Origin of the sequence: Microbacterium sp. MYb72 (assembly GCF_002979415.1) — a bacterium.
Classification (GTDB): Bacteria; Actinomycetota; Actinomycetes; order Actinomycetales; family Microbacteriaceae; genus Microbacterium; species Microbacterium natoriense.
Genome location: NZ_PCOT01000027.1, coordinates 1 through 56,649 on the forward strand (window position 1 = coordinate 1; position 56,649 = coordinate 56,649).

The window sequence follows — 56,649 nt, forward strand, 5'->3', positions numbered from 1 at the left end:
GTGGACCCGCAGTGGATCCGCATCGACCTGGGCGCAGGGTCCAAGGTCGACAAGGTCGTCCTGAAGTGGGAAGCCGCATACGCGTCCAAGTACCGGGTCGAGGTCTCCGCCGACGGCACCACCTGGACCACCCTCGCCACAGAGGCCGCGGGCAACGGCGGCACCGACGAGTTCACCAACCTCAACGGCACCGGCCGCTACCTCCGCATCTACGGCACCGCACGCGGCACCTCCTACGGGTACTCCCTGTTCGAGGTCGAGGCCTACACCCTCACCGGCGGCGGCACCCCCACGCCGACGCCGACCCCGACGCCCACCCCGACTCCGACTCCGACGACGCCGACCGGACCGGCATGGCCGGGCTCGTCGCAGATCACGGTCGCCGACGCCACCGACACGTTCGACACCGACATGAGCGGCCTGTCGTTCTCCGCCGACGGCTCCGTGCTGTGGGCCGTGAACAACGGCTCCGGCACGCTGCACCGCCTCGTCCGCCAGGGCACGACCTGGGTGGACTCCTCCGGCTGGTCGGGCGGACGCACCCTGCGCTTCCCGACCGGTTCGGGCACGGTCGACGCCGAGGGCGTCGCTGCCGTCGGAACCGACCTGTTCGTCGCCTCCGAGCGCAACGGATCGAGCAAGAGCACGAGCCGCCCGTCGATCCTGCGATACCAGCCGGGATCGGGCTCCGGATCGCTGACGGCGGTCAAGGAGTGGAACCTCACGTCCGACCTGCCCTCGGTGGGCGCGAACGACAGCCTCGAGTCGATCGCCTGGATCCCGGATGGCGACCTCGTCGCAGACGGCTTCATCGACCAGCGCACGGGGGCGGCGTACTCGCCCTCGTCCTACGCGAACCACGGCGGCGGTCTGTTCTTCGTCGGCCTGGAGGCCACGGGCGACGTCTACGCCTACGCGCTGAACCTCAGCGGCGGCTTCACCAGGGTCGCGACCTTCGGCTCGGGCTTCGACGCCGTCATGGAGCTGGAGTACCAGCCGAGCACGCACACGCTGTGGAGCGTGTGCGACGACACCTGCGATGGCGAGGTGGCTGCGCTGAAGATCACCTCCGGCTCGTTCACGGAGGTCGCGCACCACGACCGCCCGAGCGGGATGCCGAACATCAACAACGAGGGATTCGCCCTCGCCCCGCAGTGCGTCAGCGGCTCTCGCTACGCGGTCTGGGCGGATGACGGCGACACGGGAGGCCACGCCCTGCGCGCAGGGTCCATGACCTGCAGCTGATCCTCCGAACGGAGCGCCCGGGTCGCCTGCCGACCCGGGCGCTTCGGCGTGCACCCCTTGACCGGATCGCGGCCATCGCGCTACTCTTCCATAAATCAAAAGTAAACTTCCGAATCATGGAATCTAGCTCAACGGAGAGGTGACCGACATGACGCACGACGACCAGACGCCGAAGGTCCGCGACGACCGCGAGTCCCCGCTCGTCTACATCGACCCCGACTTCTCCATGCCCGAGCGCACCGACCGCTACCTGCGCGCCTTCCGCATCCTCTTCCCCAAGGCCTCCTGAGCCTCCCCGCGTCCACTCCCGGCGCACGACCGACGCGGGGGTGCGGCGATCACGCACGCCAGAACTCCGGAGATCCGCGGCGGATTCCGCCGATCCGCCCCGTTCACAGCCGAGCCGTCGAGGTTCTCCGGAGTTCTGGCAGACGCGAGCGGGTGACGACGCCGGACGCGGATGCCGATGCCGCAGCCGGAAGCGGATGCCGCGGCGCTAGGCCGCGGAGGCCTCGTCGGACGCGCAGGAGAAGCGCGCGCGGTAGGCGGTCGGCGTCGTGCCGAGCATGCGCGTGAAGTTCTGCCGCAGCACGGCCGCGGAGCCGAAGCCGCACTCGTCGGCGATCTGATCGAGCGCGAGGTCGGTGCGCTCCAGCATCCGCTGCGCGTGGATGATCCGCTGTCGGCCGAGCCAGGCCGCGGGCGTCGCTCCGTACTCGGCCTTGAACCGACGGGCGAAGGTGCGGGGCGACATGAGCGCCCTCGCGGCCAGGCGCTCGACGCCCAGGTCGTCGCGCAGATTCTCGACGGCCCAGTCCGCGACCGCCGACAGCGAGTCCCCGTTGCCGTGCGGGATCGGGCGATCGATGAACTGCGCCTGCCCGCCGTCGCGCTGCGGGGGGACGACCATGCGCCGGGCGACGCGGTTGGTCAGCTCGGCGCCGATCTCCAGCCGCAGCAGGTGCAGGCACGCGTCGATGCCGGCGGCGGTGCCGGCGCTCGTGATGATGCGGCCGTCCTGCACGAACAGCACATCGGGGTCGATGTCGATCTGCGGGTACATCTCCGCCATGTGGTGCGCGTACATCCAGTGCGTGGTGGCCCGGCGTCCGTCGAGCACGCCCGCAGCCCCCAGGATGAAGGAGCCGCTGCACACGCTCATGACCCACGCGCCTCGGGCCACGGCGTCGCGCGCGACATCGAGCAGCAGCGGATCGATCTGCGCCCAGTACTCGCGCGGCAGCGGACAGAAGACGACGAGGTCGGCCTCGTAGGCGAAGGACAGGTCGTTCTCGACGTTGACCGAGAACCCCATCTTCGAGTTCACGACCCCGGCACGCGGCGCGACGACGCGGAAGTCGAAGCTCGGCACCCCTTCGTCGCTGCGGTCGAGACCGAAGGCCTCGCAGGCGACGCCGAACTCGAAGGGGGCGAAACCGTCCTGGATGATGCAGGCGACCGTCTTCATGAGCGCGTCCGTTCTTTGGCAGATTTCATGCGTTTGTAGTCTATTCTGCCACTCGTGGCGGATCAACACTGATCGTAGTGTTTCTGCCATGATACTCGTCTTCGCACTCATCGCCCTCAGCGTGTGGGGGCTCATCGCCACCGTCATCGAACTGCGTCGCGACGGCTACCGCCGCACGCCCACCGACTGGAACCGCGTCGCCGAGCACGATGCCCTCGACCGGGCCGAGCTCGGGCACGTGTACAGGTAGGTCTCCCCGTCCGTCGGATGCCGGGGCTACGCTCGACTGCATGAGCGAGCCCCTGCAGCCTCCTGTCCCGCCGCACGGACAGCCGAGCCCTCAGCCGCAGTCCGCACCGCTTCCTCCTCAGCCGAGCGCTCAGCCCCAGTCCGCACCGCATCAGCCCCAGTCCGCACCGCATCCTCCTCAGCCCTACGGCGGCCCGCAGGGCCATCCGCCCGAGACCGCGCCGTATCAGCGGGTCGGTCACCCCGTCGGCGCCCCGCATCCCGGGCAGTTCCCGACCTCGGGGCCCGCCGGCCCTCCCTCTCCTCCGACGTCGAGCGGCGCGCTCGGTCGCACCGCGTTCATCATCGCCCTGGTCGGCCTCGTCGTCGGCACCCTGAGCACGATCGCCTACCCGCTCGCGAGCAGCCTGCTCGACTACTCCACGCCGATCAGCATGGGCGTGCTCTCCGCGCTCATCGGCGTCATCACCCTGGCGGCCGCCGGGGTCGCACTCGCTCTCGGTCTGGCCGCGCTCCGGCGTCCAGGGCCGCGGGTGCTCGCGGGCATCGCGATCGGCATCGCGGCCGCGGAGCTCTTCGGCACCGTCGTGTCCTGGCTCTCCACTCTCGTCTACTCCTTCATCTGACCGGGAGACCTCATGAGCGATCCGCACCAGCCGAGCCCCGGACAGCCGTACGGCGCTCCGCCGCAGTACCCGACGTCGGCCGGAGGCCCCCCGCATCCCCTCACTCCGCCGTATCCGACCTCGCCCGTGTACGCCGGTCTGACGGAGCCCGGGAACCCGCTCGGCCGGATCGCCCTGCTCATCGCCGCGATCACCGCCGGCATCGGCTCCCTCTCGGGCCTGATCTACCCCTTCCTCATCACCAGGGGCGGCTACGGCGTCGTGAGTGTGCTGTCGAGTGTCGTCGCTCTCGTCGTGCTGATCGCGGGCGCGGTCGCTCTCGTCCTCGGGATCATCGCACTGCGCCGCCCGGAACCGCGACTCGCCGCCGCCATCGCGGTCGGCATCGCCGGGGCGACGGTCGTCGCACATCTCGGCGGCTGGGCGGTGAACCTGGCCTACACGCTCCTCTGACACCGAGGTGTAGGGTCGGCTCATGATCCCTCTGGACAGCCTCGTGGCGTTCGTCGTCGCCTCGGTCGTGATCATCGTCATCCCCGGCCCGAGCGTGCTGTTCGTCGTCGGACGCTCCCTCTCCCTCGGCCGCCGCGCCGGTGCGCTGAGCGTGGTGGGCAACGCGCTCGGCACCGTCCCCGCGGTCGTCGCCGTCGCCTTCGGCGTCGGAGCCATCGTCGCCTCGTCCGTGCTCGCCTTCACGATCATCAAGATCGTCGGCGCCGCCTACCTCGTGTGGCTCGGCATCCAGGCGATCCGCCACCGGCACGATCACCGTACGGATGCCGCGCGCGAGCCCGCATCCGCCGGAAAGCTCCTGCGCCAGGGCTTCATCGTCGGTGCGACCAACCCGAAGACCATCGCGTTCTTCGTCGCAGTCCTGCCCCAGTTCGTCTCTCCCGCCGCGGGGCCGGTGTGGGCGCAGCTCCTGCTGCTCGGGCTGATCTTCCAGACCCTCGCCATGGTCTGCGACAGCGTGTGGGTCCTCGTGGCCGGCACGGCCCGCGCGTGGTTCGGGCGCTCTCCGCGGCGCATGTCGACGCTCTCCGGCGCCGGCGGCGTGATGATGATCGGCCTCGGCGGCACGCTCGCTCTGACCGGCGCGAAGAGCTGACGACCGCGAGTCCGGTTCAGCGAGCTCCGGCGAGCACCCGCTCGTACACCTCGACCATCGCCGCCGTGCGCGACGACTGACGGAACGCCTCGGCGACGGACGGCAGCGGCACGGGTGCGGTGCCTCCCGCGATATCGGATGCCGCCTGCCGCAGCGTCTCCGCGAGCGCGGCGATGCGTCGCGGCTCGTCGCCGTCGGCATCCGGCACCGCCCACAGGCCGCCGCCGAGCTCTGCCGCGATGTCCGGATCGCTGATCACCGACGGGGTGCCGAGGGTCGCCGCCTCGAAGGGGGTCATGCCCTGGGTCTCGAAGCCGATCGAGGTCTGCACGAGGGCGTCGGCCGCCGCGATGCGGGCGAGCGTCTCCGGGTAGCTGAGCTTTCCCGCGAACCGCACGTGCGGGAGTCCCGCGACGATCTTCTCCGCTGCTGCTCGCTGCGCACCGCCCCCGATGATCTCGAGGTCGGCGTCGACTCCCGCGGCGACGAACGCCTCCAGGAACGGGAGCAGCCGCTTCTCGGGGCTCATCCGTCCGAGCCACACGAAGCGCGGCCGGCCGGGCGCCCGCTCCTCCGGCGCCGCCGCGAGGGTCGCCTCGCGCACGTCGTCGTCGATGCCGTTCCACACCACGTCGACCGGGGAGAACACGTCGTGCTCCTCGAGCCTGCGGGCGAAGTGCGTCGAGGGCGCCGTGACCGCGGAGGCTCCGGCGGCGAGCCCCCGCAGGAACGCCCAGCCGTCGGTACCGGAGCCCGAGCCGCGCAGCGCACGACGGCGCCACGCGTTCAGGAAGGCCAGCACGGGAGCGGCGAGCGGCGTGACCGCGCGGATGCCGACGTCGACGCGGTTGTGCATCGTGTGCACGACGGGGATGCCGTGGCGCTCCGCATACCTGTGTCCGATGAAGCCGCCCCAGAAGTCGGCCTGCACGTGCACGAGATCGACGGGCGGACGCCGCGTCATCGCGCGGTCGAGGAAGCGGTCGGTGGAGCGCCCCGGCCAGCTCATCGCATACTCGCGGTCTGCGGTGATCGGCATCGACGGCAGATCGACGTTCGCCGCGTCGAAGCCGCCGGCGCGCGGTCCGTGCATCCTCGGCGCGACGACGGTGACCGTGTGACCGGCGCGTTCGAGGAACTCGCGCTGCAGCCGCATCGACACCTGCGCCCCGCCGAGGGAGTCGAGGTGCTGATCGCCGAAGAAGACGATGTGCATCGCGCCGGGCCGCCCGCTACTCGGGCAGCTTCTCGTCGCGGTACAGAGCCTCGAAGGTGTCGAGGGTGCGGTTGATGTCGTGGATCGCGACGCCGTCGAGGGAGGCGTGCTGCATCCGCTCGTACTCCGCCTTGTCGGCGGTCAGCACGTCGGTGAGGCGTGCGGCCAGCTCCTCCACGTTCCCCGGCTCGAACAGGTAGCCGTTCTCGCCGTCGTGCACGAGGTGCGGGAGGGCGACGGCATCCGCGGCGACGATCGGGAGCGCCGAGGCCATGGCCTCCATCGTCGCGATCGACTGCAGCTCGGCGATCGAGGCGATCGCGAACACCGAGGCCCGCGACAGCAGCGCGCGCAGCTGCTCGTCGGTCGTGCGCCCGTGGAAGGTGACGCGGTCGCCGAGCCCGAGCTTGACCGCGAGGTTCTCGAGGTTCTTGCGCTGGTCGCCGCCGCCGACGATGTCGAACGTCGCCTCGAGCGCCGGGTCGAGCTTCGTCATCGCCTGCAGGATGACCTCGACCTGCTTCTCGGCGGTGAGTCGCCCCACGAAGATGATGCGGTTCTTCTCGCGCGGGCCGATGACCGGGGTGTACTGCGTGCGGTCGATGCCGCAGCTGATCGGGATCACGCCCTTCACGTCGACCGTCTTCTCGAGGAAGTCCGCCGCGCGACGCGTCGGGGTGGTCACCGCGCGGGTGAGGTCGAAGGTGTTCTTCGCGTCGGCCCACGCGTACTTGAGCACGAGGTCGTCGATGAACTTCGGCATCATCGAGTGGTCGAGGATGTTCTCCGCCATGACGTGGTTCGTCGCGATGACGGGGATGCCGCGCTCGTGGGCGATGCGGGCGAGCCCGCGGCCGATGACGATGTGCGACTGGATGTGCACCACGTCGGGCTTCACCTGGTCGATGATCTGACGTGCGTAGTGCTTCGAGCGCCACGGCCACACGAAGCGGATCCAGTCGTGCGCGACCCAGCGGACCGACGGCAGACGGTGCAGCGTCATGGGCTCGCCCTCGATGACCTCGGTCCGCGCAGCGGCACGACGGTAGGCCTGGTTGGGGGCGACGACATGCACGTCGTGGCCCCGCTGCACGAGTCCGGCGGCGAGGCGCTCGGCGAAGCGGGCGGCGCCGTTGATGTCGGGCGAGAAGGTGTCGCACCCGATGAGGATCTTCAGCGCGCGAGGCGCGGGTGCGGGGGCACTCGTCGAATCGATGGGAGAAGAGGACATGCTGCCTTACGGTTCGGCGGCCAAGGAAAGCCCTGGTCGGGCGGTCGCCACTTTACCGGAGGCCCCTGATCCCGCGGCTCAGGCGTACCGGCATCCGCACAGTCAGACCCGGTGCGAGTCCACTCCGCTCCTCTGCGCCGACTCGATGCGCTGCTCGATCGCGGCGTACATCTCGTCGTCGATGAGGCGCCCGACGAACAGCAGCGTCGTCCGCGACGGCGCCGTCTTCACCGTCACGGCGCCCCCCGCGCGCCTGAGCCCGGACAGCTGATTCCAGAGCAGTCGCGTCTCGCCACCGGGGCCGGTCAGCTCGAGGGCGTCCGGAGCGAGCGTGAGGGTCTGCGCCGTACCGAGCGCGAGGGTCCGGCTGACCGCACGGCTCACCGCCACGACCAGGACGATCAGGCACACGACGGCGAGCGCCGTGACGACGGCCAAGAACCCCATCGTGTCGCGAGGCAGGATGCCGGTGGCTCCCGCCGCGAGTCCGGCGATGCCGACCGCACCGAGGACCCCGAAGACGGCGAGGAGCGGTCCCGACCGACGCAGCAGCGCGGCGCGCGCGACGCGCTGGTCGCCCGCCGTGAACACGATGGAGGCGCTGAGCGCGGGAGCCGACGGGACAGCGTCTGCGACGGCGGATGCGGGAGCGGATGCGCGGGCGGAAGCGTCCGCGCGACCGCCGACGCCGTCGGCCAGGCGGATCGACTCCACGGCCTGCGCCAGCGCGTCATCTCCGATGAGTCGTCCCGGCAGCCCGAGGCGCGCGTTCGACGGGGCGATCGTGACGTAGACGCCGCCGCCGACCCTCGTCAGGTTCGACAGCTGACGCCACCGGATGCGATCGGCGCCGCCGGGGCCGTCGATGTCGAGGGTGTCATCGGAGACCGTGAGGCTGAACTCGGCGCCGAGCGGCAGCTGCCGGCGGACCATCAGGGCCTGGTTCCCGATAAGGAGCGTCACCAGAACGACGACGAGGCACACGCTGCCCCCGGCGATCCCCCAGGCGGACGACGGCGAGCCGTCGAGGGCGCTGAGCCCGGCCGCGACGGCGAACAGCACGACGACGACCCCGAGCAGGACGAAGACCCTGCGCGACTGTCTGACGTGGCCGCCGAGCACGGCCCGCTGATCGCGGCGATCGATCGTGATCGTCCGACGCTCGAACCCGCTCATGCGCTGCCCTCCCAGAACTCCGCCCACGGTCACGATAGCGGCGTCCTGTTCCGTTCGTGCACCGGCATCCGCACAGGCTCACCCCCTACCGTGGTGTCATGCGACTGATCGCCGACGCCGACCCCCAGCTCTGGATCCCCGTGACGGACTCGCTCGGATTCAAGGGCCGCCGCCATCGCAAGGCCGCCATCCGGATGCTGCTGGGTCAGGCGAACTCCGCTCTGGGCGCCGTCGAGCGCCCCGGGTCGAAGTTCGGCGCATGGGTGATGAGCCAGGCGGCGCCGCTGCTCATGAAGCGCGCGGACGGCCGCGTGCTGGTGTGGACGTGGAAGGCCGACCCCGAGCTCGTCGTCGCGATGGTCACGGCGCAGGCGCTCACCCCCGACGTGCGCATCGCGCGGGCGTCGATGCCGATGGACTACGACGACACCGAGTCGTTCCAGAGCCGCTGGCTCGGCCGGGGCGAGAAGCTCGTCGTGCCGATGCCGGCGTCGCCCTCCTCTCCGCCCTTCGCGTCCTACACGTGGGACACCGGAACGCATCTCGTGACGCTCACGGCGATCTGCGGCGAGCGCGAGCGCTTCGGCACCCTGATCGGCGCGCTCGACGAGCTGGCGCGCAGCATCCGCATCGCCGACGACCTCACCGGCGGGGAGTCGCCCGAGGTGCTGCGGCTGCCTCCGGCCTGAGTCGGCGGCAGCCGCTAGCCCCGGCAGCCCCCGGCAGCCCCCGGCAGCGCGGTCAGCCCGGACAGCCCCGCACTGGCTCCAGAACTCCGGAGATCGGCTCCGAAGAACTCCGGCCGCGCCTCTTCCCGCCCTGATTCCGCCCGATTCTCCGGAGTTCTGGAGCGGCCCTACTCCAGCCCGTGCTCCGCGAGCCACTCCTTCGCGATCCGCGCCGGAGCGCGCAGCAGCCACGCGTCGGCGATGATCTCCGCCAGGCGGTCGCGGTCGATCGCATCGAGTCGCACGAGCAGCCCCGGATACCCGTCGAAGTGGGGGATGCTGAACAGCGCATCCGGCTCGGCGGCGAGCAGCGCCGCCTTCTCCTCCAGCGACCCGACCCGCACCCCGAGCACGGGGCCGTCCGGCCAGGAGCGGCCGAGCTCCTCCAGCTGGCGCAGATCCGTCGCCCTCGGCCCGCGGATCCACGCGATCTGACCGCTCTTCAGCCGCCATGCCGGCTCCCCCGTGTGACCGCCGGTGCGCTCCTCCACCCCGGGGAGCGCCATCGCGATCTCCCGCACGTCGTCGATGTTCGCCATCCCGCCATCGTCCTCCGCTCGGACTCCTGCCACAATGACGGAATGGTCGCACTGTGGACACCGCCGCCCTCGCACGCCGCCCTCCTCCAGAAGGGAGCCGAGGCGCGCAAGAGCACCCCGCGGCGCATGCTGGCGGAGCACTCCACGGGCGCTCGCGATCCGCTCGGCATCCTCGAGAGGCAGAACCGCACGCGACTGCAAGATCTCGTGCCGCTGCGCATCGAGCGCATGTCGGCGAGCCCGTTCGCCTTCTACCGCGGGACAGCGGCGCTCATGGCGGCCGATCTCGCCGATGCTCCGCACAGCGGCATCCTCGTCGCGTCCTGCGGCGATGCCCACGTGTCGAACTTCGGCTTCTACGCGTCGCCGCAGCGCAGCCTCATGTTCGACCTCAACGACTTCGACGAGGCCGCCTGGGCGCCGTGGGAGTGGGACGTGAAGCGGCTCGTCGCGAGCATCGTGATCGGCGGTCAGGCGTCTGGGCGCACGGATGCCGTGATCGACCAGGCCGCCCTCGCCGCCGTCACCACCTACTCCCGCGGCATCGCGAGGGCCACCGCGCTCAGCCCGAAGGACCGCTACTTCACGCACTTCGACGTCGACCAGACCCGCAGCATGCTCGACAGGGCGTCGCAGAAGGCGATCCGCAGCGCCGTGAAGCAGGCCGAGCGTCGCACCGGCGAGCGGGCGGTCCGGCGGTTGACGCAGGTGGATGCCGACGGACGCCGGCGCTTCCTCCACCAGGAGCCGACGACCGCACCCGTCGCCGACGACCTGCTCGCCGTCGTGCACGACCTCGTCGACCAGTACCGCCGGACGGCGAGCCCCGACGTGGCGCTGCTGTTCGAGCACTACACGGTCACCGACGTCGCCCGCCGCGTCGTCGGTGTCGGCAGCGTCGGCACCCGCTGCTACCTGGTGCTCTTCCAGGACGGCGAGGACAGCACCGTGCTGATGCAGCCGAAGGAGGCCGCGCAGAGCGTGCTCGTCGAGTACGGCCGCGTCGAGCAGCCGCCCGCGCTGCAGGAGCTGATCGAAGCTCACGGAGAGGGGGCCCGCGTCGTGTCGATGCAGCGCATCCTGCAGGCGCTCTCCGACCCGTTCCTCGGTCACCTGCGGTCGCCGAACGCCGACTTCTACGTGCGGCAGTTCCACGACATGAAGGGCAGCATCGAGGTCGAGGAGCTCGACGACGGACCCTTCGTGACCTATGCGCAGGCGTGCGCGGCGACCGTCGCCCGCGCGCACAGCCAGTCGGTCACGGCATCCGAGGTCGCGGGGTACATCGGCGGAGGCCGCGCCGTCGCGTCAGCGCTGCTCGACTGGGCCCGCGCCTACGCCGACGTCTCGCGCGCCGACTTCGAGGCGTTCCGCGCGGCCTGAGGACACGCCGCCTGCTCCCGTCGCGAAAGATCCCGCTATCTCGGCGCTATTCCGAGATCTTTCGCGACGGGAACCGCCCGCAGGGGCTCAGCGCACGATGCGGAGCGTGCGCACCTCGAAGGGACGCAGTCGCAGCTCGCCGCCGAGACGCGGCTCGTCCAGCGCGTCCTCGATGAGGCTCACCTCGCGGATCCCGCTGTGCTCGAAGTCCGCCGTGATCGAACCGGTCGCGCGGCGTCCGAGCGCCTCGTAGAGCCGCACGATCACGTCTCCCGAGCCGTCGTCGGCGAGCTTCACGCCCGACACGACGATGCCGTCGCCCTGCACCGACACGAGCGGCGCGACCTCGCGGGCGCCCTGCACGACCGTGGCCGGGGAGTTCAGCGCGATGCCCTCGGCGGTGGCGATCGCGGCATCCGCTCCGATCACGAAGCCGATCTCGATCTCGTGGTGGCCGTGGTCGGTGTCGGGGTCGGGGAAGCGCGGGGCGCGCAGCAGCGAGAGCCGCACCGTCGTGGTGACCGCGTCGTCGTGCACCTCGCGCGAGGTGTCGTAGCCGTAGATGGAGTCGTTCACCAGAGCGACGCCGAAGTCCTGCTCGCGCACCAGCACGAACCGGTGCATGGACGTCTCGAACTTGGCGGCCTCCCAGCTGGTGTTCGTGTGCGTCACGCGCGACTGGTACCCGAACTGCGTCTCGGCCTCGGTGTGCGCGGCCTGGATGTCGAGAGGGAAGGAGAGCTTGAGCAGCTTCTCGGTCTCGTGCCAGTCGATCTCGTTGCGCAGGAGCACCGTGCGCGACCCAGGGCGGAGGATGATCGTCTGCGCGATCGACGACTCCGAGAACGGGCGGACGACCTTCACGACGGCGGCGCCGTCGACCACGGATGCGGTGATCTCGGAGACCTCGGTGAGGTCGTCGACGCTGTTGCGGTAATAGCGGTCGATGTCCCACGCATCCCACATGTTCGGGAAGTCCTGGTGCAGCTGGAACAGGTTCGCGGCGGCGCCCTCGGCGACGGCCTCGCGCCCGGAGGCCCGATCGACCGCGGAGACGATCAGCCCGTCGGCCGAGATGAGCACCGACACGAGGTCGTTCTCCAGACGCCAGCCGCCGCTCTCCTCGGCGAGGGAGACGGATGCCGCGGCCGGGGCCTCGGCGAACGCGGCGCCCAGCGCCCGACCCGCGCCGCCCGCACCGCCCGCACCGCCCGCACCGCCCGCACCGACGGAGCTGGGCACGAAGCGCAGCTCGCGGTCACCCTCCCCCGCGAGGGAGCGACGGGCGTCGTCGGCGAGCGCTCGCGCCTCGTCGAGAACCCCGGACAGCACCTCGACGGCCTCGCGGTGCACCCAGGCGATGGAGGTGCCGGGGAGGATGTCATGGAACTCGTGCAGCAGCACCGTCTGCCACAGGCGGTCGAGCGCCTCCTGCGGGTACGCCGCGCCGGTGCGCACGGCATCCGTCGCGGCCCACAGCTCGGCCTCGACCAGCGCGTGCTCGGCCCAGCGGTGGAGCGCCTTCGTGGCGTGCTGGCTGGTGAGCGTGCCGCGGTGCAGTTCGAGGTAGAGCTCGCCGACCCACACGGCGGGGTGCGGCAGCTCGGCGCGCGCGGCGTCGAAGAAGACGTCGGGGTGCTCCCACACGACCTGGGCGCTGCCTTCGAGATCGGCGAGGCGGGTGGCCTTGCCGGTCATCTCGCGGGTGGTGCCTCCGCCGCCGTCTCCCCAGCCGACGGGGGCGATCGAGCGCGAGCTCAGGCGGTTCTCCTTGAACTGCCGCGAGGCCTTGGCCACCTCCATGCCGCTGAGCTGCGAGTTGTACGTGTCCATCGACGGGAAGTGCGTGAACATCTGCGAGCCGTCGATGCCCTCCCAGAGGAAGGTGTGGTGCGGGAAGACGTTCTGCTGGTTCCACGAGATCTTCTGCGTGAAGAACCACTCGAACCCGGCCCTGCGCATGAGCTGCGGGAGGGCGGGCGAGTAGCCGAAGCTGTCGGGCAGCCATACGCCCTTCGATCGGATGCCGAACTCGCTCTCGAAGAACCGCTGGCCGTAGGAGAACTGCCGCACGAGCGATTCACCCGTCGGCATCACGGTGTCGGACTCGACCCACATCCCGCCCAGCGGCAGGAAGCGACCGTCGGCGACGGCTGCCTTGACCCGCGCGTACACCTCAGGGCGGTGCTCCTTGAGCCATGCGTACTGCTGCGCGCTCGACATGCCGTACTGGAACTCGGGCTGCTCCTCGAGCAGCGTCGTCATCGAGGACGTGGTGCGGGCCACCTTGCGGATCGTCTCGCGCACGGGCCACAGCCAGGCGGAGTCGATGTGGGCGTGCCCGATGGCCGAGATGCGGTGGGCGCTCGCCTCGGCGGGCGCCGCGAGGACGTCGGCGAGCCGCGCGCGGGCATCGGATGCCGTGGCGGCGATGCGCTGCAGATCGAGGACGTCGAGGGCGTCGTCCATCGCCTGCAGGATCCGCATGCGGCGCGGGGACGTCGCGGGGAGCTCGGCCTGCAGCTCGAACAGCACCTCGAGGTCGAGGGAGAGCTCGAACACCTCGCTCTCGAAGACGGCGAGGTCGATGCGGCGCGTGCGGTACAGCGGCTCCGTGGAGGAGGTGCGGATGTCGCCCTCCTGCGTCGGCAGGAAGGGGTGGTAATCGAGCAGCACGGGGTTGGCGGCGGCTTCGAGGTACAGCTCGACCGGCTCGTCGCCGTCGGCGGTCTCGGTGATGGGAAGCCACTGGTTGCGCGGGTTGATGCTCTTCACCGGGGTGCCGTCGGCGCGATAGACGAGCGCCTCGCACTGGAAGCCCGGCATGTTGATGTCGAAGCCGAGGTCGATGACGGCCTCGACCCTGCGGCCGGCCCACTCCGCCGGCACGCGACCGGTGAGCTTGAACCAGGTCGTCGACCAGGCGGGTCCCCACACGCTCGGCACGGAGTCCGGGGCGAAGGGCAGCGCCAGGCCGTCTGCGGGCGCGATCGGCTCGCCCGGCAGCTCGTTGCGCTCCACCGTCAGCGGCACGGAGGCCGAGTGGATGGCGGGGCGGATGCGCTCATCGAGCACCCGCTTGACGCGGCCGACGGTGAGAGAGGTGTCGTCATGCATGAGGGGGGTGTCTCCGTTTGACGGGTCGGGGGATTACTCAGATTACTTTATTAATTCGATGGAGCGCACGGAATCGATTCGACGCCTCGACGCTACCGGGCCGCTGACGCGGGCGGAGCCGCGACACCGATCCGCGCGTCGATCTCGTCGAACTCGGCGAGCCGGAGGCGCGAGCCGCCGTTCCACGCGCGCTCCGCCATCGCCCGCAGCGGTGAGCGGATGCCGTCGAGCACCTGCTCCACGCTCTGCGCGTCGGAGTCGTCGGACCACACCGAGAAGAACGAGCCGAGCAGGAGCGCCGGGTAGGGCGCCGCGATCTCCTGACGCGTCCCGTCCGGCAGCGAGGGGAACAGCCCGGGGTGCCATTCGGCCTCCCAGATCCGCGCGCTCGTCGGGTAGCGGTAGCCGGCCTTCTCCCCCAGCACGTAGTAGAAGAGGCCGTCGTGGAAGTTGACCAGCCGGGCGCCCGCCGCGACCGCCGCGGAGAGCGGGCGCATGTCGACGTGCCAGTTGGTCCACCACGTGAGCGTCACGTCGGGGTCGAGCGCGACGACCTCGCCGCGCAGCATCCCGTCGTTCCACGCCCGCGCGGCGAAGCCGTGATCGCGCAGGTGCGCGGCGATGCGGTTGACGAAGTCGGTCAGCAGGTCGAAGCCCGTCGCGCGGTCGCCGAAGCGCTCGCGCGCCGCCCCGGCGAGGGCCGGATGGTCGTCGATGCGGGCGAAGTCGACGAACTCGTCTCCGCCGAGGTTCCACCGCGTGCTGTGCGGGAACAGCGGGGCGACGTCGTCGATCAGCCGGCGCGCGAACGCCACGGCCTCGTCGCGGGTGATGTCCAGGGCTCCCTCGATCGGGTTCCCGTCCGCCCCGGGGAGCCGCAGCTCCGGGTGCGCGGCCAGGACGCGCCCGAGGTGCCCCGGCATGTCGAGCGACGGGATGAGGTCGATGTGCAGATCCGCCGCCGCCTCCGCGATGACCGCCGCGTCCGTGCGCGAGACGTGCTCCGCCGAGACGACCTCCGGGAACGCCTCCGATCCGATGCGGAAGCCCTCGTGCTCCGACACGTGCCACTGGAGGGAGGTGAGGCCGACGTCGGCGAGCGCGGAGAGGAGGGCGAGGATGCTCTCGGTCGGGAAGTGCTTGCGGGCGGCGTCGAGGTGGAGGCCGCGCTCCGGCACCGACGGCGCCGACCGCACCGCCCCGTGCGGCACTGCGCCCTGCGCTCGGAGGTTGTGCAGCAGCTGCCTGGTCGCACGGAAGATCCCGACCGGGCTCGACGCGCGCACCTCGACGTCGTCGGCGATGTCGATCTCGAACGCCTCCGTCGAGGCCGCGCTCGGAGCGGTGGCCACCAGGCGGATGATCGAGCGGTCGCCGCTCGGCATCCCCCGCGCGGCGAGCTCCGCCTCCAGCCGCACGGCCTCCCGCGCGAACGCGGGGTCGTCGGCGACGACGCGCACCGATGCCGGGCGCCAGAGCCCTCCGGTCAGCGCCGCCGTCCGAGGCTGCGGGAGCGCCAGCCAGCGCGGTGTGTTCTCGGCATCCGCTGTCATCCCTTGACGCTGCCCTCCTCGACGCCCTTGAAGAACTGCCGCTGCAGCGCCGCGAAGAGCAGGATGATCGGCACGAGCGCGATCATCGTGCCCGCCGCGATGACGCGCGGGTTCGCCGAGAAGTTCGAGCTGAGGTACTGCATGCCGACGGTGAGGGTGTAGTTCGCCGGGTCGGAGAGCACGACGAGCGGCCAGAGGAAGTCGTCCCACGCGCCGATGAACGCGAACAGCGCCACGACCGAGACCATGCCCCGCACGTTCGGCCACACGATGTGACGCAGCCGCTGCATCGTGTTGGCGCCGTCGATGGTCGCGGCGTCCAGGGTGTCCGGAGGGATCATGCGGCACGCCGCCATCATCAGCAGCACGTTGATCGCGGCGATCGCTCCGGGGAGGAAGACCCCCCACAGGGTGTTCGCGAGCCCCAGCGACTTCACCGTCAGGTACTGGCTGGTCAGCGTGACCTCTCCGGGCAGCAGGAGCGTCGAGAAGATGATCGCCAGCACGATCCACTTGCCGCGGAAGCGCATCGTCCCCAGCGCGTAGCCGCCGATGGTGGCGAAGATGACGTTGGTGATGACCGTGCCCACGCCGACCAGCAGCGAGTGCCAGGCGTAGTCGAGCACGGGGATCGTGCGGAACACCTCGGCGTAGTTGTCGAGCGTCGGCGCCTGCGGGATCAGCGAGGGCGGGAAGTCGTAGATGTTCTCGGTGGCGCCCTTGAAAGACGTCGACATCTGCCACAGGAACGGGAACACCATGACGGCGAGCACGACGAGCAGCAGTGCGTACCTGCCGATCAGGCCGCCGAGCGACGGCTTCATGATGTCGACCGATCCGCTCGTGCGGTACGGGCGCTCGCGGCGCAGCTTCTGATCAACGCTCATCGGGCCACCTCCTGCGCGCGGCGGGCGACCTTCGCGGCCTTCGCCGTGCGTCTGGTCACCAGCGCCTCCTTGATCGTGTCGCTGTTGTTGAGGATGCCGACGACCGCGAGGGGCACGAGCGTGAGCAGGAACAGCACGAGGGAGATGGCGGATGCGTAGCCGACCTGGCCGTTGAGGCCCTTGCCCATCGACTGGATGAGCATCACCATGCTCATCGCGCGCCCGCCGGGGCCGCCAGAGCCGTTGGAGAGGACGTAGAGCTCGGTGAACACGCGCATCGCCCCCACGCAGACGAGCACCGAGACGAGCATCATCGGGCCGCGCACCCCCGGGACGGTCACCGACCAGAACCGGCGCCAGCGACCGGCGCCGTCCATCGCCGCCGCCTCGTGCAGCTCACGACCGACGTTCCCGAGGGCCGCGAGGTACACGACCATGTAATAGCCGAGACCCTTCCACACCGTGAGGCCGATCGCGCAGCCGATCAGCAGCCAGCGGTCGGAGAGGAACTCGATCGGCCGGTCGGCGAGCCCGAAGAACTTCAGCGCCGAGTTCACGGTGCCGCTGCCGGAGAACAGGAACTCCCAGACGATCGCCACGACCACGGCCGAGGCGATCACCGGGAAGTAGAACGTCGTGCGGAAGAACCCGATGCCGGGGATCTTGTTGTGCACGAGCATCGCGAGCAGCAGCGGCAGGAACGTCAGCAGCGGCACGCACACGACGACGTAGACGAGCGACGTCGACAGCGCGTAGCCGAACCGCTCGTCCTCGAAGAGCTTCGCGAAGTTCGCGAGCCCGACGAACTCGGCGGGGCGGAGCGGACGAGCATCCGTGAAGGCCAGCATCACGGTGTTCAGGAACGGCCACAGCGCGAACACGAACACCCAGATCACCGCCGGCAGCACCAGCAGATACGGCGTGAACCATCTCTGTCTCTTCACGGTCTCGTCCTCTCCGCCGCGTCGTTCAGCCGACGAGGTTCTGCTGGGCGTACTCCACAGCCTTGTCGAGCGCCTCCTGGCCGGAGATCTCGCCGGTGATGGCGAGGGCGATCTGCTGCTTGGCGTAGGTCTCCATCGCCTCGGTGTACTGCGGGGCGCCGGTCTGCTTCGCGTCGGCCATCTGCGCGGCGGCGAGCGTCGTCGCCGTGCCCTGCAGCTCGTTCACCGGAGCCTCGGCGAACACGGACGGGTCGGCGTTCGCCGCGATCGTCCCGGGGAAGAAGCCCGCGGCGAGCTTCACGAACGCGATCTGGTTCTCCGTGTTCGTGACGAACTCGGCGAAGGCCAGGGCCGTGGCGGAGTTCTTCGAGTTCTTCGAGACGCTGATGCCCTGCACGAACAGCGGCGGGTTGCCGAAGCCGTTGGTCACATCGACGTCGGGGAGCAGGTTCGGCGCGTTGACCGCGACGTCCTTGTCGATGTAGTTCGGGCCGGCCGTGGTCCAGGCGACGCCGCCGGTGTTGAAGATGTTGATGTTCGAGTTCGCCGTTCCCGCGCCCTGCAGAGCCTCGGCCGTGATGGCGCCCGCCTTGTAGAGCTCGGCGTAGCGGTCGACGATCTTCGCGGCCTCGGGGGTGTTGAAGACGAACTCGCCGTCCTTGAAGATGTCGGGCGAGGCGCCGACGATCTGCAGCGTCTTCGGGCTGGGCACGGAGGAGAACATCGGCACGCCGGCAGCGGCGAGCTTCTCGGCGGCATCCAGGGTCTCGTCGAAGTCCTTCGGCGCCTCGGTCACGCCGCCCTTGGCGAGCAGCGCCTTGTTCCAGTAGTTCAGTTCGGTCCCGAGGTACCACGGGAAGGCGAACGAGCCCTCGACGCCGTCGTACTGGTAGGCCGCGACGCCGCCGGCGACGTAGTCGTCGATGACCTTCGATGCGCCGCCGAGGTCGAGCAGCTGATCGGCGGATGCCAGCGAGTACGCGTACTCCGGCGGCAGGTTGATCACGTCGGGCAGCTCGCCGGACTCGGCCTGCTGCAGGATCTTGTCCTCGTACCCGTCGCCGGGCTGGTCGATCCATTTCACCTTCGTGCCGGGGTGCTCCTTCTCGAACGCCGCGACGACGCCCTCGAAGTACGGCGTGAACTTGTCGTTCTTGAGAGACCAGGTCTGGAAGGTGATCTCCCCGCCGATCTCGCCGTCGCCACCCGACGGGGTGGAGGCGCCGCCGCCGGTGCATCCGGCGAGGACGAGGGATGCCGCGACCGCGAGGCCCGCGACTGCTGTGGAACGGTGCTTCATGGACTTCTCCTTCGAAGTGGCCAGGCTGGCGCGTCTCGCTCGAGTCGCTGTCACAACCCGTACTAAAACGGTATAGTGACCTTAGCATGCCACACCGTCGCCATGACGGTCCAGCCACGGGATGCTTCGTGTCAGCGTCGATTCTCGAAAGGACAGCGATGCCCAGTCTCGTCGCCCCGCTGCGCTTCGGCGCCAACTACACCCCGCGTTCGCAGTGGATGCACTCCTGGATGTCGCTCGACCTCGACGAGGTCCGCCGCGACTTCGAGGCGCTGGCCGGACTCGGGCTCGACCACGTGCGGATCTTCCCGCTGTGGACGCAGCTCCAGCCCAACCGCACCCTGATCCGCAGCGACGCGATCGACGACGTGCGCGCCGTGGTGGAGATGGCCGGGGAGTTCGGGCTCGACGCGAGCGTCGACGTCATCCAGGGGCACCTGTCGAGCTTCGACTTCATCCCCTCGTGGCTGTTCACCTGGCACGACAAGAACATGTTCACGCACCCCGACGCGCTGAGCGGCCAGGCCGAGCTCGTCACCCGGCTGGGCGCGAACCTCAGCGAGGCGGGCAACTTCCTCGGCTTCACGCTGGGCAACGAGACCAACCAGTTCTCCGCGGAGACGCACCCGTCGCCGTGGCCGGTGACCGAAGCCGAGGCCGCGCACTGGATCACCACTCTCCTCGACGCCGCCCGCGCCGCGGCCCCCGCGCAGCAGCACGTGCACAGCGAGTACGACGCCGCCTGGTACATGGACGGCCACGGCTTCACCCCGCGGCTCGCATCGCGGCTCGGCGACATCACGACCGTGCACTCCTGGATCTTCAACGGCACGGCGCAGCGCTACGGCGGCCGATCCACGGCATCCGACCGCCACGCCGAGTACATGATCGAGCTGGCCCGCGGCTTCGCCACCGACCCCGCGCGGCCCATCTGGCTGCAGGAGGTCGGCGCCCCCTCCAACTGCCTCACTCCGGAGCAGACGCCCGGATTCCTCGAGGCGACGCTGCGCTCGGCCGCCCGCACCGAGAACCTGTGGGGCGTGACGTGGTGGTGCTCCCACGACGTCAGCCGCAGCCTCGCCGACTTCCCCGAGCTGGAGTACACGCTCGGGCTGATCGATCAGGACGGATCGGCCAAGCCCATCGGCCGCCGCTTCGCCGACCTCATCCCCGAACTGCGCGAGCGTCAGGACGCTCCGGCACGAACACTCGGCATCGTCGTCGAGGTCGATGAGGACGAGACCCCCGTCAGCCGCGCGGCCCTGGGTCCCGGCGGCGCGGTGTTCCAGGCCTGGGTCGACGCGTGCGAGTCGGGCGTCGACCCCGCGTTCGTGACGTCGGCGGATGCCGAGAAGCCCGAGGTCCTCGCGACGCGAGGGATCACCGAGCTCGTGCGCCCCGGAGTCGGCGGCCCCGCGTACGCCTCGCAGAACACGGTCGTCTGACCGCACCGCATCCGCCGCCGCGCCGTTCCGGCCCGTTCCGTCCCGAAGGGGAAGCCGCTAGCGCGGGGCGCTCGTGCTCTCGCGCACGGTGAGCACGGGCAGCGCGCCCACCCGGTCGGGCAGCACGTCCGGCACCTCGATCTGCTCGAGGAGGAAGGCCGCGGCATCCGCTCCGAGGCCGAAGGTGTCGCGCGTGACGCAGGTGATCGAGGGGTGCATGAGCCCTGCGACGACCGAATCGTCGAAGGAGGCGATCGAGAGGTCGCCCGGCACCGAGACGCCCATCTCCTGCGCGATGCGGAGTCCGGCGATGGCCATCACGTCGTTGTCGAACACGACGGCGGTGGGTCGATCGCGGCGGCTCAGCACACGGCGCATGGTGGCGGATGCCGCGAGCGGCGAGAAGTCCGTCGTGATCACCTCTCCCGTCACGCCGCGGGCGGCGAGACCGGCCAGCACGTCGATGCGCAGCCGCGTGTGCTGGAACTCCTCGGGACCGGCGACGTAGACGATCGAGCGGTGTCCCAGCGCCGACAGGTAGTCGAAGAGCGAGTGGGCCACCTGGCTGTCGTCGAGCCAGATGGATGCCGGCTGCCCCTCCTCGGAGGAACGGCTGCCGATCACGACGGCGGGCATGTCCAGCTCGGGGAGCACGGCGAGGCGCGGGTCGTCGTCGCGCGGATCGATCACGATCACGCCGTCGACCTGATTGGCGCTGCGCCAGCGGCGGTAGGTCGCCACCTCCTCCTCGATCGAGGAGACGAGCACCATCTGCATGGCGATGCGGTGGGCGGCGAGGGCCGACTGGGCGCCGGCGATGAGGTCGGTGAAGAAGGCCTCGTTGCCGAGCGTGTCGGCTGGACGGTTCACCGCGAAGCCGATGACCCCCGCGCGGGCTCCGACCAGCGCCCTGGCGGCGGAGCTGGGCTGCCACTGGTGCTCCTCGGCGATGTCGAGGATGCGCTGGCGCGTCTGCTCGCTCACTCCGGGGCGCCCGTTCAGCGCGAAGGACACCGCGCCGGGAGAGACCCCGGCCAGACGGGCGATGTCCGTGATGGTCACGCGCTTGGCTTTGGACATTCCACAACTGTAGCGATCAAGGCCGATCGTGAAATTGGACTGGGCACAACAGTTGCGCTCTGCTACGGTGCCACTAAAGCGCTTAAGTAGCGGCGGCCGACTCGCCGCTCTTGAGCACCCCACCCCTCGAAGGAGAGAGCAATGAAGCGAACGACGGCGCTCGCACTGAGCGCACTGCTGACCGGACTCGCGGCCTTCGCCGCGCAGCCCGCCGTCGCCGACACGACCGCAGCTCCGGCGGCATCCTCCGCCTCCAGCACCGTGCAGTGCGAGAGCACTCCGCAGACCATGGCGTACTACCGCACCTGGCGCGACGTCACGGTGCCGCAGAGCGCGAACTCGAACCTGCCGGACCCGAACGTCACGCGCATGACCGACCTGCCGTCCGAGATCGACGTCGCGATGGTGTTCGACGCCGGCGCCACCGCTGGCACCGACTACTGGCCGACGCTCCGCGACACCTACGTGCCCACGCTGCACGCGCGCGGGACGAAGGTCGTCTACACGCTGTGGATCGACCGGCTCGCCAAGGCCGAAATCCCCCTGACCGACGCCGCCTACGCCGCCTACGCGCAGGAGCTCGTCGACACCTACGTCACGCCGTACGGGCTCGACGGCATCGACATCGACGTCGAGTCCTACCCCCAGGGCGACGAGCTCACCCGCGCGATCGGCGTGTTCAGAGCCCTCGGCGAGCTCATCGGGCCGAAGTCCGGCACCGACCGGATCTTCATCTACGACACCAACCAGGACGGAGACACCGCACTGTTCGAGGCGGTCTCCGACACCGTCTCCTACGTGCTGCTGCAGGCGTACGGGCGCGGCACGGGCGGCATGCAGGCGACGTGGGAGACGTTCGCCGACGACATCGCGCCGTGCCGCTTCCTCCCCGGCTTCTCCTTCTACGAGGAGCAGGACCGCACCCACTGGGGCGACGCCGAGGGCATCTACGACCCGGCCACGGCGCCGTCGTCGACCGCCTACCAGTACGCCATCTGGCAGCCGGAGGAAGGCGCGAAGGGCGGCTTCTTCGCCTACGCCGTCGATCGTGACGGCAAGGTGTTCGGCGACAACAGCATCACGAAGACCGACTTCACGTGGATGACGAGCCTCTCCGCCGTGCAGGACGAGGCCGCGGGAGTCACCCCGCAGCCGCCGGCCGCGCCGACCGCCGCGCTCGACCGCGACCGCATCACGATCCGCGGCACCGGCGTCGCCGGCGCCGAGGTCACGGCGCTCACGAGCGGCCCGGGGCGCACGGCATCACCCGCGACCGCGTCTGTCGCCGCCGACGGCACCTGGGCGCTGGTCCTCGACCGCAAGCTGACGCGGCCGCAGTCCGTCGCCGTGACGCAGAGCGTGAAGGGCACGGCATCCGACCCCGTGACGGTGCTCTTCCGTCGCTGACGATCACGTGAGGGGCCGGTGAGTGCGGGGTCGAGAGACCCGTATGCCGCACTCACCGGCCCCTCACTGCTGCGTCAGAGCGACGTCACGTCCCCCACGAGGTTGACGCGGATGCCCATGCCCGCGAACATCGCGGCCTTCGCGACCAGCGCCCGATCGGCGGTCTCGGCGTCGGGGGCGTAGACGAGCTGCGCGTGGTTGGCCTTGTGACGCGCCATGAACTGATCGCGCGTCTGCCCGTGCAGCACGACGTGCGCGATCGGCCACTCGGGGTTGGTGGCCTCCTTGCGGCGCCGGGTCTCCTCCTCCGGCAGCTCCACGACGGATGCGCGGAAGATGTCGGCCTGCAGCACCCCGTCGGCGATGAACACGCGCGACAGCACGATCTCGCCCGGCTTCGAGACGCCGTTGATCGTCGCCCCTCCCGCCGGGAAGAACACGTGACCCTGGCGCCAGCCCTCGGCGTTCTGCCACCCGCCCAGGTGCGAGGCCGGCACCGAGCCCGAGATCTCGTACACCCACACGAACTCGCCGTCGTAGTCCTCACCCCAGCGCACGTCGTGCAGGGTGTTGTCCGGCACCAGCCCCATCGCTCGCCACACGCGATCGGTGACCAGCGCGTCGACCGCGACGCCCTCGTCGGCCTCGTTGAAGTGCGGGAAGGCCCGCCCCTCGTGCAGCACGCGCGAGCCGTCGCGCGAGGTCACGGGAGGGCGCTCGGTGGAGTTCAGGATGCCCTCGGCGAGGTCCGACGCGGGCACGAGGTCCTTGAGCCCCTGCTGGTACTGGATGCCGACGGCGTCGAGTCCGAAGTCGTCGGCGATGCGGAGGGCGGCGATGTACATCTTCATCTGCCACTGCACCTGCTCGCGGGTGAGCTCGGTCGCGGCATCCTCTCCGTACTTGAAGGTCATGCCGTGCGCGACGAGCCAGTCGTAGGCGGCATCCGCCTCCTGCTCCGTGACGTCGAGCATCTCGGCGTAGAGCGCGGACTGCGACAGGCGCTCCTTGTAGATGCCCGTGCCGTTGAGCAGCTCGTCGTCGAAGATGGCGTTGTACATGCCCATGCAGCCCTCGTCGAAGACGCCGATGATGGCCTTCTCCGCGCGCAGCTGAGCGGCGAGCGCCTCGCCGAGCCGCTTCTCCGGGCTGTCAGGGAGCTCGGGCAGGGGGCGCACGTGCGAGTCGTCGTGCGTGATGGCGCCGGTCTCGGTCCACTCCCTGATCGCGTCGGTGAACCAGGCGTCCGTGTAGTCGACCGACCACGTGGTGGCGTAGGGCTTGCCCATCTTGGTGAGTCCCGCGTTGAGACCGAGCAGGCCGACGAGCCCCGGCCAGTCGCCCGCGAAGTTCGCCACGGTGAGGATCGGCCCCTCGTGCGTGCGGAGGCCCGCGAGCACGTGGTGGGAGTACTGCCAGTTGGCGATGGCCACCACGAGCGGCGCGTCGACGGGGATGTCCCTGAAGACCTCCAGACCCATGCGCTGGCTGGAGATGAACCCGTGCCCGGTCGCCGGGTCGACGCCGAAGGGGCGGATGACGGTCCAGCCGAGGCCGTCGAGCACCCCCGTGACGCCCTCTTCGAGCTCGACCTGGGTGGGCCAGCCGGCGACGTTCGCCGACTCGCGGAGATCGCCGGAGGTGATGAGGTAGGCGGTCTTCGGGGCGGATGCCGGCCGGGTGACCGGCGTCGGCAGGGTGTAGGTGGTCATGATGCCTCCGGTGTCTGGATGGGGGTGGTGTGCGACTCCCCGGCTCGGAGTCGGATGCCGCGGTCGACGCTGCGGCCGTGCAGCCGCAGATCGTCGATGTCGAGGGATCCGCCGTCGAGGCGGAGGGTGAGGGCGTCTCCGTCGATCTCGACGCGGCCCCAGCCGTCGCCGGTCGTGAAGAGGCTGCGGAAGGGACCCTCGGTCGCCGGAGCGAAGGAGAGCACGCCGAGCGGGGCGTCCCACTGCGCTCCGCTCGCGCCGAGCAGCAGCGCCCAGGACGCGAGGGAGCGGGCGTAGTGGTTGCCGCACTCGATCTCGTTCCACGGGCTGCGGTGGGCTCCGTCGTAGCGCGAGCGCAGCGCCCGTTCGATGCGGAGGGCGTCGTCGTAGCGGCCGGCGAAGAGGAGGGATGCCGCGACCTGGTGCTCCACGCCCGTCCACACCTCGTCGGAGTAGACGAACGGGATCGCCGGCCGCCCGCCGCGCGGCCAGGACGCGAGGAGCAGTCCGCCCTCGTCGTTCAGGGCGTACACGCGCTGCGTGCTCTCGTGGGCGGAGAGGTCGTCGCGCAGGTTGTGGCGGGCGATCGCGGCGAGCGCGGAGTCGACGCGCTCCGCCGGGAGGAGGAGCCCGAGTCCGTTCACGAACGCGTGGAACTGACCGAGCAGCTGGTCGGACAGCACGCCGTCGCCGTACTGGTAGCGGTGGGCGTCGGCATCGTCGATGACCTGCCGGTAGTACTCGCCGTTCCACAGCGTCTCGTCCATCGCGGCGGCGACGTGGTCGGCTCGCGCGGTCCATGCGGCGGCGCGCTCGGCCTCGCCGAGGTGGGAGGCCATCCGCGCGCCCGCCCGCAGCGCGGCGAGGTACACGCCGTTCGCGAGCGGCTCCGCCCCGTGGAACTCGATGTCGTAGGTGTTGTGCATCTCGCCGTCGAGCAGGCCGTCGCCGTCTCTGTCCCACTCGCGGATCGCGTAGTCGAGGGTGCGGGATGCCGCGGGCCACAGCTCGCGGAGGAACCCCTCGTCACCGCTGAACCGCCACTCCCGGTGCAGGCGCAGCAGGGTGCCGAGCTGACCGTCGACGGCGGGACCCATGAACCAGGAGGGGCCTCCGAAGATGCGGTTGCTGCGGAACTTCTGCGCACCGGCGTCGTCGGTCTCGAGCAGGTACTCGACCCTACGGGCGCTGCGCTCCAGTGAGGGGAACAGCCACGCGAGGGTCTGGGCGTACGACCAGACGTGCGTGCAGGTGCCCTCGCACGAGCCGCCGTGGTCGAAGGACCCCTCCCACGCCGCGAAGACGGGCCCCTCCCCCAGCTCGGGGTTCGGGGACTCCAGCACGAATCCGGTCGTCGATCGCGCCGCGGCGATGTTCGCGCCGATCGCATCGACGAGGACCGGGTCGAGGGTGCCGCCGTAGAGCGCGTCGACGAAGGCATCCGTCGCGGACTCCAGCGCACCGAGGTTCTCGTGCAGGTGCGAGGCCGCGGCCCACGCGTCGGGCCAGAGCGTCGCATAGCGGTTGCGGACGATCTCGTCGCCGGGCGGATCCGCCAACACGATGTGCCCGTACCACCCGCGCCGCCGGTGGGGGAAGCTCCACGACAGGACGAACTCGAAGTCTCGGCTCTCCCCCGGGGCGAGGGTGTGCACGATGCCGAGGGAGCCGGTGCGGATGCGGGGCAGCTTGGCGAGCATCTCCTCCTCGGTCAGCGGCGGAGCGTCGGGGTCGGCGTCGAGCTCGGCGAACAGCCCGCGCGGGCGGTCCTCCAGGGTCAGCCGCGGTTCGGGGGCGAGCAGCCCGTCGTCGGTGAGGTCGTTCCAGAACAGCCGCGCGCCGTCTGGCCAGTAGCTGGTCACCCACTGCGGCTTCACCGTGGTGGCGGCATCCGTCGTGGTCAGGCTCAGCGTGCCGTACCCGGGGTCGTCTGCGGGGAGGTCGATGCCGAAGTCGAGGCCGCGCACTCCGCCCTCCTCGCGCCAGCGCACGGTCTGCGTCGCGCGCATGCCCCAGGGCGCATCGGGACCGGGCGCACCGCGGCCGGCGGTGTGCGAGACGCTGCCCACCACGGTCACGGCGACGGGCGCGAAGCCGGGGTTGCTCACGCGGTAGCGGAGGATCGCGGCGGGGATGCCGGAGGCGTCGGCGTCGAGGGGAACGAGCGGGGTGAAGGCGTGCAGGGAGACGTCGACCGGCAGCGTCGCGTCTTCGAAGTCGACGTCGACCACCGGGTACTCGCCGTGCAGCGTGGCCGCGTCCAGGCGGGGAAGGCCCGAGAGCCGGTCGAAGGCGTAGCCGGCGTCGGCGTCGTGGCGTCCTGTGAGCCGCGCCTCCAGCACGCGGGTCACCGCAGGGCCGCCCTCGGGGGCCGCGTGGATCGCGAAGAAGGAGTACGGGTTGTCGCGCCCCTTGTCCGGAAGGTTCTCGAACTCCCAGTCGCGCAGCTCTCCCCGGGCGCCGATCGAGACGTTGCCCGTGCCGATGCCTCCGAGGGGGAAGGCCGTGGCCTGTGAGGTGTGCGGGATGCCGCGGGCCCTGCGGGTCATGCGGATGCCTCTCTCTGGTCTGCGGCGAGCTCGTGCACGAGATCCTTGGAGGACTCGTACAGCCACCGGTAGCGGTCGAAGAGCTCGTCGTAGAGCGCTCGTACCTCAGGGGCCGGGCGGATGCTCTCGACGATCGGGTTCCAGTCGCGGATCTCCGCCGGCTCTCCCTCGGCGGTCGCGACCGCGGCGAGGAACGCGGCCCCGAAGCTGGCGCCGATGGTCTTCTCCGGCACCTCCTGCACGAGGCCGGTGACGTCGGACACGACCTGCAGCCACAGCCGCCCCTGCGTGCCTCCGCCCACCGCGACGATGCGGCGGATGTCGGCGCCGGCGGCGCGCATGGTCTCGACGTTGTGCCGCACCCCGAGGGCCGTGGCCTCGAGCGCCGCGCGATACAGATCCCCGCGGGTGTGCTCCAGCGCGAGCCCCGCGATGACACCGCGGGCGTCGGGGTCCTGGATCGGCGTCCGCTCCCCGGCGAAGTAGGGCAGCATGAGCAGCCCGCGCGCGCCGGGGCCGGAAACCTCGGCCTCGGCGAGCAGCTCCGGATAGTCGGCGCCGGTGAGGTCCTTCAGCCAGGCGGTGAGCGCCCCGGAGGTCGAGAGCCCGCCCGCGAGGTTGCGCGTGCCGGGGAAGGCCCCGGCTGTGGTCCACATCGAGGGGGTGCGGAGGGTCTGCTCCCCCGTCGCCACCGAGTTCGTGAAGACCATGAACATCGTCGTGCCGTACATGAGCATGAGGTCGCCGACCTCGTGCGCTCCGACGCTCACGGCCTCGGTCCACGCGTCGATGGTGCCGACGATGACGGGGACGCCCTCCGGGATGCCGGTGAGGGATGCCGCGTCGGCGGTGACCGCGCCGGCGATGTCGCCCGCCCAGCGCAGCTCAGGGGCCTCGATAGGGCCCGCGTACCGCTCCCACCACTCGTCGTGCCAGCGCCCCGCCTCGATGTCGTAGAGGGGCGACACCTGGCTCGCCGACTGGTGGTCGAGCACGTACTCCCCGGTGAGCCGCCTGGCGAGCCACGAGGCGGGCATGAACAGGCGACGCGCCCGCGCCCAGGCCTCAGGTTCGCGCTCGGCGATCCACGCGATCTTCGGGCCGCCCGCCTGCGAGGTGAGGAGGGCGCCGCCCACCCTGGCGATCTCCTCGGCGCCGAGCTCATCGGTCATCCGCTCGATCTGCTCACCGGCTCGGGTGTCCACGCCGTAGAGGATGGCGGGCCGCACGGGCTCGTCCTCCTCGTCTGCGAGCAGGATGCACGGCCCCATGCCGCTCACGCCGACGCCGACGATCTCGACTCCGGGGACGGCGGCGATCAGCTCACCGGCGAGGGAGACGAACTCCTCCCACCAGACGCGTCCGTCCATCTCGACCCAGCCGCTGTGCGGGCGGCTCACGTCGTGCGCCCTGCTCGCCGTGGCGAGGATCGCGCCGTCGGCATCCACGAGCACGCCCTTGCTGCTGGATGTGCCGATGTCCACCCCGAGGGTGCAGCGCATGGCGTCCTCCTTGAAACCGATGCCGCGAATCATGAAACCTGTGCGCCACTGTACGCGAAATCGATTTCAAGGCGCAAGCGCCTGAGGGAGCATCCGTCCGGATCGGCTCAGACGCGCAGGGCCGAGGCGGGCTGCACCTCGTTGCGGAGCACGATCGTGCGCGCCGGCTGGGTGTCGCCGCCGATGCGCTCGAGCAGCATTCGGGCCGCCGTGACGCCCATGTGGCGCGCGGGCAGCCGCACGACCGTCACCGCGGTCGGCGACAGCGTGGTGAAGGGCAGGGAGCCGATGACGGCGACGCCCACCTTGGGCGGGGTGAGCCCCCGCTCGGTGAGCACCTGGATCGCCCCCACCCCGATGAGGTTGTTTCCGGCGACGACAGCGTCGGGCGGTTCGGGCAGGGCCAGCAGCTCCTCCATCGCCGCGCGACCGCCGTCCACGCGGAAGGTCGCGAAGCGCGCCAGGGACTCGATGTCGGCATCCGGCTGTGCGGCCGACAGGGCGGAGCGCCACCCGGCCGCACGCTCGGCGGCGGTGTCGATGTGCTCGGGGCCGCCGATGTAGGCGATACGGCGGTATCCCGCGTTGATCAGGTCCTGTGTCGCCGAGGTGCCGGCGGCGCGGTTGGCCATGACGACCCCGTCGATGTCGTAGCTCGTGCTGCGGTCGACGGCCACCACCGGCCGCCCCGTCGCGAGGATCTCATCGAGGCTGGTGCCCTCGTCGGCGGTCGCGATGATGACGCCCGACATGTGCTCGGCGACCGCGATGCGCAGGTAGGTCGCCTCCTTCACGGTCTGCGAATCGGAGTTGCACAGCACGACGGAGTAGCCGGCCTCGGAGGCGACGTCCTCGACGCCGCGGGCCATCTCGGTGAAATAGGGGTTCTCGATGTCGGGGATGACGAGGGCGATGACCTCGGAGCTCTGGCGGCGGAGCGTGCGCGCGGTGCGGTTCGGCGTGAAGTTCAGCTTCGCCGCGGCATCCCGCACGGCGGCCACCTTCTCGTCGGAGACGCTCGTGCCGTTGAACACGCGCGAGACCGTCGCGGGAGAGACGCCCGCGAGCGCCGCGACGTCGTAGATCGTAGCCATGCCCACCCTCACTGCTGCCCCGACCCCGTCGGAGATGAAAGCAACAGTAGCGCGCAGGAGGGCGATCTATGGCGTTCAGGAGTGAAATCGATTACATTGGCGCTCATGACTTTCACACCCTCCGATCTGGCATCCCTCGCAGCGCTGCGCCCCGTGCAGACGCGGTCGATCTCGCCGGAGAACTTCGATGGATCCGCTGGGGGCGGGGGCCGGGCGACCGAGGGAACGGGGGCCTCGTGCGCCCGCGACCTCGGCCCCGGCTGGAAGATCTCGCCGAGCGTCGACGTGAAGGCGGGAGAGACCTTCGACCTCGCCCGCATCCAGGGAGCGGGCAAGATCACGCACATCTGGATCACCACCCACACCGACAACTGGCGCACGCTCCTGCTGCGCGCCTACTGGGACGGCGCAGACGAGCCGGCCGTCGAGGTCCCCTACGGCGACTTCTTCTGCAACGGCTGGGGCGTCTTCGCGCAGGTGAACTCGCAGGCCATCGCCGCGAACCCGCACGGCGGCTTCAACTCGTACTGGCCCATGCCGTTCCGCGACGGCGCGCGCCTCACGATCGAGAACACCTCGGACGTCGACGTGCGCATCTACTACCAGGTGACGTACGAGATCGGCGGCGACCACTCAAACGACGCGTACTTCCACGCGCAGTGGCGGCGCTCGAACCCGCTCGAGGACCTCACGCCCCACGTCATCCTGGAGGGCATCGAAGGCCGGGGTCAGTACGTCGGCACCTACATCGCCTGGGGCGTGAACTCCAACGGCTGGTGGGGCGAGGGCGAGATCAAGTTCTACCTCGATGACGACACCGAGTACCCCACCATCTGCGGAACCGGCACCGAGGACTACTTCGGCGGCGCGTGGAACTTCGACATCCCGGGCAAGGGATACACCGAGTTCTCCACGCCCTACCTCGGGATGCCGCAGGTCATCAAGCCCGATGGGCTGTACGTGAGTCAGCAGCGGTTCGGCATGTACCGCTGGCACCTGCTCGACCCGATCCACTTCGCCACCGGCATCCCGAAGGTCGACATCCAGGCGCTCGGATGGCGCAGCGGCTGGCGCTACCTGCCGCTCCGCGACGACATCGCCTCCACGGCGATGTTCTACCTCGACCGCCCCACGGCTCGTCGACCGAAGACTCCGACCGCAGACGACCTGGAGGTGCACCTAGGCACGGCCCCGGTGCCCGACATCGGGGCGACCCCGCCGCGCGAGCCGCGGGGCTGACGGAGGACGGATGCTGTTCTCTCTGACCGGTGCGAGCGGCGCGGGCAAGTCGACCGTGCTGGCGCACCTCGAGACCGTGGACTGGGGAGTCCCGGTCCGCTGCGTGGAGTTCGACTCGATCGGGGTTCCCGACGGGGCGGACACCGCGTGGCGGCACGGCGCCGTCGAGCACTGGGTTCAGCAGGCGCTGATCGCCCAGGCCGACGGCGCCCACGTGCTGTTGTGCGGCCAGGTGCCGATGGGCGAGCTCCTCGCCGCGCCCTCCGCCGATCAGCTCGACGGCATCCGCGTGTGCCTGCTCGACTGCTCCGCCGACGTGCGCACGGAGCGGCTGGTGCACCGCGGCGAGCATCTGGAGGCGATCGTGCACCACAACCGCTTCGGCGAGTGGTTCCGCGCGCACACCCTCGACCCCCGGCACGCCCCGGAGGTGATCCGCGTCACGAGCCCCCTGCCGATGCGGTGGGAGCGCTGGGCCGACCTGGAACCGGGAGACCCGCGCTGGTCGGCCGAGATCATCGACACGGAGGCGCTGACCCCGCAGGAGGTCGCGGCATCCGTCGAATCCTGGGTGCGCCGCGAGCTCACCGCACTCTGAGGATCTCCGCTCCCGTCGCGAAACCTCCCGGTATGGATGCCGATTTCCGGGATCTTCTGCGACGGGAGCGGCTATCGGGCCATCTCAGGATGCCGCGGCGTGTCCGCCGCGGCATCCGAAACCGTGCCCGGTGAGACGGGCGATCCTGCTCAGGCCAGCCAGGCGGGCGCGCGTCCGCGCAGGAACGCGCCGTCGAGGGAGAAGCGTCCGGCGCCGGTGAACGCCAGCGCGAGGGCCGCGACGCCGAGGACGGCGACGAACTCGTAGCCGCCTTCGCCGACCCAGAGGCCGGCCGGGAGGTGCACGGCGACGATCGCGACGAGCATGTCGATCGCCAGCAGGATGCCGACGGGACGCGTGAACAGCCCGAGGGCGAGCAGGATGCCGCCGATGAGCTCGACGAACGCGACGACGGGCGCCGCGATCTCGGGGAGCGGGACTCCCATGTCGGCGAAGCTGCCGATGGTCCCAGGAAGGGTGTACTCGAAGATCTTCTGCGCACCGTGGGCGGCGAAGATCAGACCGACCACGACGCGCAGGACGAGGAGTCCCAGCGAGGCGGAGGCGGAGGGGGCGGTGGTGTTCGTCATGAGGAGTTCTTCCTTCGTGGCAGGACACCCGCGCGCCAGGCGCGGAGCAGGGTCGTTCCCTGCCGACCACGCTAGGAAGCGGTTCTATCCGTCTCCTGTGCGTGTGACGTCCCGTTACCGCTCGCTCCATCGGCGCGCCCGCACGGCCCCCTCCACGTCGTCACGTCATCCACCTCGCCATGGCATCCCGGAGAACGGGGATCTGCTGCCCGTACAGGTCGCGCGCCTCGTGCGCCCACGAGCTCTGCCCTCCGTCCCGCTCGACCTGGCGAAGCTCATGGCAGATCGCCGTCGCCCAGTTCAGGATGCCGTCAGCCGTCATCGCCATCCGGGCGCCGAGGAAGATCGACCGCAACGACTCGGCCCCCCACCCGTTCACGAGCAGCGTCGCCCAGTCCAGGCCGTTCACGGCGCTCCGCCCCGACCACTCGAAGTCGATCACGCCGACGCCGTCCTCATCGACGATCACGTTCGACGGGATGAGGTCGCCGTGCTGGAATCGTCGGTCCGCGTGCCGTTCATGCTCGCCGAGGAGGTCGATCTCCGCTGTGCTGAGAAGGCCACGCTCGCGTCCCCAGCCGAGTCGACGGCGATAGTCGACCCGATGTCCGTCCACCGGCGACTCCCACCCGGCGGTGGAGAGCGCGAGGTCGAGGCACTGCTGCGCGGTCGCCGGCGACACGCCCCGATCGAGGGTCTTCCCCTCGCCGAGCACTGCACCGTCGAGGCGACGCAACACCATCCCCTCCGACCCCCAGGAGACGAGTCGCGGGGCCCGAAAGGGCGGGGGTACGACCTCCATGGCGAGATAGTGCAGCGCCTCGTTGACGGATCGCTCGCGAGAACGCCCCGTCTTGACGACGTCCTCTGCCGAACCACTGTCCATGGCTCCTCCTCGCCGCGCCGCCCGCTACACACCGCGCACCGCGCGGCGTCGCTCAGACGAGCCCCTGCACCCGGAACTGCTCGGAGTGGTAGACGCTGTTGTTGTCGGTGCGCCACTGGCTGACGCTGAGGTGGAGGTCGGACAGCGTCGACCCGGGGATGATGTATCCGCCGTAGAGCTGCGCCACGTGCGAGGCGTCCTCCTGGTTCCACTCCGACCCCGTGAGCAGGGTGGTCTTCGTGGCCGTGTAGAGGTTGTCGGTGGGCGTGTTCAGCACCATCGCGTCGATCCGATATGCGCCGGAGTTGAACCACGTGAGGATCCATTTGCCGCCGAGGGGCCGCAGGCACATCTCGCCGAACGTGCCGCCCAGCACCTCGGTGACCGGCTTGCCCCATCCCCACGAGCCGTTCGCGTACCCCCAGGGCTGGTAGGCCGACAGCGTGGTCATGTTGTTCGACGGGACCCGGTAGAGCACGATGCCCTTGTCGCGCTGGAAGCCGGTGCCGTAGATGTACACGTAGCCGTCGTTGCCCTCGCCCCACGTGATGCACTGGAACTTGCCACCGGCCATGTCCGCGGGGAACTGCAGCCCGGTGTGCTGCCAGGTCGCGCCGTTGTCGTCGGACTTCCACAGCTCCGTCCAGCGCACCGTGCCGAACTGCGGGCCGTTGACGATCGCGTGCAGGTACATCCGCGAGCCGATCGTGATGACGTCCGACGGGATGACGGTCGTGAAGTAGTTGTCGTGCGGGTAGTACCAGAGCTGCGGGGCCGTGCCCTGCGTGTTCGCGCCGGCACCCGCGCAGCCGTTGAACGTGACGCCGGAGACGAGGTTCGTGGTCGACGAGTACAGCGCCACCGGCGAGCGCCAGTTCGCGCCGCCGACGTGGTCGGCCCAGGTGTCGCCGAACATGAACAGCATCCGTCCGTCGGGCGTGCGCGCGGGGATGCCGAGATCCGTCGCCCCCACCCCGTACTGCAGGGGCGCCTGGGTTCCGGCCAGCACCTTGACCCTCGTCACGGTGAGACCGGCGGCGGATGCCGGTGGCGCGGGGGCCGTCGCGGCGATGAAGGCCGCGCCGATCACCGCTGCTCCCTGGATGAGTCCTCGGCGGCTGATGCCGCGCTCGTTCGTGCTCTCGGTCTCCATCGACCGCTCCTCTCGTCACCGCATGGGTACTGCTACTTGAGACCTGCCATCTTGATGTTGCCGATGATCTGCCGCTGGAAGATCAGGAAGAGGATGATGACCGGGGCCGCGGCCAGCACGGAGCCGGCCATGAGCAGTCCGAGCTCGGTGCTGCGCTCGGAGCGGAACGTCGCGAGGTACTGCTGCAGCACGAACTTCTCCGGCGAGGTGATCGTGAGGATCGGCCAGACGTACGAGTTCCAGTAGGCCAGGAAGGCGGTGATCCCCATCACGACGAAAGGCGGCTTGGAGAGCGGCAGGAAGATCCGCCAGAAGATGCCGAACCTGCCGCAGCCGTCGAGCATCGCCGCCTCTTCGAGGCTCTTCGGGATGTTCAGGTAGAACTGCCGGATGAAGAACACCATGCCCGCGCTCGCGAGCCCGGGGATGACGAGCACGGCGAGCGTGTCGAGCATCGCCAGCCGGGTGACGACGATGAAGCTGGTGAGCAGGATCGTCATGCCGGGGATGAACATGGTCGTGATGATGATCGCCCAGATCAGTCCCTTGAAGCGGAAGTCCAGCCGCGCGAAGGCGTACGCCGCGAGGGAGTTCACCGCGAGGCTGCCGACCGTGAACAGCACGGCCCCGAAGAACGTCCAGATCATCGTCCGGAGGAAGGTCGGGTCGGCGAGGATCTGCGCGTAGTTCTGCCACAGCCACACCTCGGGGAAGAACTGGAAGGGCGTCTCGACGACCTCGGTCTTCGACTTGAAGCCGGCGATCACCATCCAGGCGAGCGGGAACAGCGACGCGACCACGAACAGCGCGCCGACGATCACCTTGCCGAGGAGGACGAGCCATCCTCCGGCGCTGCGCGGCGTCCGCGTCGAGCGCGGCTCCTTGCCGGCGAGGACGATGCGGGTGGTCTCCTGCATGACGGCCATCAGTCCACCAGCCTCTCGGAGTTGACGAACTTGAACACGAGGGCGGAGATCGTCCCCAGCACGACGAACAGCAGCAGCGCTGCCGCGATCGAGTAGCCGACGTTCACGTCGTTGCGGAAGTGGTTGAAGATGAAGAGGTTCGGCAGCGTCGTCGAGTCGAGCGGTCCGCCCTGGGTCATGACGAGGGGCAGCTCGAACTGCTGGATCGCGGCGACGAAGCCGGTGATGAGCAGGTACAGCACGACGTTCTTCATCTGCGGGATCGTGATGTACGAGGTCTTCTGCCACCAGTTGGCGCCCTCCATCGCGGCCGCCTCGTAGTACTCGGCGGGGATGTCGACCATCGCGGCGACCATGATGAGGGAGGTGAGGCCCATGCCCAGCCAGATCGCGGGCACGGCCACGGCGATCAGCGCCCACTTCGGGTCGCCGATCCACGCGATCGGCTCTATGCCGAAGTTCCCGAGGAACGCGTTCAGGAGTCCGCCGGAGTAGTTGTAGATGAGCACGAAGATGATCGAGGCGATCACGGCGGAGATGATCGTCGGGATGTAGATGCTGACCTTCAGGATGCTCGCCGCCCGACGCGACACGGCGACCACGAGGCTCGCGAAGAAGAAGGCCAGCGCGAGCATCACCGGCACCGTGAGGAGCACGAACGCGAAGCCGCGTCCGATCGTGGCGAGGAACAGCGGATCCTTCAGGACGTTGGCGTAGTTGCGGATGCCGACGAACTCGGGATCCTTGTAGAAGCTCCAGTCCTGGAAGGACAGGTATCCGGCGTACACCGCCGGCCAGATGACGAAGATCCCCAGCAGCACCACGACCGGCAGCAGGAACCAGTAGGCGGTCCTGTTGTCGCGGTATCGATAGCGGTTCTTCCTGCGCCGGGTCTCCCGGCGCTCCTCCACAGCCTGGCTGGCCATATCCACCTCGTCGTGCTCTCGGGGCGTCGTCCCGCCCGGGGCCGCTGGGGCCCCGGGCGGTCACGCGGGCAGGGTCAGTTCTTCGGGGCCTTGTCCGGCAGCCCGTCGCGGTCGATCACGGTCTGGATCGCGGCGTTCGCGGTCTTGATCGCGTCGTCCACGGTGGCGGAGCCCTTCATGACCGACTCCATCGCGGTGCCGACGGCCAGGTTCACGTCCCACGGGTAGGTGGAGCCGGCGATGGCGTCAGGGGCGATCTCGTCGACGATGACCTTCGACCAGGGGGCCTTCGCGGCCTCCTCGCTCGCGGCGACGGCATCCTGCACCGACTGCCGCACGGGCACCTTGGTGAACTGCGTGTTCACGAAGAACGGCACGAGGTTGTCGGGGTCTCCGGCGATGGCCCATTCGAGGAACTTCCCGGCGGCATCCGCGTTCTTGGTCTTCGCGTCGACGACCCAGGTGAAGTTGCCCATGGTGGTGGCGGTGCGGCCGTCGGCGTCGGACGAGCTCGGGAAGCGGCCGACGCCGGTCTTGCCGAGCAGGTCGGCGTAGTCGGAGCCGATCTCCGACATCATCCACGAGCCGGAGACCTTGAAGGCGACCTTCTGCTGTCCGAAGTCCTCGCCGGCGACGTAGGCCGCGAGGGGCTGCTTGGGCATGTAGCCCTTGTCCCACAGCACCTTGTACTGCTCCATGAGGGCGCGGTAGCCCTTGTTGTCGATGTCGGGGGCCGACCAGTCATCGGTGAGCGCCAGGTGTCCGGCGAAGTTGTACTGCTGGCCGACCGTCGACCAGGCCATCGTCACGGCATCCTGCGCCGGGGAGATGCAGTACTGGCCGTCGCCGAGCGTGGGCTGGATCTTCGCGCAGGCGGCGAGGAGGTCGTCCCAGGTCTCGGGGGCCTTGCTCGAGTCGACGCCCGCGGCGTCGAGCATGTCGGTGTTCCAGAAGAGCACGGTCTGAGGCTCGAGGAGCAGCGGATACGCGTAGTGCTTGCCGTCGATCTCCGAGATGGAGGAGGCGATGTCGAGGATCTCGCCGATCGCGTCCTTCGAGACGATGGAGTCGAGCTCGTGCACGGAGCCCGCGTTCACGAGGTCGTGGAGGTTGGCGGAGCTGGTGTAGACGTCGGGCGCCTTGCCTGCGGCCTGCGCGGCCTTCATCTTCTGGTCCCAGGCGTCCGCCGGCACCTCGGTGTCGACGACCTTGATCTTGTCCTGCGAGGCGTTGAACTTCTTGACGATGTCGGCGTACCACTCGTTCTCCACGGGGGTGAACGTGCGGTGCCAGAACTGCACGGTGGTGACGCCGTTCTCGCCGCCGCCTCCCGCCGACTCCCCCGGCGTGCCCGAGCCGCAGGCGGCGAGCATCGAGCCGACCGTCAGCGCGCCGAGAGCGGCGATCGCCGTGCGGCGCGTGCGTGTGGTGATTCTCATGGGTTCCTCCTCAGGAACGGACTCCTCGTCGAGTCGCTGCTGTGTGCTCGGCTGCCGCCGAAGGGTTCCGGCCGCGCCGTCGATCTTCGGTGACCGGGTATGCGTCAGATTATGCGAAATCGATTTCATGCGCAAGGTCTCAGATGTGCTTCTCAGCCCTTCCGTTCGAGATCCGCCGAGAACCAGAACACGTTGTACGGTCCCCAGAGGGAGAGCGTGAAGTAGATCGTCCTGCCGTCGTCGCTCACGTAGCGCGGATTCAGGTAGGGCGAGTACAGCCCCGGGTAGTCCGCGCCCGGCACGAGTTCGATCGGGTCGCCCCACGGCCCCCACGGCGTGATCCCCTCGCGGATGTAGGCGTTCCCGGCATCCGAGTAGGTCATGATCCAGCGCTCCAGGTACGTCGACCACATCACGGAGAGCTCGCCGATCGTGCCCTCGACGATGGTCTCCGCGTCCGCGAGATCACTGCTCCAGCGCGGGGTCGCCCCGTCGGCGCCGGCGAAGTAGGAGTAGGCGGACTGGTCCTCGACCGCCTCCTCCGTCGCCCGGACGCGCATCAGCTGCACGCCGCCGAAGCGCCCCGAGGGGATCGACCAGAAGTAGATCCAGTCCTCGCCCCCTTCGCTCACGCGCGCCGTGGCGACCTGCACGAAGTTCGAGTCCCCCGGCCATTCGACACCCTCGACGGGCTGCCAGGTCGTGCCGTCGTCGCGCGACACGATCAGCGCCGAGCGGTTCGCATCCCAGGCGCCCGGCTCTCCCCAGAACCGCACGGACATGTACGACACGTAGATCGCATCGCCGACCGTGAAGCCGTATGTCGGGATCTTCGTCACCTCTCCCCCCGCCCCGTTGGCGTCGTGATCGCCCTCGATCAGCGCGGCGGCCAGGCCGACGTCATCCGTCACCCAGCCGTCGAACGAGATGCCGTCGGAGGGGTCGTCGTCGGTGCTCCAGGCCGCGACGTTCGACCGCCAGAAGCCGCCCTGCCCGCCGATCGACTCGGGATCGCGCTCCCCGAACGTGTCGCCGAATAGGAAGAGCGTGCGGTCGCCGACGTCGACCATGGATCCGAGATCGGTGCCGGCGACGGACACGGATGCCGTGTCGTTCATGGCATCGGGACCGGTGAGCTGCGCGATCTCGGTGAGGCCGGAGACGCCGTCGAGCACGAAGGGCCTGTCGGGGTTCGGGTCGACGCTCACTCCCGATCCCCCTGCACATCCGGCGAGAGCCAGAGCCAGGAGGACGGATGCGGCGACGGCGGTCCTGCGGGGTGCTGCGGTGACGGACATGATCCTCCTCGATCGGCGACGGTCATGGACCCGAATCTAGCGAAATCGATTTCAAGACACTAGGGTCTTCGGCATGTCCGATTCCATCTCGACCTTGTGGTTGCGCCCATCCGGCAGCGCCTCCTCCGAGCCCCGGTGGGGGCACCCGGACGGCCTCCAGATCGGCATCGCGCCGATCCCCGGGCCGCGCGGCCTCCTCCGCGTGTTCACCCCGTACCTCGATCACCCGCGCGAACGGCTGGTGAACTTCGTCGCCGTCGAGCCGATCGTGCAGGGCGGCTCGGAGCGCGGATTCTCCGAGCTGGAGGCGAGCAGCCTCGACCCCGGCCAGCGCGGCAAGAGGTTCTGGTCGGCTGACTCGTCCGACCTCGCCGAGCAGGTGTCAGACGCCCCGCCGGCCCGCGGCGTGATCGATGCCATCGACGGCGTCGAGACGCTGACCGTGTGGATCGGCGTCGAGCGCTTCGACAGCGGCGCCGACGTCAGAGTGCGGGTGCGGTTCCGGGCCGACCGACCGCACGAGGTCGAGCTCGCGGGGTTCGCGAACGCGGCATCCGCTCCGCTGTCGCACCTGATCCTCACCGCGACCATGGGCAACTGGGCGCGCCTGCGCCGCCTGCACCTCGCCGGGCGCGTGGTGACGCCCGCCGAGCTGTGGCCCGGATTCTCCGGCACCGGGTTCGCGGAGCACGCGCGCTTCCCTCTCGACGCCCTGACGCGCGACGGGGATGCCGCGATCGTGAGCGCCACCGGAGATGAAGACGACCCGTGGTCGGTCGAGTACTCCGCCGACACGGCCGAGCACTGGCGCTTCCTCGGACGGAAGGCGGTGCAGTCCTGGCGCGTCGACGACCCCCATCCGGCTCTCGAGGCGCTGGTCAACGCACGGTGGTCGTACTGGGCGAGCGCCTCACCCATCCCCGGCGGCCCCGCCTACGAGAACGTCGAAGTCGTGGAGCCGTTCCGGCAGGGCGCCGCGCTCCGGTTCTCGGTCGACCCCGTGGACTGATCCCCCGGGGTACAGAGAAAGGCGGCCTGCCCTCGAGATCGAGGACAGGCCGCCGCAGTCATGGGTGGCTCAGGAGCAGAGGTCCTGCAGCTTCGTCCCCGACTCCTGGATCGCGGTCGACGAGGCCGTGAGCTTCTCGGTCGCCTTCGCGGCGCTGGACGGGTCTTCTGCGACGTCCTTCATGAGGGTCGCCAGGTCGCTGTAGGCGTCGGTGAACTTGTCGAACACGGGCTTGACCTCCGTGTTGGTGACCTTGTCGGCGAGCTTCTGGAACTCCGCGTCGATGGTGGCCAGCGTCTCCGCAGCAGCCTTGGGGTCGCTCGCCGCCTCGGTCATGGCGCTCTGCGCCTTGCTCGTGATCGCCTCACCCTGATCGTTGATGAGCTTGCAGGCGTCGGCCACCGACTGGCCCCCTCCGGAGCATCCGGTCAGTCCCACGGCGATCGCGATCGCGGTGATGAAAAGCGCGCCCTTGCGTGCTGTACGCATAATGTCCTCCTCCAGTCACGCAGAAGGCTTCTCGCGCCCCCCGCTATGAAGAATCTATTGCATGTCGATGAATTCGAGAATCTGCGGACGCGGCACCACGAGCGGAGACCCCGCGTGCGGACCGTGCACGGCGGCCGGTCGGATGCGTGAGCCGAAGAGAGTGGTCACGCTGACCCGCGCCCTCAGCCCGACTCCGTAGACTCGCCGGATGGCGCGAACCCGCGCGGGGAAGGGGCAGAGGCGAAGGTGAGGGCACGAGCGGTCTTCGGCGTGCTGCGTCTCGCCGCGGCGGCCGCCTGCGTCATCGCCCTCGTGCACCGGCTGTTCTGGGGCCTCAGCTCGCGCACGATCGCCGGAGAGAACTTCTTCGCCTACCTCACCGTGCAGTCGAACTGCGCGCTCGTCGTGGTGCTCGTGATCGGCGGAGCACTCGCATTCCTCCGCGCGACGGACCCCCGCTGGTTCTCCGTCTGCCTGGCACTCGTGCTCACGTGGACGATCACCGCGGGCCTCGCGTTCGCGCTGATCGTGTGGCAGGCCGGCATCCGCGGCATCCGCGTGGACGTGCCGTGGTCCGACCAGCTGCTGCACTTCTGGCTCCCCGCGTGCACGGCGCTCGCCTGGGCGCTGACCCCGGGGCACCGTGAGGTGCCGTGGTGGGTCGTGCCCGCGTCGCTCGCGTTCCCCCTCGCATGGGGCGCCGTGACGCTGTGGCGCGGTCCCCTCGTCGGCTGGTACCCGTACTACTTCCTCGACCCGCGGCAGGTCTCGGGACCGCCGGAGTTCCTGCTCACCAGCGCCGTCGCGCTCGCCATCTTCGCGCTGGTCGCGACGGCGATCGTGCTCATCAGCCGGACGCGGCGGGGGCGCACCGACGCCGCGTGAACAGAGCTCAGCTCGCTGGTGCGAGGAACGGCGCCAGGGATGCCGCGGCCGCGGCGAGCACGGCGTCGTCGTCGAGGTCGGCGAAGTCCGCCGCATCCGCACCGCCGACGAGTCCCACCAGGATGTTCTCGCCCGTGAGCGGTGCGAGGTTGAACCAGGTGCGGATGGTCGCGTCGCCTCCGACGACATGCCAGATGGCGGCATCGGTGACGAGCAGCGGCTCCTCGAAACGCAGCCAGACCGTCTCGATGAAACCCATGCTCAGATCCGCGATCGCGCCGCGCTGACCGAAGGGCAGCTTCGGCGAGAACTCGATGCCGTCGCTCTGCAGCACTCCGAGCGGCACGGTGATCACGACGCGATCGAACGACAGCGACTCGCCCGTCGCGATGCCGAGGCTCACCCCCGCGTCGTCGTACGCGACGCGGCTGACGGGCGATGACAGGCTCGTCTTGACGTCGTCGAGCAGGTGGGCGGCGAGCGCACCGAGATCGCCGAGCACCGCCGTGCGCTCTGCGGGAGGGATCACGGGAGGGAACCACGACGAGGCCTGGTCGGCGTCGGAGCCGGAGGAGGCCGAGAGGGAGGCGAGCAGAGCGGCAAGGCCGGGCTCGGCGGGGTCGGCGCCTGCGTCGGTCAGGGCCTGCGCCAGCGGGATGTCGGCGGGGAGGGCCTGCGCCGACGCGATCGCGTCGGTGAGCACCTGGTCGGCGACGGGTTCGACGTCGCCCTCCGTCGACTTCCAGAGCGATGCCGACAGCGACCCCGTGCGGATGTCGAGCGCGTTCAGCTGTTCGCTGACGTCGGCATCCTGCGCACCGAGGAGCCAGCCGCCGAGCTGAGCAGGCACCGGCCAGGACTTCTCATCGACGACGGACTGCACGCGCCCGCCGACACGGTCCCTGGCGTCGAAGACCGTGAGCTCGAAACCCGTTCCCGAGAGCCGTGCGGCCGCTGCCGCCCCGGCGAGGCCCGCACCGACGATGGCGATGCGCTCTCCGTACTCGGCCGCGGCCAGCAGCTCCTCCGCCGCTCGCGTGCCGGAGCGCAGCGCACCCGACATCGTTCCCGGAGCATCGGCATCCGTCGCCTCCCCGGCGAAGAACAGCCGTCCGTCGACGGACGCGGCGAGGGCGTCGCGCGCGCTCGCCTGCACGCCGGCGGGAGTGAAGCTGGCCGACCCCAGGGCGAACGGATCGGAGGCCCACCTGCTGCGAGCGAAGGCGAGCGGAGCGATCGTGCTGCCGGTCGGGCGCGGCGACGGGGAGCGATCGGGCGTGGGAGACGGCACCGGTTCCGGGGTGCAGGAGGCGAGCAGCACTCCCAGGACGCCGGCTCCGGCGCCGATCAGCAGAGTGCGACGCGTCATCCTCATCGTGACGCAACGATACCGCGCGCGCATCCGTCGTCCACACAGGGGCGAGGTCTACGCGTTCTCCACAGCGCCGGCGATCGCCCTGGATCCGCCTCTCCAGGGGATCAGTCGCGCCCGCCCCCGGGGTGCCACAGCACGACCTCGGTGGAGCGGCGGATGCGCCGGCCGCCGGGCATCGGGACGACACCGGCCGACCCCGCGGCGAACACACGGACGCCGGGGCGATTCTCCCGTTCGGCTCGCAGCGCCGTGTCGAGCTCGGCGACGCGGCGACGCAGCATCCGGTTCTCGTCTTCCAGGTCGAGCAGCCGTGCGATGGCGGGCAGGCTCACCCCTTCGGAGGAGAGCTGTGCGACCTCGCGGAGCTGCTCGATGTTGCGGGTCGAGTAGCGGCGGGAGCCGCCGGAGGTGCGCCCTGGCACGACGAGGCCGATGCGGTCGTACTGCCGCAGGGTCTGCGGGTGCATGCCGGCGAGCTCGGCCGCGACGGCGATCGCGAACACCGGGGTGTCGGCATCCATGCGCTGCTCAGCCATGACGCGTCACCCGCCCTCGGCCGTAGAGCGAGGCGCGGCCCGACGAGGCGCGCCCCAGGCCGTCGAGCGAGCGCGGCGACGAGACGGAACACTCCGCTGTGGGACGTCCCGTCTCGCGTCGCCCGCTCGACGACCGGAGTGATCTCATCGCCGCGCCTTCGCCATGAGGTCGGCGCGCGGGTTCTCGTTCGGCTCCAGCGACTGGAACTTCTCGAGTGCCTCGCGGGCCGCCTCGTCGAGGTGCGATGGCACGGCGATCTGCAGCTCGGCGAGCAGGTCGCCGGTGCCCTTGGTGGTGGTGACGCCGCGTCCCTTGACGCGCAGCACGCGTCCGGACGGCGTGCCGGGGGCCACACGGAGCTTGACCGTGTCGCCGCCGAGCGTCGGCACCTCGATGGTCGCGCCGAGCGCGGCCTCGGTGAACGTCACCGGCACCACGACGCGGAGGTTGAGGCCCTCGCGCGTGAAGACCGGATGCGGGCGCACCGCGATCTGCACGACGATGTCGCCGTTCTCCCCACCGTCCGGTGAGGGGCGACCGCGGCCGCGCAGCTTGATCTTCTGTCCGTCGGCGACGCCCGCGGGGATCTTCACCTTGAACGGCTTGCCGTCTTCGCCCTGCAGCGTGATGGTCTCGCCCTGCACGGCCGTGGCGAAGTCGAGCGTGGTGCGCGCCGTCACGTCGGCGCCGCGCTGCGGGCCTCCGTAGCCGCGGAAACCGCCCGACGTCTGGCCGAAGCGACCGGTGCCGAAGCTCCCGCCGCCCTGATTGAACATCGAGAAGATGTCCTCGAAGTCGGCCGTCTGGCCGCGGCCCTGCTGACCGAACCGGCTGAACACGTCTTCGAAGCCGCCTGCGCCCTGGCCGCTCGCCGTGAAGCGGGCACCAGAGCCCATGGCGCGGATCTCGTCGTACTCCTTGCGCTGTTCGGCATCGGAGAGCACCGAGTACGCCTCGCTGATCTCCTTGAACTTCGCCTCGGCCGCGGCATCCCCCTGATTGGAGTCGGGGTGGTACTTGCGGGCGAGCTTGCGGTACGTCTTCTTGAGATCGGCGTCGCTGACGTCCTTCGAGACCCCGAGGGTCTTGTAGAAGTCCTTGTCGAACCAGTCCTGGCTAGCCATCGATCACCTGCCTACTCAGCCGGTACAGCGACGACGACCTTCGCAGGACGCAGCTCGACGTCTCCGAGGCGGTATCCCACCTCGACGACCTCGAGGATCGTGGTCTTCTCGGCACCCGGGGTGGGCTGCTGGAAGATCGCCTCGTGGCGCTGCGGGTCGAAGTCCTCGCCCGCCTCGCCGTAGGAGACGACTCCGAGCCGCTCGGCGACTCCGCGCACCTTGTCGGCGATCGCGGCGAAGGGCGTGCCCTCGACCAGATCGCCGTGCTGGGCGGCGCGGCCGAGGTCGTCGAGCACCGGGATGAGGCCCTTGGCGGCCTCGCCCTTCGCCCGCTCGATCTCGACCTGGCGCTGCTCCTCGGTGCGGCGACGGTAGTTCGCGTACTCGGCCTGGAGGCGCTTGAGGTCGTTCAGCAGCGTGGACTCGAGGTCGGCGAGCACGGCGTCCTCCGCCGCGGCCTCACCGGTCTGCTCGGTGCCCAGGATGTCGTCGACCGTGAGCTCCTCGTCGGAGCCCTCCGCGGCCCTGGCCTCGGTGGAGTCCGGGTTCTGCGGCGCGGGGCCGGATGCCGCAGCATCCGACCCCTCGCTCCCAGGAACCTCGTTGTTGTCGAAGTTCTTGTCGGTCATGGTTACTTCTTCTCGTCCTCGTCGTCGACGACCTCGGCGTCGATGACGTCCTCGTCGGAGGATGCATCGCCCGCGGGGGCCTCGCCCTCGGCTGCACCCGGTGCGGGCTCCGCCTGGGACTGCGCGTAGATGGCCTCGCCCAGCTTGGACTGCGACTGGTTCAGCTTCTCGAACGCGGTCTTCACGGCCTCGTCGTCGTCGCCGGCCAGTGCCGTCTTGAGCGCGTCGACGTCGGCCTTGACCTCGGTCTTCACGTCTTCGGGCAGCTTGTCCTCGTTCTCGGAGATCAGCTTGTCGATCGAGTACGAGAGCGTCTCGGCCTGGTTGCGCACCTCGGCGGCCTCGCGGCGCGCCTTGTCTTCTGCGGCGTGCTCCTCGGCCTCGCGCACCATGCGCTCGATGTCCTCCTTCGACAGCGACGAGCCGCCGGAGATGACGATCGACTTCTCGGTGCCGGTGCCCTTGTCCTTCGCGGACACGTGCACGATGCCGTTGGCGTCGATGTCGAACGTGACCTCGATCTGCGGGATGCCGCGGGGAGCCGGAGCGATGCCCGTGAGTTCGAACGTGCCGAGCGGCTTGTTGTCGCGGGTGAAGTCGCGCTCGCCCTGGAAGACCTGGATCGCGACGGACGGCTGGTTGTCGTCTGCCGTGGTGAAGGTCTCGCTGCGCTTGGTCGGGATGGCCGTGTTGCGCTCGATGAGCTTGGTCATCATGCCGCCCTTGGTCTCGATGCCGAGGCTCAGCGGGGTGACGTCGATGAGGAGGACGTCCTTGCGCTCTCCCTTCAGGACACCGGCCTGCAGAGCGGCGCCGACGGCGACGACCTCATCGGGGTTGACACCCTTGTTGGCCTCCTTGCCGGTCTCGCGCTTGACGAGCTCGGCCACGGCGGGCATACGGGTCGATCCGCCGACGAGCACGATGTGGTCGATGTCGGCCACCTTGATGTTCGCCTCGCGGATGACGTCTTCGAAGGGCTTCTTGGTGCGGTCGAGCAGGTCCTTCGTGAGGTCCTCGAACTTCGCGCGGGTGATGGTCTCGCTCAGCGAGACGGGACCCGACTCGGTCAGCGACAGGTAGGGCAGGTTGATGCTCGTCGAGGTCGAGGAGGAGAGCTCCTTCTTGGCCTGCTCCGCCGCCTCCTTGAGACGCTGCAGGGCGATCTTGTCGCCGGAGACGTCGACGCCCGTGGTCTCCTTGAACTGCTTGATCAGGTAGTCGACGAGACGCTGGTCCCAGTCGTCGCCGCCGAGGCGGTTGTCACCGGCGGTCGAGCGCACCTGGATGGTGGAGAAGTCGTCGTCCTTGCCCACCTCGAGGAGGGAGACGTCGAAGGTTCCGCCGCCGAGGTCGAAGACGAGGATGAGCTCGTCCTCCTTGCCCTTGTCGAGGCCGTAGGCGAGGGCCGCAGCGGTGGGCTCGTTGATGATGCGCAGGACGTTGAGGCCCGAGATCTCGCCGGCCTCCTTGGTGGCCTGACGCTCGGCGTCGTTGAAGTACGCGGGGACGGTGATGACGGCATCCGTCACCGTGTCGCCCAGGTAGGCCTCGGCGTCGCGCTTGAGCTTCATGAGGATGCGCGCGGAGATCTCCTGCGGCGTCCACTTCTTGCCGTCGACGTCGAAGCCCCAGGTGGTGCCCATGTGGCGCTTGACGGACGAGATGGTGCGGTCGACGTTGGTGACGGCCTGGCGCTTGGCGGTCTCACCGACGAGCACCTCGCCGTCCTTGGTGAATGCGACGACCGACGGGGTCGTGCGGAAGCCCTCGGCGTTGGCGATGACCTTCGGCTCGCCGCCCTCGAGGACGCTGACGACGGAGTTCGTGGTTCCGAGGTCGATTCCAACAGCACGTGCCATGTGTTCTCTCCTTGTGTTCGAAGTGTGTGGTGATCTGAAAAACCTGCGGCGACCAGGGAAACCTGAGTCGCGATGACTCAACTGTACTCCGACGCTCGGATACTGTCAAACAAACTTGATATGAATCGGCTCAACTTTTCCCCTGAACCGCGGATGCCGATCGCCCATGCTCCTCTGCCACGCTGGACGCATGAGCGCTGACCTCGCCCACTTGCCCGTCGCCCTCTCGCGGATCGGACGGGTGACCGGGGATCCGGTCGTCGTCCTCCCCGGCGGGCCCTGTCGCGACCCCGCCTACCTCGGCGACCTCGCCGGCCTCGGAGACACCTGCCCGATCGTCGTGCTGCACCCGCGGGGCGTCCCCGGCAGCACCGACGTGTCCCGAGGATGGTGGGCGGATGCCGACGACGTGATCGCCGTCATCGACGCCCTGGGGCTGGAGCACGCGCAGGTGGTGGCCCATTCGGCCGGCACCAGGCTCGCCCTCGCAGCGGCGACGCGCTTCCCCGGGCGGATCCGATCCATGGCCCTCATCACGCCGCCTGCGACCTGGATCACCGGGACGCCGCACGACGGCGACTCGATTCCGCTCGATCGCACGAACCCCGCGGTCGCGGCGGCCATCCATGCGCTGCAGGAAGACGACCCCGCCACGGAGTCGGAGTTCACCGCCGCCTTCCTCCGCCAGACCCCCGCGACCTACGCTCACTGGTCTCCGGTGGAACAGGCTCACGCGACGATCGGCTCGGTCAGCCTCGCGGCGACCAGCGCCTGGTTCACCGGCATCCCCGCCGACGCGGTCGAGCAGGTGCGTGCCGCGCGGATTCCGCCGACGCTCGTGATCGGCGGCGACCGCGACTATCTGACCGGAGTGCAGCCCGTCCGCGACTACGCGGCGGCGCTGGGCGCGGAGGTCGCCTTCATCCGGGACTGCGGTCACTACCCCTGGGTCGAGCAGCCCGCCGAGTTCCGCAGTGTGATGCGCTCCTGGCTCTCGTCCGCCGACGTCCTCTGACACCCGAACCGCGATGATCGGGCAGAAGTGCTGCTCCCGAGGCTCACGAAGCTGCGTTTCTGACCGATCCCGGCGGGATTGAACGAGGATGGGGCAGGGCAGGATGGGTCCATGATCCGCGCCGTGCTCTTCGACCTCGACGGGGTCGTGCGCCACTTCGACCACGACCCCGACCTCGAACGCCGACACGGCCTCGACGACGGCGACATCGCGCGCGTCGCCTTCGCCTCCCCTCTCATCGAAGAGGTCACGACCGGGCGCATCACCCGCGCCGAATGGATCGCGCGCATCGCCGAGCGAACCGCTCCCGCCGCCGCCGAGGAGTGGGGACGCACGCCGTTCCGCCTCGACCCCGAGGTGCTCGCGGTGATCGACGCGCTCAGAGCCACCGGCATCCGCTGCATGATCCTCACCAACGGCACCGACACCATCCCCCGGGAGCTGAGGGACAGCGGGCTCGACGCCCACCTCGACGGCATCGTCAACTCCGCCGAGATCGGCTACGCCAAGCCGGATCCGCGCGCCTTCCAGCACGCACTGGATGCCCTGGAGCTCCGCGCGGAGGAGGTCTTCTTCACCGACGACTCCCCGTCCACGCTCACCGGGGCGGACGAGCTCGGCATCACGACGCACCATTTCACCGGCGTCCTGCCGCTGCGCCGGGCGCTCCTCGACGCACGGATCGCCCTCCCCATCCTCGACGAACGCCGGTGACCGGGCACCAATGCTGCTCCCCCGCCCATGAAGCCGCATCCCTGACCGATCCCGGCGCCGAGGAGAGCGGGAGCTAGAGTCTCAGGCATGCCCCGACCGACACTGCTCGCCGTCTCGCACGGGACCGCGGATGCCGACGGCTCGACCGCGATCGCCGCCCTCGTCGCCGAAGTACGCGCGGCGCTGCCCGACGTCGAAGTGCGGGAGGCGTACGTCGACGTGCAGGAGCCCGATGCGGCCGACCTCGCCCCCGCGATCGGCGGACAGCTCGTCATCGTGCCGCTGCTGCTGTCGAGCGGCTTCCACGTGCACCATGATCTGCACGGCATCGCGGCGAAGCGGGCGGATGCCGTCGTCGCCGACCCCCTGGGACCAGACGCGCGGCTCGCCGACGTGCTCGCGGAGCGCCTCGCGGCGACCGCCGACGCGGCCGCGGGCGGCCCCGTGGTCCTGGCCGTCGCCGGATCCCGCGACCCCCGCTCGCTCACGGATGCCGAGGGCATGGCGTCCCTGTTCGCCGAGCGACTGGGCCGCGACGTCGCGCTCGCCTACCTCGCCGCGCGTGACCCCGATCTGCCGACCGCGCTGCGCGAGCATCCGGGTTCCCCCGTGGCGACCTTCCTCCTCGCCCGCGGCTACTTCTACGATCTGGCCGTGCAGCAGGGCGACGGCCGCGCCCTCAGCCTCCCTCTGCTCGACGGCGGGCCCGTGCCGCAGCCGCTCGTCGATCTGGTGGTCGCGCGCTACGAGGACGCCGCCGCCCGCTTCTGAGCACCGCCGCCGTCATCCGCCGGCTGCACAGCACAGAACGTCGCCCCGCACCAGACCCTGCGGGCATATTCCGTGCTGCATGACGCTGTGTGACGATCCTTGACGTCACATGTCGTCCAAGGTTCTTGAACACCGTCCAACTCCCTACCGTGATGCGAAGCCATCCCAGGGAGCCGTTCATGACCATCCAGCAGCCGACGCCGATCCGTGGTGCCCGCACGCGCACCACGAGGACTCCGACCAAACCCCACGGGCAGTGGGCGGTCGACGGCACGGAGCCGCTGAACGCGAACGAGGAGTGGAAGCTCGCCGACGACGGCCTGAACGTCCGCGAGCGCATCGAGAACGTCTACGCGCAGGGCGGGTTCGCGAGCATCGACCCGACCGACCTGCACGGGCGCTTCCGCTGGTGGGGCCTGTACACGCAGCGCAAGCCCGGCATCGACGGCGGCCGCACGGCCCAGCTCGAGCCGCATGAGCTCGAGGACGAGTACTTCATGCTGCGGGTCCGCATCGACGGCGGGCAGCTCACCACCCATCAACTGCGCGTGATCGGCGAGATCTCCACCGAGTTCGCCCGCGACAGCGCCGACCTCACCGACCGTCAGAACGTGCAGCTGCACTGGGTCCAGGTCGAAGACGTGCCCGAGATCTGGCGCCGTCTCGAAGAGGTCGGGCTCAGCACGACCGAGGCGTGCGGCGATGTGCCGCGCGTGATCCTGGGCTCTCCCGTCGCCGGCATCGCCGCGGACGAGATCATCGACCCCACCCCGCAGATCCTCGAGATCGCGGAGCGCTTCGTGGGCGACCAGTCGCTCGCCAACCTCCCCCGCAAGTACAAGACCGCCATCACCGGCCACCCGAGCCAGGACGTGGTGCACGAGATCAACGACTGCGCGTTCGTCGCGGTCGAGCATCCAGAGCTCGGCATCGGCTACGACATCTGGGTCGGCGGCGCGCTCTCGGTGGTGCCGCGGCTCGGCGAGCGCCTCGGCGCGTTCGTGGCCCCCGAGCGGGTCGCCGAGGTGTGGCACGGGGTCACGCAGATCTTCCGCGACTACGGCTATCGCCGCCTGCGCAACAAGGCCCGCCTGAAGTTCCTGCTCGCCGACTGGGGAGTCGAGAGGTTCCGCGAGGTGCTGGAGACCGAGTACCTCGACGCTCCCCTCCCCGACGGACCGGCCGCCCCCAAGCCCACGACGATCGGCGACCACGTCGGCATCCACCGGCAGAAGGACGGACGCTTCTACGTCGGCGCCGCTCCCCTCGTCGGCCGCGTCTCCGGCAGCGCGCTGACGGCCCTCGCCGACCTCGCGGAGCAGCACGGATCGCAGCGCATCCGCACCACCCCGCATCAGAAGCTGCTGGTGCTCGACGTGCCGGAGGACGGGGTCGAGAGCCTCGTCGCCGGCCTCGACGCCCTCGGGCTCTCGGCCAGGCCCAGCCTGTTCCGCCGCGGCACCATCGCATGCACGGGCATCGAGTACTGCAAGCTCGCGATCGTGGAGACCAAGGCGAACGCGGCCGATGCGATCCGTCAGCTGGAGGAGCGCCTCGGTGCGCTCGAGCCGGAGATCGGCCGCCCGATCACGTTGCACGTGAACGGCTGCCCGAACTCGTGCGCCCGCATCCAGATCGCCGACATCGGGCTGAAGGGCCAGCTGGTGTCGATCGACGGAGAGCAGGTCCCCGGCTACCAGGTGCACCTGGGCGGCGGCCTCGCGGGCGTCGACCGCGAGGAGGCCGGTCTGGGACGCACCGTGCGCGGCCTCAAGGTCGCCGCTGACGGCATCGCCGACTACGCCGAGCGGGTGATCCGCCGCTACCTCGCCGACCGCGAGGAGGCCGAGAGCTTCGCGCAGTGGGCGCACAGGGCCGACGAGGAGGCGCTGCAGTGAGCACTCCGGTCGTCATCCGCTCCGCGCGACCTCCCCGGCGTTCGGTCGACGAGCTGCGCGCCCTCGCCGAGCGCGGGGCGGCCGAGCTGCGCAGTCGGCAGCCCGACGAGGCGACGCCGGCGGAGGTCGTCGCCTGGATCGCCGAGAACTTCGACGTCTCGCAGGCGGCCGTCGCCTGCTCGATGGCGGATGCCGCGCTGCCGCACCTCGTCGCGCAGGGCCTCCCCGGTGTCGACGTGCTGTTCCTCGACACGGGCTACCACTTCGCCGAGACCACGTTCACGCGCAACGAGGTGGAGCGCGAGCTCGACGTGCGCATCGTCGACGTGAAGCCGGAGCAGACCGTGCGCGAGCAGGATGCCGAGTTCGGCGCGAACCTGTTCGAGCGCGATCCCGGCCTGTGCTGCGCGCGGCGCAAGGTCGAACCGTTGCAGCGCTCGCTCGGCGAGTACGAGGTGTGGTTCACCGGTGTGCGCCGCGAGGAGGCGCCGACGCGCGCCGAGACCCCGCTGATCGTGTGGGACGAGCGCAACGGCCTCGTGAAGGTCAACCCGGTCGCCGCGTGGAGCTTCGACGACCTCATCGACTACGCCACCGTGAACGCGGTGCCGGTGAACCCCCTGATCGCGAACGGCTACCCGTCGATCGGCTGCGCGCCGTGCACGAAGCCCGTCGCCGCCGGCGAAGACCCACGCTCCGGCCGATGGGCCGGGCTCTCCAAGACAGAATGCGGACTCCACCTATGAGCGTCGCCACCCGGACCCAGGGGCTGAGCGCCCTCGACCTGCTCGAGGCGGAGGGCATCCACATCATCCGCGAGGTCGTCGCCGAGTTCGAGCGCCCCGTGCTGCTGTTCTCGGGCGGAAAGGACTCCGTCGTGGTGCTGCACCTCGCGGCGAAGGCCTTCGCGCCGGGCAAGGTGCCGTTCCCCGTGCTGCACGTCGACACCGGCCACAACTTCCCCGAGGTGATCGCCTTCCGCGACGAGACGGTCGCCCGCCTCGGCATCGACCTCGAGGTCGCGCGCGTGCAGGACTACATCGACGACGGCCGCCTGGCCGAGCGCCCCGACGGCACCCGCAACCCGCTGCAGACGCAGCCGCTGCTCGACGCGATCGCCGCGGGAAAGCACGATGCCGTGTTCGGCGGCGCCCGCCGCGACGAGGACAAGGCACGGGCGAAGGAGCGCATCATCTCGCTCCGCGACGAGTTCGGCCAGTGGGACCCGCGCAACCAGCGCCCCGAGCTGTGGAGCCTGTACAACGGCCGCCACCTCCCCGGCCAGCACGTGCGGGCCTTCCCGATCTCGAACTGGACCGAGACCGACATCTGGAACTACATCGAGCGCGAGGGCATCGCCCTCCCTCCCCTGTACTACGCGCACGAGCGCGAGGTCTTCCGTCGCGACGGCATGTGGTGGGCCGTGGGCGAGTTCTCGCAGCCGCGCACCGGCGAAGACGTCGTGCGCCGCACGGTGCGCTACCGCACGGTCGGCGACATGAGCTGCACGGGTGCGGTGGAGTCGGATGCCGCGGACACGGCATCCGTCGTCGCCGAGGTGCAGCGCTCCACCCTCACCGAGCGCGGAGCGACCCGGGCCGACGACCGGATCAGCGAGGCCGCCATGGAGGATCGCAAGAAGGACGGGTACTTCTGATGACCGCTGTGACCGCAGAGCAGACGCTCTTCCGCTTCGCGACGGCCGGCTCCGTCGACGACGGCAAGTCCACGCTCGTCGGCCGACTGCTGCACGACGCGAAGGCGATCCTCGCCGACCAGCTGGAGCAGGTCGCCGCCACCAGCCGTCAGCGCGGCTTCGCGCACGGCGACTTCGACTTCGCGCTCCTCACCGACGGGCTCCGAGCCGAGCGCGAGCAGGGCATCACGATCGACGTCGCCTACCGCTACTTCGCGACCGATCGGCGCAGCTTCATCCTCGCCGACTGCCCCGGCCACGTGCAGTACACGCGCAACATGGTCACCGGATCCGCCACCGCGGATGCCGTGATCGTGCTGGTCGACGCCCGCAAGGGCATCGTGGAGCAGACCCGCCGTCACCTCGCCGTGGTCTCCCTGCTGCGCGTGGCCCACGTCGTCATCGCGGTGAACAAGATCGACCTCACAGGCTTCGACGAGAACGTCTTCGTGGAGATCGAGATCGAGGCGGCCAGGGTCGCCGAGCAGCTGGGCCTCACCGGCATCCACGTGCTGCCGGTGTCGGCGCTCGAAGGCGACAACATCGTCGACCGGTCGGAGCGCACGCCCTGGTACCAGGGGCCGACGCTGATCGAGCTGCTGGAGACCCTCCCGACCATCGACGAGTCGGAGGCCGCGGCCTCGGACTTCCGCCTTCCCGTGCAGCTCGTGCTGCGCCCCCAGGGCGGCCTCTCGCCGACCGTGAGCGCCGACGACGCCGAACGCTACCGGGACTTCCGCGGATTCGCCGGCCGCATCTCCGCGGGCTCCGTGCGCGTCGGCGACATCGTGGAGGTGTTCCCCGGAGGGCACGCCACCACGGTCACCGGCATCCACGTCGCGGGGGCGGAGGCGGATGCCGCGACGGCTCCGCAGTCGGTCACGCTGACGCTCGCCGATGAGCTGGACGCCGCACGGGGCGCCGTGATCGCGGCATCCGGCACCGTTCCCGCCGGGCGCCGGGAGGCGGTCGTCGAGCTCTTCCAGCTCGATCCGCGCACGATCACCGCGGGCACCAGGGTGCTGGTCAAGCACGGCACCCTGACCGTGCAGGCGCTCGTGTCCGAGGTCATCGACCGCCGCGACCTCGACACGCTCGGCCACCTCGACGCCGACGCGCTCGCGGTCAACGAGATCGGCCGCGTGCGTCTGCGCTTCGCCGCCGACCTCCCCCTCGAACCGTACGAGCAGAGCCGCTCCGGCGGCTCCCTCGTGCTCATCCACCCCGCCGACGGCGCGACGCTGGCCGCAGCGACCGTCGTCGGGGACTGACCCGCACCACCCCACCACTCGCTAAGGAGGCGACACCGTGAAGATCACCCGCAGGACCACCGCACTCACAGCCCTTGGACTCGCTGCCATGATTCTGGCCGGCTGCGCCTCGGCATCCGCCGCGCCGAGCGCGTCAGACGCCGCGAAGGACGACCTCTCCGAAGTGCGTCTGGGCTACTTCGCCAACGTCACGCACGCGCCGGCGCTGGTCGGGCTCTCCGAGGGGCTGTTCCAGGATGCTCTCGGCGACGTCGACGTGAAGACGGAGGTCTTCAACGCCGGACCGGCCGCGATCGAGGCCCTCTCGGCCGGAGCGATCGACGCCACCTACATCGGGCCCAACCCGGCGATCAACACGTTCATCCAGTCGGGCGGCGAGTCGGCGAACATCATCGCCGGAGCGACCTCGGGCGGCGCGGCGCTGGTCGTGCGCGACGGCATCGACAAGCCGGAGGACCTCAAGGGCGCGAACATCGCGACGCCCCAGCTCGGCAACACGCAGGACGTGGCGCTGCGCAGCTGGCTCGCAGACGAGGGCTTCGAGACCTCGACCTCCGGCGGGGGCGACGTCGCCATCACGCCCACCGAGAACGCGCAGACGCTGACGCTGTTCCAGGACGGGCAGCTCGACGGCGCCTGGCTCCCCGAGCCGTGGGTGTCGCGACTGGTCGTCGAGGCGGGAGCCCACGTGCTCGTCGACGAGGCCGACCTCTGGCCCGACGGCGCGTTCCCGACCACGGTGCTGCTCGTGCGCAAGGACTTCGCCGAGGAGCACCCGAAGATCGTCGAGGAGCTGCTGGAGGGGCACATCGCCGCGGTGCAGTGGCTCGACGAGCACGCCGACGAGGCCCCGGCCGTCATCAACGACGCCCTGGAGAAGGCGACGGGCAAGAAGCTCTCCGATGAGGTGCTGGCCCGCGCACTCGAGAACGTCACGTTCACGGTCGACCCGCACGCCGAGACCTTCACGAAGCTCGTGGAGAACGGGCTGGCCGCCGGCACGCAGAAGAAGGGCTCGATCGACGGGCTGTTCGATCTGACGCCGCTGAACGCGCTCCTGAAGAAGGCCGGCGAGGACACCGTCTCGGCCGCAGGGCTCGGGGAGGACTGATGAGCGCGCCCGCGGGGCCCTTCGGCGGGCTCAGGGACCTTCCCCTGCCAGCATCCGCGACCAGGCTGACGCCCAGCTTCGACGGCGTCACCCCCCTGGCCGCGCCTGCGCCCTCCGTCGACCCCGCGGTGCGCCTCTCGCACGTCACCAAGCGCTACGGATCGGGGCCGGTCGTCCTCGACGACGTCTCCCTCGACATCGCCCCCGGTGAGTTCATCTGCCTGCTCGGAGCCTCTGGCTGCGGCAAGTCGACGCTGCTCAACCTCGTCGCGGGGCTCGAGCCTGTCACCAGCGGCGGGATCGAGACCCCCGACGGGGGCGCGGCCGTGATGTTCCAGGAGTCCGCGCTGATGCCGTGGCTCACCGCCCGTCAGAACGTCGAGCTCGCGCTGCGACTGCGCGGCGTGCCCCGGGGCGACCGACGCGCGGAGGCCGAGCGTCTGCTCGGCACCGTCAACCTCGCCGAGGCCGCCGACAAGCGGCCGCACGAGCTCTCCGGCGGCATGCGCCAGCGCGTGGCCCTCGCCCGCGCCCTCGCGCAGGATCGCGCCGTGCTGCTCATGGACGAGCCCTTCGCCGCCCTCGACGCCATCACCCGCGACCTGCTGCACGAGGAGCTCGAGCGCGTGTGGCGCGCCACCGGCCGCACGATCGTGTTCGTCACGCACAACGTGCGAGAGGCCGCTCGACTGGGTCAGCGGGTCATCCTGCTCTCCAGTCGCCCAGGTCGCATCGCCGGCGAGTGGCGCATCGCGAACACCTCGGGGCGCCGCATCGAGTCGCCCGAGGTCGCGGCCCTCGCCACCGAGATCACCGCCGAGCTGCGGAAGGAGATCGCCCGCAATGCCTCATGAGACCACCGTCTTCCGCCCGGCGGACGACACCGCGAGCGGCGATGCGTACGGCGACCTGCGCACGCTGTCGACCGGCCTCGACCGCCTGCAGTCCGACGAGGTGCAGCGCACACCGCGGTGGCGCGACGTGCTCGCCAAGACGCTGCCTCCGGTCACGCTGCTCGTCGTGCTGCTCGCCGTCTGGCAGCTCTACGTCGTCATCGCGAACCCCCGCCCCGACAAGGCTCCGAGCCCGCTCGCGGTCGCCTCGGCGCTCGGCGACGCGTGGGAGTCGGGTCGCCTGCAGGAGGCGGTGCTCACGAGCCTCGAACGCGGCGTCATCGGCTTCCTCATCGCGATCGTGGGCGGCACCGCTCTCGGAATGCTGCTCGCCGAGTGGAAGCTGCTGCGTCGTGCCGCCGGCCCGCTCATCTCGGGACTCACCGTGCTGCCCTCCGTGGCCTGGGTGCCCGCCGCGATCATCTGGTTCGGCCTGACCGACGGCACCGCGTACTTCGTGATCCTGATGGGGGCGATCCCCTCGATCGTGAACGGGCTGCTCTCCGGCATCGACCAGGTGCCGCCGCAGCTGCGTCGCGTCGGCATCGTGCTCGGCGCGAGCCGCTGGCAGCTGGCGACCGCGGTGACGCTCCCCGCCGCCCTGCCCGGGTACTTCGCGGGCCTCAAGCAGGGGTGGGCGTTCTCGTGGCGCTCCCTGATGGCGGCCGAGATCATCACGATGGGCGGGTCGATGGGATTCGGGCTGGGCACGATGCTCAACCAGTCGCGCGAGCTCGCCGACCTCGCGAGCGTGCT

52 protein-coding genes (1 of these 52 only partly in view) are annotated in these 56,649 nt (G+C 70.1%); 24 read left to right on the plus strand and 28 right to left on the minus strand.

Annotated features, from left to right (window positions below; translation table 11 throughout):
* Together CQ047_RS14235 and CQ047_RS18915 are read left to right on the plus strand one after the other, a co-directional pair.
* Window positions 1-1,245 (plus strand): discoidin domain-containing protein (locus CQ047_RS14235; RefSeq protein ID WP_105676358.1); only part of this gene is annotated, 1,245 nt, incomplete at its 5' end.
* Window positions 1,246-1,393: 148 nt separating this feature from the next.
* The gene (locus tag CQ047_RS18915; RefSeq protein WP_181155952.1) at window positions 1,394-1,534 is read left to right on the plus strand and encodes a hypothetical protein; all 141 of its coding nucleotides are present in this window, start codon (window positions 1,394-1,396) and stop codon (window positions 1,532-1,534) included.
* A 207-nt stretch (window positions 1,535-1,741) separates the two neighbouring features.
* Here CQ047_RS18915 and CQ047_RS14240 read toward each other — a convergent pair whose 3' ends face one another.
* On the minus strand, window positions 1,742-2,713 hold the full coding sequence (locus CQ047_RS14240) for a GlxA family transcriptional regulator (protein ID WP_105676360.1): 972 nt from the start codon (window positions 2,711-2,713) through the stop codon (window positions 1,742-1,744).
* Between the two features lie 88 nt (window positions 2,714-2,801).
* Here CQ047_RS14240 and CQ047_RS18920 point away from each other — a divergent pair, with 88 nt between their 5' ends.
* The 4 genes from CQ047_RS18920 to CQ047_RS14255 are packed head-to-tail and all read left to right on the plus strand — an operon-like array spanning window position 2,802 to window position 4,696.
* Window positions 2,802-2,963 (plus strand): hypothetical protein, encoded by a 162-nt coding sequence (locus CQ047_RS18920; protein WP_181155953.1) that lies wholly within the window; start codon window positions 2,802-2,804, stop codon window positions 2,961-2,963.
* Window positions 2,964-3,003: 40 nt separating this feature from the next.
* Window positions 3,004-3,588, plus strand: a complete 585-nt coding sequence (locus CQ047_RS14245; protein ID WP_105676361.1) for a hypothetical protein — start codon at window positions 3,004-3,006, stop codon at window positions 3,586-3,588.
* Between the two features lie 12 nt (window positions 3,589-3,600).
* Window positions 3,601-4,041: a hypothetical protein gene (locus CQ047_RS14250; RefSeq protein WP_105676362.1), complete on the plus strand. Its 441-nt coding sequence runs from the start codon at window positions 3,601-3,603 to the stop codon at window positions 4,039-4,041.
* A gap of 22 nt (window positions 4,042-4,063) precedes the next feature.
* The gene (locus CQ047_RS14255) at window positions 4,064-4,696 is read left to right on the plus strand and encodes a LysE family translocator (RefSeq protein ID WP_105676364.1); all 633 of its coding nucleotides are present in this window, start codon (window positions 4,064-4,066) and stop codon (window positions 4,694-4,696) included.
* Between the two features lie 16 nt (window positions 4,697-4,712).
* Here CQ047_RS14255 and CQ047_RS14260 read toward each other — a convergent pair whose 3' ends face one another.
* From CQ047_RS14260 to CQ047_RS14270, 3 genes are all read right to left on the minus strand, one after another.
* Window positions 4,713-5,912: a glycosyltransferase gene (locus tag CQ047_RS14260; protein WP_105676366.1), complete on the minus strand. Its 1,200-nt coding sequence runs from the start codon at window positions 5,910-5,912 to the stop codon at window positions 4,713-4,715.
* A 16-nt stretch (window positions 5,913-5,928) separates the two neighbouring features.
* A complete protein-coding gene (locus CQ047_RS14265) occupies window positions 5,929-7,143 on the minus strand; it encodes a glycosyltransferase (protein WP_105676367.1) in 1,215 nt (404 codons plus the stop codon).
* Window positions 7,144-7,245: 102 nt separating this feature from the next.
* Window positions 7,246-8,319 (minus strand): hypothetical protein, encoded by a 1,074-nt coding sequence (locus tag CQ047_RS14270; RefSeq protein WP_105676368.1) that lies wholly within the window; start codon window positions 8,317-8,319, stop codon window positions 7,246-7,248.
* A gap of 98 nt (window positions 8,320-8,417) precedes the next feature.
* Between CQ047_RS14270 and CQ047_RS14275 the strand changes: the two genes are divergently transcribed.
* Complete coding sequence (locus CQ047_RS14275) at window positions 8,418-9,008, plus strand: hypothetical protein (protein ID WP_105676369.1); 591 nt, start codon at window positions 8,418-8,420, stop codon at window positions 9,006-9,008.
* A gap of 167 nt (window positions 9,009-9,175) precedes the next feature.
* Here CQ047_RS14275 and CQ047_RS14280 read toward each other — a convergent pair whose 3' ends face one another.
* Window positions 9,176-9,586, minus strand: a complete 411-nt coding sequence (locus CQ047_RS14280) for an MmcQ/YjbR family DNA-binding protein (protein ID WP_105676371.1) — start codon at window positions 9,584-9,586, stop codon at window positions 9,176-9,178.
* 42 nt (window positions 9,587-9,628) lie between these two features.
* Between CQ047_RS14280 and CQ047_RS14285 the strand changes: the two genes are divergently transcribed.
* A complete protein-coding gene (locus tag CQ047_RS14285) occupies window positions 9,629-10,969 on the plus strand; it encodes a DUF2252 domain-containing protein (protein ID WP_105676372.1) in 1,341 nt (446 codons plus the stop codon).
* Between the two features lie 87 nt (window positions 10,970-11,056).
* On the opposite strand, the gene CQ047_RS14290 is transcribed toward CQ047_RS14285, so the two are convergent.
* The 5 genes from CQ047_RS14290 to CQ047_RS14310 all read right to left on the minus strand — a co-directional run bounded on the left by CQ047_RS14290 (window position 11,057) and on the right by CQ047_RS14310 (window position 18,770).
* Window positions 11,057-14,086: a glycoside hydrolase family 38 C-terminal domain-containing protein gene (locus CQ047_RS14290; RefSeq protein WP_105676373.1), complete on the minus strand. Its 3,030-nt coding sequence runs from the start codon at window positions 14,084-14,086 to the stop codon at window positions 11,057-11,059.
* 92 nt (window positions 14,087-14,178) lie between these two features.
* Entirely contained in the window at window positions 14,179-15,639 is a 1,461-nt protein-coding gene (locus tag CQ047_RS14295; protein WP_105676374.1) for a family 20 glycosylhydrolase, read from the minus strand.
* Window positions 15,636-16,526 carry a carbohydrate ABC transporter permease gene (locus CQ047_RS14300; RefSeq protein ID WP_105676375.1) on the minus strand — a complete coding sequence of 297 codons (891 nt, stop codon included), beginning with the start codon at window positions 16,524-16,526 and terminating at the stop codon, window positions 15,636-15,638. The genes CQ047_RS14295 and CQ047_RS14300 overlap by 4 nt, the downstream gene beginning before the upstream one ends.
* Window positions 16,523-17,470 (minus strand): carbohydrate ABC transporter permease, encoded by a 948-nt coding sequence (locus tag CQ047_RS14305; protein WP_105676377.1) that lies wholly within the window; start codon window positions 17,468-17,470, stop codon window positions 16,523-16,525. The genes CQ047_RS14300 and CQ047_RS14305 overlap by 4 nt, the downstream gene beginning before the upstream one ends.
* Window positions 17,471-17,495: 25 nt before the next feature.
* A complete protein-coding gene (locus tag CQ047_RS14310) occupies window positions 17,496-18,770 on the minus strand; it encodes an extracellular solute-binding protein (RefSeq protein WP_105676379.1) in 1,275 nt (424 codons plus the stop codon).
* Between the two features lie 158 nt (window positions 18,771-18,928).
* On the opposite strand from CQ047_RS14310, the gene CQ047_RS14315 reads away from it, so the two are divergent.
* Window positions 18,929-20,215 (plus strand): glycosyl hydrolase, encoded by a 1,287-nt coding sequence (locus CQ047_RS14315; protein ID WP_105676380.1) that lies wholly within the window; start codon window positions 18,929-18,931, stop codon window positions 20,213-20,215.
* Window positions 20,216-20,272: 57 nt separating this feature from the next.
* Here CQ047_RS14315 and CQ047_RS14320 read toward each other — a convergent pair whose 3' ends face one another.
* Entirely contained in the window at window positions 20,273-21,295 is a 1,023-nt protein-coding gene (locus CQ047_RS14320) for a LacI family DNA-binding transcriptional regulator (RefSeq protein ID WP_105676382.1), read from the minus strand.
* 141 nt (window positions 21,296-21,436) lie between these two features.
* Between CQ047_RS14320 and CQ047_RS18925 the strand changes: the two genes are divergently transcribed.
* Window positions 21,437-22,702 (plus strand): endo-beta-N-acetylglucosaminidase family protein, encoded by a 1,266-nt coding sequence (locus CQ047_RS18925; RefSeq protein ID WP_181155954.1) that lies wholly within the window; start codon window positions 21,437-21,439, stop codon window positions 22,700-22,702.
* Window positions 22,703-22,776: 74 nt separating this feature from the next.
* Here the strand turns inward: CQ047_RS18925 and CQ047_RS14330 are convergent, their stop codons facing one another.
* The 4 genes from CQ047_RS14330 to CQ047_RS14345 form a co-directional block, all read right to left on the minus strand.
* Window positions 22,777-24,414: a fucose isomerase gene (locus CQ047_RS14330; protein WP_105676383.1), complete on the minus strand. Its 1,638-nt coding sequence runs from the start codon at window positions 24,412-24,414 to the stop codon at window positions 22,777-22,779.
* Complete coding sequence (locus CQ047_RS14335) at window positions 24,411-26,963, minus strand: GH116 family glycosyl-hydrolase (RefSeq protein ID WP_105676384.1); 2,553 nt, start codon at window positions 26,961-26,963, stop codon at window positions 24,411-24,413. Before CQ047_RS14335 ends, CQ047_RS14330 begins: the two co-directional genes overlap by 4 nt.
* Window positions 26,960-28,465: an FGGY-family carbohydrate kinase gene (locus CQ047_RS14340; RefSeq protein WP_105676419.1), complete on the minus strand. Its 1,506-nt coding sequence runs from the start codon at window positions 28,463-28,465 to the stop codon at window positions 26,960-26,962. The genes CQ047_RS14335 and CQ047_RS14340 overlap by 4 nt, the downstream gene beginning before the upstream one ends.
* A gap of 107 nt (window positions 28,466-28,572) precedes the next feature.
* Window positions 28,573-29,559, minus strand: a complete 987-nt coding sequence (locus CQ047_RS14345) for a LacI family DNA-binding transcriptional regulator (RefSeq protein WP_105676385.1) — start codon at window positions 29,557-29,559, stop codon at window positions 28,573-28,575.
* A gap of 105 nt (window positions 29,560-29,664) precedes the next feature.
* Here CQ047_RS14345 and CQ047_RS14350 point away from each other — a divergent pair, with 105 nt between their 5' ends.
* On the plus strand, window positions 29,665-30,798 hold the full coding sequence (locus CQ047_RS14350; RefSeq protein ID WP_105676386.1) for a glycoside hydrolase family 172 protein: 1,134 nt from the start codon (window positions 29,665-29,667) through the stop codon (window positions 30,796-30,798).
* A gap of 10 nt (window positions 30,799-30,808) precedes the next feature.
* Window positions 30,809-31,396: a hypothetical protein gene (locus CQ047_RS14355; RefSeq protein WP_105676388.1), complete on the plus strand. Its 588-nt coding sequence runs from the start codon at window positions 30,809-30,811 to the stop codon at window positions 31,394-31,396.
* Between the two features lie 149 nt (window positions 31,397-31,545).
* Here the strand turns inward: CQ047_RS14355 and CQ047_RS14360 are convergent, their stop codons facing one another.
* The 7 genes from CQ047_RS14360 to CQ047_RS14390 form a co-directional block, all read right to left on the minus strand.
* A complete protein-coding gene (locus CQ047_RS14360) occupies window positions 31,546-31,986 on the minus strand; it encodes a DoxX family protein (protein WP_105676389.1) in 441 nt (146 codons plus the stop codon).
* A gap of 160 nt (window positions 31,987-32,146) precedes the next feature.
* Window positions 32,147-32,872 (minus strand): phosphotransferase, encoded by a 726-nt coding sequence (locus tag CQ047_RS14365; RefSeq protein WP_105676390.1) that lies wholly within the window; start codon window positions 32,870-32,872, stop codon window positions 32,147-32,149.
* A 52-nt stretch (window positions 32,873-32,924) separates the two neighbouring features.
* A complete protein-coding gene (locus CQ047_RS14370) occupies window positions 32,925-34,025 on the minus strand; it encodes a DUF4185 domain-containing protein (protein WP_105676391.1) in 1,101 nt (366 codons plus the stop codon).
* A gap of 32 nt (window positions 34,026-34,057) precedes the next feature.
* A complete protein-coding gene (locus CQ047_RS14375; protein WP_105676393.1) occupies window positions 34,058-34,951 on the minus strand; it encodes a carbohydrate ABC transporter permease in 894 nt (297 codons plus the stop codon).
* On the minus strand, window positions 34,951-35,877 hold the full coding sequence (locus tag CQ047_RS14380; RefSeq protein WP_105676394.1) for a carbohydrate ABC transporter permease: 927 nt from the start codon (window positions 35,875-35,877) through the stop codon (window positions 34,951-34,953). Before CQ047_RS14380 ends, CQ047_RS14375 begins: the two co-directional genes overlap by 1 nt.
* Before the next feature lie 74 nt (window positions 35,878-35,951).
* Window positions 35,952-37,316, minus strand: a complete 1,365-nt coding sequence (locus CQ047_RS14385; RefSeq protein WP_105676395.1) for an extracellular solute-binding protein — start codon at window positions 37,314-37,316, stop codon at window positions 35,952-35,954.
* Between the two features lie 152 nt (window positions 37,317-37,468).
* Window positions 37,469-38,614, minus strand: coding sequence for a DUF4185 domain-containing protein (locus CQ047_RS14390; RefSeq protein ID WP_105676396.1), 1,146 nt, complete (start codon window positions 38,612-38,614; stop codon window positions 37,469-37,471).
* Between the two features lie 73 nt (window positions 38,615-38,687).
* On the opposite strand from CQ047_RS14390, the gene CQ047_RS14395 reads away from it, so the two are divergent.
* A complete protein-coding gene (locus tag CQ047_RS14395; RefSeq protein WP_258132685.1) occupies window positions 38,688-39,623 on the plus strand; it encodes a hypothetical protein in 936 nt (311 codons plus the stop codon).
* A 69-nt stretch (window positions 39,624-39,692) separates the two neighbouring features.
* On the opposite strand, the gene CQ047_RS14400 is transcribed toward CQ047_RS14395, so the two are convergent.
* A complete protein-coding gene (locus CQ047_RS14400; protein WP_105676398.1) occupies window positions 39,693-40,112 on the minus strand; it encodes a hypothetical protein in 420 nt (139 codons plus the stop codon).
* 246 nt (window positions 40,113-40,358) lie between these two features.
* On the opposite strand from CQ047_RS14400, the gene CQ047_RS14405 reads away from it, so the two are divergent.
* Window positions 40,359-40,997, plus strand: a complete 639-nt coding sequence (locus tag CQ047_RS14405; protein WP_181155955.1) for a Pr6Pr family membrane protein — start codon at window positions 40,359-40,361, stop codon at window positions 40,995-40,997.
* A gap of 7 nt (window positions 40,998-41,004) precedes the next feature.
* Here the strand turns inward: CQ047_RS14405 and CQ047_RS14410 are convergent, their stop codons facing one another.
* The 5 genes from CQ047_RS14410 to dnaK form a co-directional block, all read right to left on the minus strand.
* Window positions 41,005-42,366, minus strand: coding sequence for an FAD-dependent oxidoreductase (locus CQ047_RS14410; RefSeq protein WP_258132686.1), 1,362 nt, complete (start codon window positions 42,364-42,366; stop codon window positions 41,005-41,007).
* A 110-nt stretch (window positions 42,367-42,476) separates the two neighbouring features.
* Entirely contained in the window at window positions 42,477-42,908 is a 432-nt protein-coding gene (locus CQ047_RS14415; RefSeq protein ID WP_105676400.1) for a heat shock protein transcriptional repressor HspR, read from the minus strand.
* Window positions 42,909-43,052: 144 nt separating this feature from the next.
* Window positions 43,053-44,033, minus strand: a complete 981-nt coding sequence (locus tag CQ047_RS14420; RefSeq protein ID WP_105676402.1) for a DnaJ C-terminal domain-containing protein — start codon at window positions 44,031-44,033, stop codon at window positions 43,053-43,055.
* Between the two features lie 11 nt (window positions 44,034-44,044).
* Complete coding sequence (locus tag CQ047_RS14425) at window positions 44,045-44,662, minus strand: nucleotide exchange factor GrpE (protein ID WP_105676403.1); 618 nt, start codon at window positions 44,660-44,662, stop codon at window positions 44,045-44,047.
* Window positions 44,663-44,664: 2 nt separating this feature from the next.
* Window positions 44,665-46,524 carry a molecular chaperone DnaK gene (dnaK, locus tag CQ047_RS14430; protein WP_105676404.1) on the minus strand — a complete coding sequence of 620 codons (1,860 nt, stop codon included), beginning with the start codon at window positions 46,522-46,524 and terminating at the stop codon, window positions 44,665-44,667.
* 190 nt (window positions 46,525-46,714) lie between these two features.
* Between dnaK and CQ047_RS14435 the strand changes: the two genes are divergently transcribed.
* The 10 genes from CQ047_RS14435 to CQ047_RS14480 form a co-directional block, all read left to right on the plus strand.
* Window positions 46,715-47,539, plus strand: coding sequence for an alpha/beta fold hydrolase (locus CQ047_RS14435; protein ID WP_105676406.1), 825 nt, complete (start codon window positions 46,715-46,717; stop codon window positions 47,537-47,539).
* A 111-nt stretch (window positions 47,540-47,650) separates the two neighbouring features.
* A complete protein-coding gene (locus tag CQ047_RS14440) occupies window positions 47,651-48,253 on the plus strand; it encodes an HAD family phosphatase (protein ID WP_105676407.1) in 603 nt (200 codons plus the stop codon).
* 87 nt (window positions 48,254-48,340) lie between these two features.
* A complete protein-coding gene (locus tag CQ047_RS14445; protein ID WP_105676408.1) occupies window positions 48,341-49,024 on the plus strand; it encodes a sirohydrochlorin chelatase in 684 nt (227 codons plus the stop codon).
* A gap of 179 nt (window positions 49,025-49,203) precedes the next feature.
* A complete protein-coding gene (locus CQ047_RS14450; RefSeq protein WP_105676410.1) occupies window positions 49,204-50,922 on the plus strand; it encodes a nitrite/sulfite reductase in 1,719 nt (572 codons plus the stop codon).
* Window positions 50,919-51,668, plus strand: a complete 750-nt coding sequence (locus CQ047_RS14455) for a phosphoadenylyl-sulfate reductase (protein WP_223585638.1) — start codon at window positions 50,919-50,921, stop codon at window positions 51,666-51,668. Before CQ047_RS14450 ends, CQ047_RS14455 begins: the two co-directional genes overlap by 4 nt.
* Complete coding sequence (cysD, locus tag CQ047_RS14460) at window positions 51,665-52,579, plus strand: sulfate adenylyltransferase subunit CysD (RefSeq protein WP_181155956.1); 915 nt, start codon at window positions 51,665-51,667, stop codon at window positions 52,577-52,579. The genes CQ047_RS14455 and cysD overlap by 4 nt, the downstream gene beginning before the upstream one ends.
* On the plus strand, window positions 52,579-53,889 hold the full coding sequence (locus CQ047_RS14465; protein WP_105676412.1) for a sulfate adenylyltransferase subunit 1: 1,311 nt from the start codon (window positions 52,579-52,581) through the stop codon (window positions 53,887-53,889). The genes cysD and CQ047_RS14465 overlap by 1 nt, the downstream gene beginning before the upstream one ends.
* Window positions 53,890-53,926: 37 nt before the next feature.
* On the plus strand, window positions 53,927-55,000 hold the full coding sequence (locus CQ047_RS14470) for an ABC transporter substrate-binding protein (RefSeq protein WP_258132690.1): 1,074 nt from the start codon (window positions 53,927-53,929) through the stop codon (window positions 54,998-55,000).
* Window positions 55,000-55,854 (plus strand): ABC transporter ATP-binding protein, encoded by an 855-nt coding sequence (locus CQ047_RS14475; RefSeq protein ID WP_105676415.1) that lies wholly within the window; start codon window positions 55,000-55,002, stop codon window positions 55,852-55,854. The genes CQ047_RS14470 and CQ047_RS14475 overlap by 1 nt, the downstream gene beginning before the upstream one ends.
* On the plus strand, window positions 55,844-56,649 hold the 5' portion of the coding sequence (locus tag CQ047_RS14480) for an ABC transporter permease (RefSeq protein WP_105676416.1). It continues 115 nt past the right edge of the window; only the first 806 of its 921 coding nucleotides appear in the window; its start codon is at window positions 55,844-55,846; its stop codon lies off the right edge, out of view. Before CQ047_RS14475 ends, CQ047_RS14480 begins: the two co-directional genes overlap by 11 nt.

Coding starts and splice junctions, on each gene's coding strand:
- CQ047_RS18915 (WP_181155952.1), top strand. CDS start 1,394: ATGACGCACGACGACCAGACGCCGAAGGTCCGCGACGACCGCGAGTCC.
- CQ047_RS14240 (WP_105676360.1), bottom strand. CDS start 2,713: ATGAAGACGGTCGCCTGCATCATCCAGGACGGTTTCGCCCCCTTCGAG.
- CQ047_RS18920 (WP_181155953.1), top strand. CDS start 2,802: ATGATACTCGTCTTCGCACTCATCGCCCTCAGCGTGTGGGGGCTCATC.
- CQ047_RS14245 (WP_105676361.1), top strand. CDS start 3,004: ATGAGCGAGCCCCTGCAGCCTCCTGTCCCGCCGCACGGACAGCCGAGC.
- CQ047_RS14250 (WP_105676362.1), top strand. CDS start 3,601: ATGAGCGATCCGCACCAGCCGAGCCCCGGACAGCCGTACGGCGCTCCG.
- CQ047_RS14255 (WP_105676364.1), top strand. CDS start 4,064: ATGATCCCTCTGGACAGCCTCGTGGCGTTCGTCGTCGCCTCGGTCGTG.
- CQ047_RS14260 (WP_105676366.1), bottom strand. CDS start 5,912: ATGCACATCGTCTTCTTCGGCGATCAGCACCTCGACTCCCTCGGCGGG.
- CQ047_RS14265 (WP_105676367.1), bottom strand. CDS start 7,143: ATGTCCTCTTCTCCCATCGATTCGACGAGTGCCCCCGCACCCGCGCCT.
- CQ047_RS14270 (WP_105676368.1), bottom strand. CDS start 8,319: ATGAGCGGGTTCGAGCGTCGGACGATCACGATCGATCGCCGCGATCAG.
- CQ047_RS14275 (WP_105676369.1), top strand. CDS start 8,418: ATGCGACTGATCGCCGACGCCGACCCCCAGCTCTGGATCCCCGTGACG.
- CQ047_RS14280 (WP_105676371.1), bottom strand. CDS start 9,586: ATGGCGAACATCGACGACGTGCGGGAGATCGCGATGGCGCTCCCCGGG.
- CQ047_RS14285 (WP_105676372.1), top strand. CDS start 9,629: ATGGTCGCACTGTGGACACCGCCGCCCTCGCACGCCGCCCTCCTCCAG.
- CQ047_RS14290 (WP_105676373.1), bottom strand. CDS start 14,086: ATGCATGACGACACCTCTCTCACCGTCGGCCGCGTCAAGCGGGTGCTC.
- CQ047_RS14295 (WP_105676374.1), bottom strand. CDS start 15,639: ATGACAGCGGATGCCGAGAACACACCGCGCTGGCTGGCGCTCCCGCAG.
- CQ047_RS14300 (WP_105676375.1), bottom strand. CDS start 16,526: ATGAGCGTTGATCAGAAGCTGCGCCGCGAGCGCCCGTACCGCACGAGC.
- CQ047_RS14310 (WP_105676379.1), bottom strand. CDS start 18,770: ATGAAGCACCGTTCCACAGCAGTCGCGGGCCTCGCGGTCGCGGCATCC.
- CQ047_RS14315 (WP_105676380.1), top strand. CDS start 18,929: ATGCCCAGTCTCGTCGCCCCGCTGCGCTTCGGCGCCAACTACACCCCG.
- CQ047_RS14320 (WP_105676382.1), bottom strand. CDS start 21,295: ATGTCCAAAGCCAAGCGCGTGACCATCACGGACATCGCCCGTCTGGCC.
- CQ047_RS18925 (WP_181155954.1), top strand. CDS start 21,437: ATGAAGCGAACGACGGCGCTCGCACTGAGCGCACTGCTGACCGGACTC.
- CQ047_RS14330 (WP_105676383.1), bottom strand. CDS start 24,414: ATGACCACCTACACCCTGCCGACGCCGGTCACCCGGCCGGCATCCGCC.
- CQ047_RS14335 (WP_105676384.1), bottom strand. CDS start 26,963: ATGACCCGCAGGGCCCGCGGCATCCCGCACACCTCACAGGCCACGGCC.
- CQ047_RS14340 (WP_105676419.1), bottom strand. CDS start 28,465: ATGCGCTGCACCCTCGGGGTGGACATCGGCACATCCAGCAGCAAGGGC.
- CQ047_RS14345 (WP_105676385.1), bottom strand. CDS start 29,559: ATGGCTACGATCTACGACGTCGCGGCGCTCGCGGGCGTCTCTCCCGCG.
- CQ047_RS14350 (WP_105676386.1), top strand. CDS start 29,665: ATGACTTTCACACCCTCCGATCTGGCATCCCTCGCAGCGCTGCGCCCC.
- CQ047_RS14355 (WP_105676388.1), top strand. CDS start 30,809: ATGCTGTTCTCTCTGACCGGTGCGAGCGGCGCGGGCAAGTCGACCGTG.
- CQ047_RS14360 (WP_105676389.1), bottom strand. CDS start 31,986: ATGACGAACACCACCGCCCCCTCCGCCTCCGCCTCGCTGGGACTCCTC.
- CQ047_RS14365 (WP_105676390.1), bottom strand. CDS start 32,872: ATGGACAGTGGTTCGGCAGAGGACGTCGTCAAGACGGGGCGTTCTCGC.
- CQ047_RS14370 (WP_105676391.1), bottom strand. CDS start 34,025: ATGGAGACCGAGAGCACGAACGAGCGCGGCATCAGCCGCCGAGGACTC.
- CQ047_RS14375 (WP_105676393.1), bottom strand. CDS start 34,951: ATGGCCGTCATGCAGGAGACCACCCGCATCGTCCTCGCCGGCAAGGAG.
- CQ047_RS14380 (WP_105676394.1), bottom strand. CDS start 35,877: ATGGCCAGCCAGGCTGTGGAGGAGCGCCGGGAGACCCGGCGCAGGAAG.
- CQ047_RS14385 (WP_105676395.1), bottom strand. CDS start 37,316: ATGAGAATCACCACACGCACGCGCCGCACGGCGATCGCCGCTCTCGGC.
- CQ047_RS14390 (WP_105676396.1), bottom strand. CDS start 38,614: ATGTCCGTCACCGCAGCACCCCGCAGGACCGCCGTCGCCGCATCCGTC.
- CQ047_RS14395 (WP_258132685.1), top strand. CDS start 38,688: ATGTCCGATTCCATCTCGACCTTGTGGTTGCGCCCATCCGGCAGCGCC.
- CQ047_RS14400 (WP_105676398.1), bottom strand. CDS start 40,112: ATGCGTACAGCACGCAAGGGCGCGCTTTTCATCACCGCGATCGCGATC.
- CQ047_RS14410 (WP_258132686.1), bottom strand. CDS start 42,366: ATGACGCGTCGCACTCTGCTGATCGGCGCCGGAGCCGGCGTCCTGGGA.
- CQ047_RS14415 (WP_105676400.1), bottom strand. CDS start 42,908: ATGGCTGAGCAGCGCATGGATGCCGACACCCCGGTGTTCGCGATCGCC.
- CQ047_RS14420 (WP_105676402.1), bottom strand. CDS start 44,033: ATGGCTAGCCAGGACTGGTTCGACAAGGACTTCTACAAGACCCTCGGG.
- CQ047_RS14425 (WP_105676403.1), bottom strand. CDS start 44,662: ATGACCGACAAGAACTTCGACAACAACGAGGTTCCTGGGAGCGAGGGG.
- dnaK (WP_105676404.1), bottom strand. CDS start 46,524: ATGGCACGTGCTGTTGGAATCGACCTCGGAACCACGAACTCCGTCGTC.
- CQ047_RS14435 (WP_105676406.1), top strand. CDS start 46,715: ATGAGCGCTGACCTCGCCCACTTGCCCGTCGCCCTCTCGCGGATCGGA.
- CQ047_RS14440 (WP_105676407.1), top strand. CDS start 47,651: ATGATCCGCGCCGTGCTCTTCGACCTCGACGGGGTCGTGCGCCACTTC.
- CQ047_RS14445 (WP_105676408.1), top strand. CDS start 48,341: ATGCCCCGACCGACACTGCTCGCCGTCTCGCACGGGACCGCGGATGCC.
- CQ047_RS14450 (WP_105676410.1), top strand. CDS start 49,204: ATGACCATCCAGCAGCCGACGCCGATCCGTGGTGCCCGCACGCGCACC.
- cysD (WP_181155956.1), top strand. CDS start 51,665: ATGAGCGTCGCCACCCGGACCCAGGGGCTGAGCGCCCTCGACCTGCTC.
- CQ047_RS14465 (WP_105676412.1), top strand. CDS start 52,579: ATGACCGCTGTGACCGCAGAGCAGACGCTCTTCCGCTTCGCGACGGCC.
- CQ047_RS14475 (WP_105676415.1), top strand. CDS start 55,000: ATGAGCGCGCCCGCGGGGCCCTTCGGCGGGCTCAGGGACCTTCCCCTG.